Source organism: Arthrobacter sp. SO3 (genome assembly GCF_020532825.1).
Lineage (GTDB): Bacteria > Actinomycetota > Actinomycetes > Actinomycetales > Micrococcaceae > Arthrobacter.
Window position 1 is genome coordinate 1 of record NZ_MQTS01000036.1, and the last position, 45573, is coordinate 45573.

Annotated in this window: 42 protein-coding genes; 18 read left to right on the plus strand and 24 right to left on the minus strand. The window is 67.2% G+C overall.

What is annotated here, in order from left to right; translation table 11 throughout:
- Window positions 1–82: 82 nt before the first annotated feature.
- A complete protein-coding gene (locus BJQ90_RS03910; protein WP_226759000.1) occupies window positions 83–1114 on the minus strand; it encodes an aldo/keto reductase in 1032 nt (343 codons plus the stop codon).
- 11 nt (window positions 1115–1125) lie between these two features.
- Complete coding sequence (locus tag BJQ90_RS03915; protein WP_226759001.1) at window positions 1126–1998, minus strand: NAD-dependent epimerase/dehydratase family protein; 873 nt, start codon at window positions 1996–1998, stop codon at window positions 1126–1128.
- Between the two features lie 130 nt (window positions 1999–2128).
- Here BJQ90_RS03915 and BJQ90_RS03920 point away from each other — a divergent pair, with 130 nt between their 5' ends.
- The 4 genes from BJQ90_RS03920 (at window position 2129) to BJQ90_RS03935 (ending at window position 5134) form a co-directional block, all read left to right on the plus strand.
- Window positions 2129–2590: a universal stress protein gene (locus tag BJQ90_RS03920; protein WP_226759002.1), complete on the plus strand. Its 462-nt coding sequence runs from the start codon at window positions 2129–2131 to the stop codon at window positions 2588–2590.
- Window positions 2590–3459 (plus strand): hypothetical protein, encoded by an 870-nt coding sequence (locus tag BJQ90_RS03925; protein ID WP_226759003.1) that lies wholly within the window; start codon window positions 2590–2592, stop codon window positions 3457–3459. The genes BJQ90_RS03920 and BJQ90_RS03925 overlap by 1 nt, the downstream gene beginning before the upstream one ends.
- A gap of 79 nt (window positions 3460–3538) precedes the next feature.
- Window positions 3539–4249 carry an SRPBCC family protein gene (locus BJQ90_RS03930; RefSeq protein WP_226759004.1) on the plus strand — a complete coding sequence of 237 codons (711 nt, stop codon included), beginning with the start codon at window positions 3539–3541 and terminating at the stop codon, window positions 4247–4249.
- 90 nt (window positions 4250–4339) lie between these two features.
- Window positions 4340–5134, plus strand: coding sequence for a hypothetical protein (locus BJQ90_RS03935; protein ID WP_226759005.1), 795 nt, complete (start codon window positions 4340–4342; stop codon window positions 5132–5134).
- 4 nt (window positions 5135–5138) lie between these two features.
- Here the strand turns inward: BJQ90_RS03935 and BJQ90_RS03940 are convergent, their stop codons facing one another.
- The 3 genes from BJQ90_RS03940 to mgtA form a co-directional block, all read right to left on the minus strand.
- Window positions 5139–5552, minus strand: coding sequence for a DUF302 domain-containing protein (locus tag BJQ90_RS03940; protein WP_226759006.1), 414 nt, complete (start codon window positions 5550–5552; stop codon window positions 5139–5141).
- A gap of 4 nt (window positions 5553–5556) precedes the next feature.
- Complete coding sequence (locus BJQ90_RS03945) at window positions 5557–6909, minus strand: phosphoribosyltransferase family protein (RefSeq protein WP_226759007.1); 1353 nt, start codon at window positions 6907–6909, stop codon at window positions 5557–5559.
- A 93-nt stretch (window positions 6910–7002) separates the two neighbouring features.
- Window positions 7003–9735, minus strand: coding sequence for a magnesium-translocating P-type ATPase (gene mgtA / locus BJQ90_RS03950; protein WP_226759008.1), 2733 nt, complete (start codon window positions 9733–9735; stop codon window positions 7003–7005).
- 233 nt (window positions 9736–9968) lie between these two features.
- Here mgtA and BJQ90_RS03955 point away from each other — a divergent pair, with 233 nt between their 5' ends.
- Window positions 9969–10718: a GAF and ANTAR domain-containing protein gene (locus BJQ90_RS03955; protein WP_226759009.1), complete on the plus strand. Its 750-nt coding sequence runs from the start codon at window positions 9969–9971 to the stop codon at window positions 10716–10718.
- Here the strand turns inward: BJQ90_RS03955 and BJQ90_RS03960 are convergent.
- From BJQ90_RS03960 to BJQ90_RS03985, 6 genes are all read right to left on the minus strand, one after another.
- Window positions 10715–11473, minus strand: a complete 759-nt coding sequence (locus BJQ90_RS03960) for an esterase/lipase family protein (protein ID WP_226759010.1) — start codon at window positions 11471–11473, stop codon at window positions 10715–10717. The genes BJQ90_RS03955 and BJQ90_RS03960 overlap by 4 nt on opposite strands.
- Complete coding sequence (locus BJQ90_RS03965) at window positions 11470–12288, minus strand: alpha/beta fold hydrolase (RefSeq protein WP_226759011.1); 819 nt, start codon at window positions 12286–12288, stop codon at window positions 11470–11472. The genes BJQ90_RS03960 and BJQ90_RS03965 overlap by 4 nt, the downstream gene beginning before the upstream one ends.
- 30 nt (window positions 12289–12318) lie before the next feature.
- Complete coding sequence (locus tag BJQ90_RS03970) at window positions 12319–12528, minus strand: hypothetical protein (protein ID WP_226759012.1); 210 nt, start codon at window positions 12526–12528, stop codon at window positions 12319–12321.
- A gap of 126 nt (window positions 12529–12654) precedes the next feature.
- The gene (locus tag BJQ90_RS03975; RefSeq protein ID WP_226759013.1) at window positions 12655–13011 is read right to left on the minus strand and encodes a cytoplasmic protein; all 357 of its coding nucleotides are present in this window, start codon (window positions 13009–13011) and stop codon (window positions 12655–12657) included.
- Between the two features lie 64 nt (window positions 13012–13075).
- A complete protein-coding gene (locus tag BJQ90_RS03980) occupies window positions 13076–13501 on the minus strand; it encodes a VOC family protein (RefSeq protein WP_226759014.1) in 426 nt (141 codons plus the stop codon).
- A 248-nt stretch (window positions 13502–13749) separates the two neighbouring features.
- A complete protein-coding gene (locus BJQ90_RS03985) occupies window positions 13750–14316 on the minus strand; it encodes a type 1 glutamine amidotransferase domain-containing protein (RefSeq protein WP_226759015.1) in 567 nt (188 codons plus the stop codon).
- Window positions 14317–14571: 255 nt separating this feature from the next.
- On the opposite strand from BJQ90_RS03985, the gene BJQ90_RS03990 reads away from it, so the two are divergent.
- A complete protein-coding gene (locus BJQ90_RS03990) occupies window positions 14572–14823 on the plus strand; it encodes a DUF2630 family protein (protein WP_226759016.1) in 252 nt (83 codons plus the stop codon).
- A gap of 66 nt (window positions 14824–14889) precedes the next feature.
- Window positions 14890–15864: a CapA family protein gene (locus tag BJQ90_RS03995; protein WP_226759017.1), complete on the plus strand. Its 975-nt coding sequence runs from the start codon at window positions 14890–14892 to the stop codon at window positions 15862–15864.
- On the opposite strand, the gene BJQ90_RS04000 is transcribed toward BJQ90_RS03995, so the two are convergent.
- Window positions 15787–16932 (minus strand): LLM class flavin-dependent oxidoreductase, encoded by a 1146-nt coding sequence (locus BJQ90_RS04000; protein ID WP_226759018.1) that lies wholly within the window; start codon window positions 16930–16932, stop codon window positions 15787–15789. The genes BJQ90_RS03995 and BJQ90_RS04000 overlap by 78 nt on opposite strands.
- Window positions 16933–17120: 188 nt before the next feature.
- Here BJQ90_RS04000 and BJQ90_RS04005 point away from each other — a divergent pair, with 188 nt between their 5' ends.
- The gene (locus BJQ90_RS04005; RefSeq protein WP_226759019.1) at window positions 17121–17855 is read left to right on the plus strand and encodes a GAF domain-containing protein; all 735 of its coding nucleotides are present in this window, start codon (window positions 17121–17123) and stop codon (window positions 17853–17855) included.
- A gap of 27 nt (window positions 17856–17882) precedes the next feature.
- On the opposite strand, the gene BJQ90_RS04010 is transcribed toward BJQ90_RS04005, so the two are convergent.
- Entirely contained in the window at window positions 17883–18635 is a 753-nt protein-coding gene (locus BJQ90_RS04010; RefSeq protein ID WP_226759020.1) for a GAF and ANTAR domain-containing protein, read from the minus strand.
- Between the two features lie 228 nt (window positions 18636–18863).
- On the opposite strand from BJQ90_RS04010, the gene BJQ90_RS04015 reads away from it, so the two are divergent.
- From BJQ90_RS04015 to BJQ90_RS04045, 7 genes are all read left to right on the plus strand, one after another.
- Complete coding sequence (locus tag BJQ90_RS04015) at window positions 18864–19088, plus strand: hypothetical protein (RefSeq protein ID WP_226759021.1); 225 nt, start codon at window positions 18864–18866, stop codon at window positions 19086–19088.
- Between the two features lie 64 nt (window positions 19089–19152).
- Window positions 19153–19470, plus strand: a complete 318-nt coding sequence (locus BJQ90_RS04020) for a DUF6221 family protein (RefSeq protein ID WP_226759022.1) — start codon at window positions 19153–19155, stop codon at window positions 19468–19470.
- Window positions 19471–19653: 183 nt separating this feature from the next.
- Entirely contained in the window at window positions 19654–21090 is a 1437-nt protein-coding gene (locus BJQ90_RS04025; protein ID WP_226759023.1) for a S8 family peptidase, read from the plus strand.
- A gap of 149 nt (window positions 21091–21239) precedes the next feature.
- Entirely contained in the window at window positions 21240–23120 is a 1881-nt protein-coding gene (locus BJQ90_RS04030; protein WP_226759024.1) for a Na+/H+ antiporter, read from the plus strand.
- Between the two features lie 44 nt (window positions 23121–23164).
- The gene (locus BJQ90_RS04035) at window positions 23165–23806 is read left to right on the plus strand and encodes an NADPH-dependent F420 reductase (protein ID WP_226759025.1); all 642 of its coding nucleotides are present in this window, start codon (window positions 23165–23167) and stop codon (window positions 23804–23806) included.
- A gap of 145 nt (window positions 23807–23951) precedes the next feature.
- The gene (locus tag BJQ90_RS04040) at window positions 23952–25121 is read left to right on the plus strand and encodes a glycosyltransferase (protein WP_226759026.1); all 1170 of its coding nucleotides are present in this window, start codon (window positions 23952–23954) and stop codon (window positions 25119–25121) included.
- Window positions 25118–26569, plus strand: a complete 1452-nt coding sequence (locus BJQ90_RS04045; RefSeq protein WP_226759027.1) for a lipopolysaccharide biosynthesis protein — start codon at window positions 25118–25120, stop codon at window positions 26567–26569. The genes BJQ90_RS04040 and BJQ90_RS04045 overlap by 4 nt, the downstream gene beginning before the upstream one ends.
- Window positions 26570–26590: 21 nt before the next feature.
- On the opposite strand, the gene BJQ90_RS04050 is transcribed toward BJQ90_RS04045, so the two are convergent.
- The 10 genes from BJQ90_RS04050 to BJQ90_RS04095 form a co-directional block, all read right to left on the minus strand.
- Window positions 26591–28465 carry a hypothetical protein gene (locus BJQ90_RS04050; protein ID WP_226759028.1) on the minus strand — a complete coding sequence of 625 codons (1875 nt, stop codon included), beginning with the start codon at window positions 28463–28465 and terminating at the stop codon, window positions 26591–26593.
- Window positions 28466–28762: 297 nt separating this feature from the next.
- Window positions 28763–30451 (minus strand): long-chain-fatty-acid--CoA ligase, encoded by a 1689-nt coding sequence (locus BJQ90_RS04055; protein WP_226759029.1) that lies wholly within the window; start codon window positions 30449–30451, stop codon window positions 28763–28765.
- Between the two features lie 56 nt (window positions 30452–30507).
- On the minus strand, window positions 30508–31674 hold the full coding sequence (locus tag BJQ90_RS04060) for a cytochrome P450 (RefSeq protein ID WP_226759030.1): 1167 nt from the start codon (window positions 31672–31674) through the stop codon (window positions 30508–30510).
- A gap of 107 nt (window positions 31675–31781) precedes the next feature.
- A complete protein-coding gene (locus tag BJQ90_RS04065) occupies window positions 31782–32789 on the minus strand; it encodes an aminoglycoside phosphotransferase family protein (protein ID WP_226759031.1) in 1008 nt (335 codons plus the stop codon).
- The gene (locus BJQ90_RS04070) at window positions 32786–34147 is read right to left on the minus strand and encodes a hypothetical protein (protein ID WP_226759032.1); all 1362 of its coding nucleotides are present in this window, start codon (window positions 34145–34147) and stop codon (window positions 32786–32788) included. Before BJQ90_RS04070 ends, BJQ90_RS04065 begins: the two co-directional genes overlap by 4 nt.
- Window positions 34148–34275: 128 nt before the next feature.
- On the minus strand, window positions 34276–35055 hold the full coding sequence (locus tag BJQ90_RS04075; protein ID WP_226759033.1) for a glycoside hydrolase family 16 protein: 780 nt from the start codon (window positions 35053–35055) through the stop codon (window positions 34276–34278).
- 40 nt (window positions 35056–35095) lie between these two features.
- Window positions 35096–37357: a hypothetical protein gene (locus BJQ90_RS04080; RefSeq protein WP_226759034.1), complete on the minus strand. Its 2262-nt coding sequence runs from the start codon at window positions 37355–37357 to the stop codon at window positions 35096–35098.
- A gap of 120 nt (window positions 37358–37477) precedes the next feature.
- On the minus strand, window positions 37478–38776 hold the full coding sequence (locus BJQ90_RS04085) for a glycosyltransferase (RefSeq protein WP_226759035.1): 1299 nt from the start codon (window positions 38774–38776) through the stop codon (window positions 37478–37480).
- Window positions 38773–39780 (minus strand): glycosyltransferase family 2 protein, encoded by a 1008-nt coding sequence (locus BJQ90_RS04090; RefSeq protein WP_226759036.1) that lies wholly within the window; start codon window positions 39778–39780, stop codon window positions 38773–38775. Before BJQ90_RS04090 ends, BJQ90_RS04085 begins: the two co-directional genes overlap by 4 nt.
- Before the next feature lies 1 nt (window position 39781).
- On the minus strand, window positions 39782–40645 hold the full coding sequence (locus tag BJQ90_RS04095; RefSeq protein ID WP_319004596.1) for a glycosyltransferase family 2 protein: 864 nt from the start codon (window positions 40643–40645) through the stop codon (window positions 39782–39784).
- A 670-nt stretch (window positions 40646–41315) separates the two neighbouring features.
- Between BJQ90_RS04095 and BJQ90_RS04100 the strand changes: the two genes are divergently transcribed.
- The gene (locus BJQ90_RS04100) at window positions 41316–43502 is read left to right on the plus strand and encodes a PKD domain-containing protein (protein WP_226759038.1); all 2187 of its coding nucleotides are present in this window, start codon (window positions 41316–41318) and stop codon (window positions 43500–43502) included.
- Window positions 43503–43608: 106 nt separating this feature from the next.
- Here the strand turns inward: BJQ90_RS04100 and BJQ90_RS04105 are convergent, their stop codons facing one another.
- Window positions 43609–44388 (minus strand): SDR family NAD(P)-dependent oxidoreductase, encoded by a 780-nt coding sequence (locus tag BJQ90_RS04105; RefSeq protein WP_226759060.1) that lies wholly within the window; start codon window positions 44386–44388, stop codon window positions 43609–43611.
- 84 nt (window positions 44389–44472) lie between these two features.
- On the opposite strand from BJQ90_RS04105, the gene BJQ90_RS04110 reads away from it, so the two are divergent.
- Window positions 44473–45078, plus strand: a complete 606-nt coding sequence (locus BJQ90_RS04110; protein WP_226759039.1) for a TetR family transcriptional regulator — start codon at window positions 44473–44475, stop codon at window positions 45076–45078.
- A gap of 217 nt (window positions 45079–45295) precedes the next feature.
- Window positions 45296–45573 (plus strand): TspO/MBR family protein (locus BJQ90_RS04115; protein ID WP_226759040.1); only part of this gene is annotated, 278 nt, incomplete at its 3' end.

Genomic DNA, 45573 nt, shown 5'->3' on the forward strand with positions numbered 1-45573 from the left:
CAACGCGGGGTCACATCGCGCCCATCCGGGGTGCCCGGATAGGCGCGATGTGACCCCGCGTTGCTGTGTTGTTGTTGGAGTGTTAGCGGCCGCCGGTGATCTTCCGGCTCCGCTGTTCCTGGGCCATCGGCCCGTAGGGATAGACCCCGACGCGCGGCCGGCTCACCTCACTCAGCCGCAGCAGTTCCCCCTCGGTCAGGCGGAGGTCCGCGGCCGCGAGATTGTCGGCGAGCTGTTTCGTGCTGCGCACGCCCAGGATCACCGAGGTCACGGCGGGCTGTTCCGCCAGCCACGCCAGGGCCACCTGTGCGGCACTTGCCTCGTGCCGTCCGGCGATGTCGTGCACAGCGTCCACGATCTCCCAGGTCCGCGGGTCCGCGTTCCTGGCCTTCCATGCTTCCATGCCGCGCTCCGGGTTTTCACCCAGCCGGGTGGCGCCTGCCGGCGGCTGGTCCCGCTTGTACTTTCCGGAGAGCCAGCCTCCGCCCAGCGGCGACCAGGGCAGCAGCCCGATTCCGGCGTCGAGCGAGGCCGGGACAATCTCGGACTCGATCTCGCGGACCAGCAGGCTGTATTGCGGCTGCAAGGTCACGGGTCCGTTCCAGCCGTGGGACCGGGCCACGTGGACGGCCTTCGTCAGCTGCCAGCCGAGGAAGTTCGAGAAGCCGTAATAGGCGATCTTCCCGCTGCAGACGGCGTCCTGCAGGAACCGCAGCGATTCCTCCAGGGGCGTGATGGGGTCCCAGGCGTGCAGCTGGTACAGGTCGATCTGCTCCACACCGAGCCGGCGCAGCGAGTCATCCAGCGCCCGGTTCAGGTGCCGGCGGGAGGTGCCGACGTCGTTCGGGGCCTTCCCCATCGGGAAGCGGCCCTTGGTGGCGAGCACCACGCGGTCCCGGGCCTCCGGGCGCCCGGCGAGCCAGCGCCCGATGATCTCCTCCGAGACCCCGGAGCTGTAGACGTCGGCGGTGTCGATGAAGTTGCCGCCCGCCGCGAGGTAGCCGTCCAGGATCGCGTGCGACTGTTCTTCGGTGGCTTCTGCGCCGAAGGTCATGGTGCCCAGAGCGTAGTTGGAGACGACGGCGCCGCTGGTGCCAAGCGTGCGGTATTTCACGGGACTCCCCTTCAGTCTTCGGTGGGCGTGGTGCGCAGCGGGTGGTAGTTCCGCCAGGTGTGCTCGGGCGCGTAGCCGAGCAGGCGCTTGGCCTTGTCGATCGAGAGCAGGGTTTCGTGCTCTCCGAGCTCCTTGGCCACAGCCACGTTCGGGAAGACCTCCGCGGCGAGGCTGGCGCTGCTGCGGCTCATCACGGTGTCGGCGTTGGCGATGATGAACGCCTCGAACCCCGGGGCGCCGTGTTCGAGGGCACGGGCCACCGCCTGCGCCCCGTCCCGGCCGTCGATGTAGCCCCAGAGGTTCCATTTGCGCAGCATCGCGTCGGCGTCGAAGCCGGGAAACTCCTCGTAGTCCTCCGGGTCCATCACGTTGGAGAAGCGCAGGGCCGTAATGCTCAGCTCCGGATCCCAGCGGGTGAGCTGGACCGCCATCTGCTCCTCAAGGTGCTTCACCAGGGAGTAGGTGCTCTCCGGCCGGGCCGGGTATTCCTCGTCGACCGGGATGTAGGGAGGGTCGACGTCGAACGGCAGGCCGAGCACCGTCTCGCTGGACGCGTAGACAATCCTCTTGATCCCGGCCCGGCGGGCCGCCTGGAACACGTTGTACGTGGCCTGCATGTTGTTCTCGAAGGTCGCGGCGTCCGGGGCGTGGCCGGGGGCCGGGATCGCCGCCAGGTGCACCACCGCGTCGAACCCGTCGTGCCGGTCCTCAAGGCCCAGGAGCACGTCCACCACCTGGCCGTAGTTGCGCAGGTCCACCTCGGTGTAACCGTGTCCGCGCGTTCCCGTGCGGTCCAGATTGGTGACCTCGTGCCCGTCCTCGCCCAGCCGCCGGACAACGCTCCGGCCCAGCTTCCCGCTTCCTCCAGTTACAGCAACTCTCATTTGCACTCCTCGGCTCGTGGGGTTTGTTCCACCCTAGAGGGGGCCGGGGACGTTGCACACCCCCGGGGGGCGGTCCCCGCGTGACTTTCGGCCCTAGGCAATGCCAGGCGCACCGGGCAGGCTGGGGGCCATGAACGCTGATCAGCGGATAGTCGTGGGCGTGGACGGTTCGGATTTCTCGACGACGGCGCTGCGGCTCGCCGGGCGGATGGCCAGAAGCCTCGGGGCGCCGCTGGAGGTGGTCACCTGCCTGGGCACCTCGGATCTCTTCCTGGCCTCCCACCTGCCCGAAGAGCGCTCCCCCACCACCACCCAGCTGGAAGAGACGGCCAAGCGCCTGGTCGGGGAGTCCCTGGAACGTGCCTTCGGCACCGACGTCCCGGAGGGCCTGACCCGGGCCGTTAAGTTCGGGCCCCCGGCGAAGGTCCTCGTGGAGGAGAGCCGGAACGCCCAGCTCCTGGTGGTCGGCAGGCGCGGCCGCGGCGGCTTCCTCGCGCAGGTCATGGGATCGGTCAGCGGCGCCTGCGCGGCCCATGCCCACTGCCCGGTGCTGGTGGTCGGCGAGGACGCTGGAGAGCACCAGGAGAAGTGATGGGCCGCAGCCGGTGGCCGGTCCGGGGCCTCTGGATCCTCACCGGCGTGCTGACCCTCCCGGCCGCGCTGACCGGGCTGCTGGTCCCCGGCATCTACCGGGGCGTTGTGGCGGCGGAACTGCTGCCCGGCGCGGTCTCGCAGGACCTGATGTCCGCCGCCGCCGGGATCACCCTCCCGGTTCTGGCGTTCGCGGCGCGGCGCGGACAGGCCAAGGCGCAGATCGCGGCACTGGGAATCCTGGGCTACCTGTTCTACGCGTACGGCATCTACTCCATCGAGCGGACCTACAACGGGTTCTACCTCCTCTACCTGGCCGTCTTTGCCTTGTCATTCTGGGGGATGGTCTACACGGCGCTGGAGCTCCGGGCGGACGGGCCGCGGCGAGCGCGGCTCCCCCGGGGGATCCGGGTGCTCTCGGCCGCGGGCGCGCTCCTGCAGCCCCTCATCTTCTATCCGCTCTGGATTGCCATGCTGCTGCCGCTGATGCGGACCGGCGAGCAAATCGATTCGCTCTACTCCGTGTTCATCCTTGACCTGTGCTTCATCATGCCGGCGTTCCTGATCCTGGCCGTCGAGACGTTCCGCCGCCGCTGGCCGGGGCTGGTTCTTATGCCGGCGCTGTACCTGCTCGGATTCACCCTGATCTTCTCCCTGGCCCTGGGCGAGCTGTTCAAACCGCTGTTCGACGTCCCGGTCTCGGCGCTGTCCCTGTGGTCCTCGGTGCTGCTGTCGGCACTCTTCCTGGTGCTGGGAGGCCTGCACCTGTGGAAACTTGAGCTCGATTCCAGCGGGGTCGGGACGCAGCGCCGCGGGATCCACCGGCCGGACACCGCGGACGCCGGCGCTGTTCAAGGTCCGGAAGGGTAGGAGCCATGGCACAGCTGCAAGTTTCGGCGCGGATCCCCACAGTGGAACACGCCGGGCCTCCCGGTAAGAGGCCCGCCCCATGAGCCGCTCCCCTGGCTCCGCCCGGCTCCGCGGACCGCTGGCTGCCCTTGCCGCGGCGGCCGCCGCCGCCGGGTACGTCCTCGCCGTCCGGCCCCGGCTGCTGAACTGGGGTGCCAGCAGCCAGGAAGCCGCCGGCCCGCTGCCCGGCGACGAACTCGTTCGGACGCCGCGGATGCAGAGCACCCGCGCGGTCACCATCAACTCACCGGCCGCGGGCATCTGGCCCTGGCTACTCCAGCTGGGTGCCGGGCGCGGCGGCATGTACAGCTATGACCTGCTGGAGAACGCCGCGGGCCTCGGCATGCACAGCGCGGACCGGATCCTGCCCGACTACCAGCAGCTCGGCGTCGGCGATGTCATCCCGCTGGGCCCCGACGTCGGGATTCCGGTCCGGCGCCTGGAGACCGCAGCGGTGCTGGCCCTCGGCGGCACGATGGATCCGCGGACCGGGAAGATCACCCCTTCCCGCGGGGCCGCAGCGAGTCCGCGCCTGGAGCTTGGCTGGACCTTTGTGCTGCAGCCCGTCGACGAGCACACCACGCGGCTGCTGACCCGCACGCGGTACGACTACTCCCCGCTCCCCGTAGGGCTGATTCTCCGGCCCGTGCTGGAACCCGTGCAGTTCCTCATGGAACGGCGCATGCTGCTGGGCATCAAATCCCTGGCCGAGGGCCGCGGCCGCTACCAGTGCGGCCCGCGGCGTCCATGACCTTGTGCCCTACGCCGGCGGGCACTGCCGGACTAGCCTGAAGATTCAGGGGCGGTGCGCAGCCGTCCGCCGGCTTCCGGGAGGCAAACTGTGAAATCGGCAAGAACCAGCATCATCGCCGGCATCGCCTTGATGGCGGCCGGGGTCCTGCTGCTGCTGGATCTGCTCGGGATCCTCGACAGCGCGGCCCTCGTGTGGCCGCTGATTTTCGCGGCGGCCGGGGCCGCTTTCCTGACCCTGTTCCTCCGCAGCCGGGACAACTGGTGGGCCGCCATCCCCGGCTCGGTTTTCCTGGGCCTGGCGGCGGTCATGACGGTCACCCAGCTCTGGCCGGGCGCGGCGGAATGGGGCGGTGCGGTCTTTTTCCTGTTCATGGGCTCAGGCTTCGGCGCGGTGTATCTGCGCGAACGCTCCAACTGGTGGGCGCTGATCCCCTGCGGGGTGATGCTGACGCTCGCCCTCGTGGTGGCCCTCCCGCAGGCCTGGGGCGGAATACCGGTCGCCGTCGTCCTGTTCCTGGGCCTGGCTGCCACGTTCGCGGCACTGTCCCTGGTTCCGGTCCACCCCGGACCCAGCCCCCGCGACGGTTCCCACCCTGGCTCCGGGCCCCTCCCGGGCCCGGGCAGCTACCCGGACCGGCCCGCAGCGCTGGCCGGCCAGCCCGGCGCCGCGGAACCGTCACGGATGAAGTGGCCGCTGATTCCGGCGGCGGTCCTGGCCGTGCTGGGGCTCATCTTCGCCCTGCAGGCCACGGCGCTGCTCACCGCGAGTGAGTTCTTCGTCCCGGTGTTCCTGGTTCTCGCCGGTGTGGCGCTGCTGGTCTACGCCTACCGCCACCGGGCCGGCGCCCACCCCGGGGCCCAACACAACGTGCACGGGGCCTGACGGGTCAGGCGCCCCCGGCGAGTTCGGCCATGGCCGCGCGCAGGCGGGTGCCGGCGTCCTCAGCGACCTCGCGGACCTCGGGTGCGCCGCTGAGCTGCACCATGGTTTGCGGGTCGATGGCATGGACGGTGGTCGCGGTGGCCCCGGTTCCGCGGCGCACCACGACGTTGCAGGGCAGGAGCGCCCCCATTTCCGGTTCGGCGGCCAGCGCCCGGCTGGCAAGCATCGGGTTGCAGGCCCCGAGGATGACGTAGTCCCCCAGCGCTTCCGCGGCGTCCTCGCCGAGTTTGGCGGCGAAGGTGGCACGCACATCGATTTCCGAGAGTATTCCGAAGCCCTGGGCGGCGAGCGCCGCACGTGTCTTTTCGACGGCCTCCGCCCAGCTCAGCGGGACGACGGCGGTGTAGGTGTAGCTCATGCAGTTACTCCTGGGGATTGGTTTCGGCCTTCAGCAGGTAGTCGACGAACCAGTCCCTGGCGAGGATGGCAGCCGCCGCCAGCGTACCGGTTTCCTCAAAGAGATGGGTGGCGCCCTGGACCACGGCCAGCTGGTTGGGGCAGCGCATCATGGCTTTCGCCTTCCGGTTGAGCTCGAGCACCTCGTGGTCGTAGCTGCCCACGATGAGCAGCGTGGGGGCCCGGACGGCGGACAGCCTGGGTCCGGCCAGGTCCGGACGGCCGCCGCGGGAGACGACGGCGTCGATCCTGGCGGTGGGTTCGGAGGCGGCCCAGAGCGCGGCCCCGGCGCCCGTGCTGGCTCCGAAGTAGCCGATCCTGGAGGAGGCCGTGTCCGGCCGGGTGGCGAGCCAGTCCGTGGCCGCGGACAGCCTGCGGGCCAGCAGCTCAATGTCAAAGACGTTGGCGCGGTTTCGTTCCTCCGCCGGGGTCAGCAGGTCCAGCAGCAGGGTGCCGAGTCCGGCCTGCTGGAGCACCCCGGCCACGTACCGGTTCCGCGGGCTGTGCCGGCTGCTGCCGCTGCCGTGCGCGAACAACACCACGCCCGGGGCCGGGACCGGCAGGTGCAGCTGGCCCTGGAGACGGACCCCGCGCGAGGGGATCTCGACTTCCTCATTGAACTCGGCGGCGTCCTCCACACCGGCCGCGGCCGGTCTCCGGGACTCCGGCGCCGAATTCTGCAGCCGCTTGGCCGCCGCGTCGAGCAGTTGCACCACCTCGTCGTCCTCGGTGGGTGAGAAATCGCGGTAGTGGTAGCCGACCGCGGAGAACTGGTGCGGTGTGGCGAGGCAGACGACCTCGTCGGGCTCGGTCAGGCTCCGGAGGGTGTCGGCGGGGGCGACCGGAACAGCCAGGATGACCCTCGCGGCTCCGAGCTCCCGGGCGATCCGGCAGGCGACCCGGGCGGTGGAACCGGTGGCGATCCCGTCGTCGACGATCACGGCAATGCGGCCGGTGAGATCCTGGCGCGTCCGGCCCTTCCGGAAACGGGCCACCCGGTTCGCCAGCACGGCGCGTTCATGGTCTTCGACGGCCTGCAGCTCCGCGTCGCTGACCCGGGCATGCGCCAGCACGTGCTCTTCCAGCACCCGGGCACCGCCCTCACCAATCGCTCCCATGGCAAGCTCCGGCTGGTATGGAAGTCCCAGTTTCCGAACCACGATCACGTCCAGCGGGGCGTTGAGGGCCGCGGCGACTTCGAAGGCGACCGGGACGCCGCCGCGGGGCAGACCCAGAACGACGATGTCCTGGCCCCGCAGTTCCGCGAGCCGCCTCCCCAGTTGCCGGCCGGCGTCGACCCTGTCTTCGAAAATGCTCATCGGTACGGCTTTCCAGTCGGGATCTCGGCCGCGGGCTCATCCAGGCGTGCGTTCCGCAGGCTGGGAAATTGACCAGTTGGCCGCTCCCTCCCACTATCTGCCAGGAACCCGCCGGGGGTGAGGGCCTTTATGCCCGGTTTGGCCGGTGCCCCCGCCGGGCCCCCGGTGATGGAGCATGTGGCCGGGCGTCGCGGTGCTGAACCGCGCGGCCCGGCGCGAGATGTGGTGGGCCCGGCCGCGGCGCCGGACCCCCGCAGGCTTGGGCAGGACAGGCTGCTGCGTGGCGCGGGAGTAGAACCAGAGTTTGGCGAGTTCAACGAGCACCAGGTACACCGCGGCCATTCCGAGCAGGGCCAGGAAGAACGGGACGGGGAGCGGATCGAAGCCCAGCACACCGGCCAGGGGCGAGAGCGGAAGGTAGACCCCGAGGGCCACGACGGCCAGGGAAGCGCCGACCAGGCCCACCGAGGGCCGGCTGCGGAAGAACGGCACCCGCCGGGTCCGGATGACGAAGATGATGAGTGTCTGCGTGACGATGGACTCGATGAACCAGCCGGCCCGGAATTCGCCGGGGACAGCATCGAAGACAAAAAGCATCAAGGCGAACGTGGCGAAATCGAACAGGGAGCTGATCGGGCCGAAAAGGAACATAAAGCGGCGGATGAAGCCGATGTCCCAGTGCGAGGGCGCAACCAGTTGTTCCTTGTCCACCCGGTCCCCCGGGATGGCGAGCTGACCGGCGTCGTACAGCAGGTTGTTCAGCAGGATCTGCCCCGGCAACATCGGCAGGAAGCTCAACACGACGGAGGCCGTGGCCGCGCTGAACATGTTGCCGAAGTTGCTGGAGGTGCCCATCAGAACGTACTTGATGGTGTTGGCGAAGATCCGCCGGCCCTCCATGACGCCTTCGGCCAGGACACCCAGGTCCTTGTCCAGCAGCACGACGTCGGCGGCGTCCTTGGCGACGTCGGTGGCGCTGTCGACGGAGATGCCGATGTCCGCGGCGTGCAGCGCCAGCGCGTCGTTGACGCCATCTCCCATGAAGCCGACGGACCCTCCGCTTTGCCGCAGCAGCCGGATGATACGGGCTTTTTGTTCGGGCGAGACCCGGGCGAAGATGCTGGCCTCCCGCGCGGCGGCGGCCAGTTCCGGATCGGACATGACCTCCACCTCGGCGCCGGTGAGCGTGCCGCCGGAGAGGACCCCGAGCTCGTCACAGACCTTTTCCGCGACCTTGGCGTTGTCCCCGGTGGCGATCTTGACGGTGATGCCGAGTTCCGCGAGCCGGTCCAGGGAGGCGCGGGCGGTTGCCTTGGGCCGGTCCAGGAAGATCAGGAAGCCGGCGAGGACCAGGTCTTTTTCGTCCGGGGGTCCGATCGCGGTCAGGCCGTCGGCCGGGCGGGTGGCGACCGCCACCACCCGGGACCCGGCGTCGAACTCTTCGTCCAGCATCGCCTGCACGCTGGCCGGGGTGTCCCCGCAGAGCGCCAGGACGTCTTCCGGCGATCCCTTGGTGACAATGCGGGCAGCGGCGCCGGCATCGCTGACCAGCACGCTGGTCCGGCGGCGCAGATGATCGAAGTCGATGACGTCGAGCCGCTCGTAGCGGGCGGGCTGGAAGGCTGCGGCTCCGGCGGAGGCCCACAGCGCGGCGTCCAGGGGGTTCAGGCCGACCGGGGAGCCTTTGGATTCCGCATAGTCAGCTTCGGTGGCCAGCAGCCCCAGCGTGAGCAGCTCGCCTGCGGAGATGCCGGGGGCTGCGGGCAGGGCGGCGGTGAAGCTGATCCGTCCCTCCGTCAGCGTCCCGGTTTTGTCGGTCACCAGAACGTCCATGTCGCCGAGGTCCTCGATGCAGACCAGCCGTTTGACCAGGACCTTGCGTTTGGCCAGCTGCCGGGTGCCGGTGGCCAGGCTCGTGCTGACGATGGCGGGCAGCAGTTGCGGGGTGATCCCGACGGCGATCGCGAGCGAGAACAACAGGGACTCGAGCACGGGTCGCTGCAGCACCAGGTTGGCGATGAAGATCAGGGACGTGAGGCCGATAGCCACCTGCAGCAGGAGGTAGGAGAAGCGTTGGAGGCCCAGCTGGAATTCGGTCTGCGGCTGGCGTTCGCCGAGGCCGAGGGCGATCCGTCCGAATTCGGCCCGCCCGCCGGTGGCGACCACCACACCGGTGCAGTTGCCGGCCTGGATCACGGTGCCCATGAACAGGCATGACGTCAGGTCACCCAGTGCCGCGGCACCGGGGACGGGGGCGGGGTCCTTGCTGACCGGCATCGATTCGCCGGTGAGGATGCTTTCGTCGCAGAGCAGGTCCTTCGCCGTCAGCAGCCGCATATCGGCGGGGATGATCGCGCCGATGGCGAGGTGCACGACGTCGCCGGGCACCAGCGCGGTGACGTCGGTTTCCTGGGCGGTCCCGTCGCGGACCACGACGGCGCGGTGGGTGACGCGGGAGTGCAGCGCCTCGGCGGCGCGTTCGGCGCGGTATTCATTGCTGAACCCCAATCCGACGCTGACCAGCAGGATCACGCCGATCACGATCGAGTTTGTGGCGTCACCGAGGAAGAGCGAGAGCCCGGCCGTGACGAGCAGCAGGATCAGGATGGGGCTGCGCAGCTGCCGGCCCAGCACGGCCCAGCCGCTGGCCTGATGGGTGCGGAGCGCATTCGGTCCCAGTTCGAGCAGGCGCCGGGCGGCCTCGCTGCTGCTCAGGCCCTGCACGCCGGAGCCAAGCTGCGCTGCGACTTCTTCCACCGGCCGGTGGGCGGCGTCGGCGATCATCAAGGGCGGAGCGAGTGGTCTCTGGACATCGAGCTCTGGCATGCAGGATCCGTTCGAACGTGGAGTTATGCCCTAGGGTACGTCCACAAGCTGAATCCTTCACGGGCGTCGAACCACGGGAAACAGGATGTATATAATTTCCCGGTACGGTTTTGCAGCGAGCCGTTGGATTGTTTTTCGATCCGGCCGTCTGCCGTCCTCCCTGCCGCTGCGCCGCAGGTGGAGCGCCTCCCGTCCGGGTCGTCTTGACCTGAGTGAAACGGCACGACGAGACAGTGGTTCGCGAATTAACCGCAACTTCAATAGACGCAACTTCAGCCAGCCAGCACCTGCATGAACTGGTGCTCGCCAGCTCCGATGTCGAGGGGTTCCTGTGTGAGCTGGCGCGCGTTTCCGCGCGCAGCCTCTCGGAACCCGGCGACGGGATCCTCTGCGGGATCACGCTCTTCCGGCACCGGAAGGCGGCCACGGTTGCCAGCAGCAGCCCGGCGGCCCAGGCCATGGACGAGATCCAGTACGCCTTCGGTGACGGACCGTGCGTGACGGCTTCCCGGGAGCAGGAAACCGTCCACATCCCGGAGCTGGAAGCGTGCGGGCGGTGGCCCCAGTACGCCGCCACGGTGCGGGGCCACGGAGTGCGCTCCATCCTGGCGCTGCCGTTCCTCCTCGACGGCGACACCCGCGCGGCCCTCAACCTCTACTCGCGGCGCCCCGGCCGTTTTGACGGCAGGGCGATGGAACTGGCCCGGGACTTCGTGAGCCAGACGTCCATGGCGTTGCGGCTGGCGGTGCGTTTTGCGCACTACAGCGACACGGCGGCGAATCTCAAGGCCACCCTGGAGACCCGGACCAGCATCGACGTTGCGGTGGGCATCATCATGGCGCAGAACCGCTGCAGCCAGGCCGCTGCCTTTGAACTTCTCAAATCGGCGTCGGCGGCCCGCAACATCAAGCTCCATGTGGTGGCTGCGGGGGTCGTGGAGTCGCTCGGGCAAGGACCCGCCCGCACCCACTTCGAGGGCTAGGCGCCCGGCCCGGCGGGCTGCGTGCCGGATGGCGGCCCGGCCGGGGGCGTGCCGGCGGGCTGCGTGGCAGGGCTGGCGGCCGGCGTCCCGGCGGTGACGTCCAGGATGGTGCGGATTGTGTCCTCGTGGGCCAGGATGCGGAAGTGACCCGCGGTGTCCAGCTGGATGTTGCGGGCGCCCGGCAGCACGCTGCCCTCGGGGATATGCGGGTCGAAGAGACCGTAGACCGAGGTGATGCGCTCGTTGACGCGTTCCTCACGGGAGAGCTGCATCGTCACGGCATTGCGGGGCGAGAAGGCGCGCAGGCTCGGCAGCAGCATGAACGAGGCGTAGCGCGAACCGGAGAACGGCGAGCAGACTGCCACCATGCCCGCGATCCGGCGTTCGGGGTCCAGCTGCATCATCACGAACTTTCCGATCAGTCCGCCTTTGCTGTGGGCGACGATCATCGCGTCGGTCAGGTCACGGTCCCGGATGTATCCGGCAATCAGGTCCGCGGCTTTGGGCACCGCGAGCCGGTTCCGGTGCAGCAGGGTCAGCACATGCACCGGATGGCCCGCCTCATGGAGCCGCTGGACCAGCGGGAGCATAAAGTGCCAGTCCTCGTACACTCCCGGAATCACGACGACAGGCCGGCCGGTCCCGCCGAGGAAATCGTCCGGCCTGGTCCGGGAGACGGCGCTGAGCAGCTGGCGGCCCGCGGCATAGACGTAGTCCTGGACCCACCAGCCGGCGGCCTGCAGGACCCGGCTCATGCCGGGCGCCCCTGTGGTGTCTCCCTGGCCGCCGGCTGGATCCCGGCAAAGTCGAGGATGGCTCCGGCCACTTCGACCGAACGGTTGTGCTGCACCACGTGTCCGGTGCCTTCGACTTCGAGCAACTGCCCCCGGGCCGCGCCCGCGGTCAACCGGCGGCACCAGCCTGCGGAGGCGACGGGGTCGTTGGCGCCGCGCACGACGAGGACCGGCGCCATGACCCCGGTGATCCGCTGCTCCGTCGGGTAGTCCATCATCACGCGCAGGGTTTTCAGGTACCAGCGCAAGCCGCAGCGGAGATAGTCCGTGAAGACCAAGGCGTTCGAGGACGGGCTTTCGAAGAACAGGCTGTCACGCCCCAGGGCCGTGGCCTGCTGCGCCACGGTGCGGCGCTGCGGGTCGACTACCGGCCCCATCAGGACCAGATGGGAAATCCGGCCCGGCTGCTGCCGTGCGGCTTCGATCGAGAACTGGCTCCCCATCGAGTGCCCGACAAGCACGAACTCGAGGACGCCGAGCTGTTCGAGGGCGCCAAGGATGTAGGCTGCGTGGTCCGCGACCGGGAGCGTTTTCTCCGGCCGGGGAGTGGCGCCAAAGCCGGGCAGGTCGATCGAGTAGGTGTCCACGGATTCGGCCAGCAGCCCGTGAAGCCGGCTGAGATAGCGGTGCGAGGCGCCGATCCCGTGGATCAGTACGACGGCGGTGCGCCCCGGCGCACGGCCGGCCGGGCTCTTGGAGACAAACACGTGGCCAAGATGGCCCGCTGCCTCAATCTCGAAGCGTTCGGGCGTGCGTATGGGGGGCTCGATCAGCATCCAGTAAGCATACTGACAGAGTTCCGCGGGTCAGCCATCGCGCTTGTCCCGCTCGCTGAACTCCTCGTCAAGGTCGTAGTGCCTGAACTCGGTCTCCGGGTTCGGTTCGCCGTCGGCCACGTATTCGTGGTCCAGCTGCCGCTGGACCTGGCTGTCGAGGACCTGCAGGTCCTTGTCCTCCACCTTGCTGAGGTCCTCGGGGAATTCATCCTCCGGCGTGAGGTGCAGTTTCTCGGTCATGGCACGCCTCTCTGGGCCGGGAAGGTGGACTCGAAAATGCTGCCCCGGCCGTCTCTAGAATAGCCGGGGCCAAGGGGTAGGGGAATACGGCCGGACCCGGGCCGGCCGGCGTGAGTGGGTAGGAAGCTAGCTGCCTTGTGGGCCAAGCGGGGCCTTGGCCGCCTCACAGGCGGTCTTGCCGGGCGCGGGTTCCTTAAGCTCAACGAACATGGTGTGCGTTTCCGTGTCGCCGATGTTCTCGCCGGAATGGTCCTGGGCTGCGAGCCAGCGGGCCGTCCCGGCGGGAATCTCGACGTCGACGTCCTCCCCGTGGCCCGAGAGCCGGCGGCGGAACGAACTCAGGGTGATCATGACACTGTCAGGGTGGCCATGCTCCACAGTCTTGTCGCCCGGACCGTCGCGGTATTCGAGCACCCGCACGCGCGCATTCTCGAAAACTACCCGGTACAACGCGGGGTTCGACACCACCGGATCCTGGCCCATGGCGCGAGCTTACGCCCCTCCCCCGGCACCTGCCAGAGGCGCGGGCCCGGGGAGGAGCGGGAACTCAGGCCTGGGCCTGTCCCGGTTCGGGGCCGACGTTGACGAGCCATTCGGTCCCGAATTTGTCGGTGCACATGCCGAAGATGTCTCCCCATGGCGCCTTCTCCATGGGGACGGTGACTTTTCCGCCGTCGGCGAGCTTGTCGAAGTAGCCGCGCAGTTCGTTCTCGTCGGAGCCGCTGAGGGACACGGAAATGCTGGTGCCGGGCGTGTAGTCCATCCCGTTGGGCGTGTCGGCGCCCATCAGCACCATGCCCCTTTCCGTGGCCAACATGGCGTGCATGATCTTGTCCTGCTCAGCGGGATCGTCGCTGGCCTGATATTCGCCGAAGGTGCTCATGTTCAGTTGGCCGCCGAAGACCGACTGGTAAAAAGTCATGGCTTCCTTCGCGTTGTCGCGGAAACTCAGGTACGGGTTGAGCGTGGTCATATCCGGGACTCCTTGCAGCTGGGGGCGCGGCCAGGGTGCCGTTTTGCGGCCGCGGCCGGCGCACTTTTACAGGGCATATCCTGCCCCAAATCAGCCGTTCACGATAGGTGTCTGCTATAGCGGGCGTCCGGCTTCGGGGGCGTCCTGACTCACTGGCGTCCCGGTTCATAAGAGGACGGGGACCGGCGGCCTGCGCCGCCGGTCCCCGTCCTTTCAAGGCTTTGCTTTCAGGGCTGTGCTTCTGCTGCTCAGGCCGTCTGCCCGGCGTGCTCGCCTTCTGCGATTTCCTCCAGCAGTTTGTCGTTGAAGGCGGGGAGGTCGTGCGGGTTCCGGCTGGTCACGAGGCCCTGGTCGACCACGACTTCCTGGTCACTCCAGTTCGCGCCGGCGTTCTTCAGGTCGGTCTGGAGCGTGGGATACGAGGTGACGTTGCGGCCATTGATGACGCCGGCGTCGATCAGCAGCCAGGGTCCGTGGCAGATCGAGGCCACCGGTTTGTGCTGCTCGAAGAAGGCGCGGGTGAACGCCTGGGCATCCTTGTCGACGCGCAGATGGTCCGCGTTGACGACGCCGCCCGGGATCACCAGGGCGTGGAAATCGGAAGCGTTCGCCTCCGCGGCGGTGAGGTCGACGTCGAATTGCTGTCCCTTTTCGGTGCCGTCGTAGCCCTGCAGCTTCCCGCTCTTGGGCGCCACCAGCGTGGGCTCGCCACCGGCTTCCTTGACGGCGTTCCAAGGGCTGGTCAGCTCCACCTGCTCCACGCCGTCCGTGAGCAGAAAAGCGACTTTCTTACCGGCAATGCTGTGCTGTGACATGCGTCCTCCTCTGGTGCCCCGGGAGGTCCGCGCAGCCGTTGCACCGGCCGGGATCCTCCGCTCGGGGAGTTTGATGCCTTACAGGATTCACTTTAGGAAGCAGCAAACTAATAAGCAAGCTGATTATGCTGGCTCCGGCTGCCGCATACTGCGCGTCGCCTGAACCCATTGACTCCGCGGGCTGACGGTCCTCTGGCCAGCGCACCGCGACCTCGATACTCTGGCGGAAGGACTGCTACCCGAAAGAAGGCCGTGATGGACGAACAACACATCCTGGAACGCATCTCAGCGCTGGTGGACGAGGAGCAGGCACTCCGCGAGAAGGCCCCGTCCTCCTCGGCGGACTACGAACACGGTCCGGAGCATGCCCGCCTGAAGCGCATCGAGGAGGATCTGGACCAGTGCTGGGACCTCCTGCGGCAGCGGCGGGCGAAAAGGCAGTACGGCGAAAACCCGGATGAGGCGGAGCCCCGCCCGGTCAAGCAAGTGGAAAATTACGAGTCCTGACCGCTCGGAGCGGCCCGGCTGAAGAACCGGGAACCTGATGGTGAAGCGCTGACAGGCGGGTGTGCCATGTTGATTGCGTTGTTGGGCGACGTCATGCTGGGCCGACTGGTGAACGAGCGGCTGAGGCGGGTCGGCGCCGATTACCCGTGGGGAGATACGGACTCCGTGCTGCGCCAGGCCGACCTCACGGTCGCCAACCTGGAATGCGTCCTGGCGGCCGGCGGGGAGCCCGAAGCGGGGAAGGTGTTCCATTTCCGTTCCGACCCGAAAAACGTGGAGAGCCTCCGATCCGCGGGAATCGGGGTGGTGTCGCTGGCCAACAACCATGTCCTGGACTACGGGGCCAGTGCTTTCCGGGAAATGCTGCCGGTGCTCGACTCGGCCGGGATCCTGCATGCCGGTGCCGGATTGGACCGGGATGCCGCCCAACGCCCCGCGGTGCGCCGCGTGGCAGGCACCGCCGTCGGGCTCATCGCCATCACCGACAACCAGCCGGACTGGGAAGCGGACCGCGGACCCGGCGTCTTCTACGTGCCGGTGGAGCGCACCGACCGCCGGGTAACGGAACTCCTGGCCCTGGTCGGGCGGACGAAGGCCCGCGTCGGGCTCCTGATCGTCTCCGCGCACTGGGGGCCGAACTGGGGCTCCGGGGTGCCGTCCGATCACCGCGAGCTGGCGCGGGCTCTCATCGAGGCCGGGGCCGACGTCGTCTTCGGGCACTCGCCGCACATCTTCCGCGGCGTCGAAATCTTCCAGGACCGGCCCATCATCTACAGCGCCGGGGACTTCGTGGACGACTACGCGGTGGATCCGCTGGAGCGCAACGACCAGTCGTTCATCTTCCTGCTCGACACGGACGGTGGCACACCCCGAACGCTGCGGCTGTATCCGACCGTGATCACGGATTTCCAGGCCCGCCTGGCGGGCGGGAGTTCCCGGCAGATCGCGGAACGGATGCAGCGGCTAAGCCGGCACCTCGGGACCGCGGGCAGCTGGGACGCCGCCGGCGGGTTCCTGGAGATCCCGCTCGCGGCCGGCTGAGCTGCCGCCCGGCACCGGCGGGGCCGTTCCGACCTCCCGGTTCACGGCCGGCATGATTTCGGTGGCCAGCAGCTCGATGGACCGGGCCGTCTCGGCAAACGGCAGGCCGCCGAGGCCGATCTGGGCCATGTAGCGGCTGTTGCCGAGGGTCGCGTGGATTTCCAGCAGCTTCTCGATGACCTGCTGCGGGCTGCCCACCAGAAGGCCGCCGCCGGGCTCGGTCCAGTCATCGAAGCTGGAGCGGGGAAAATGGTCCACCGGGCGGGGCATGTTCTGTTCAAAGTAGGCGCGGTAGTAGGGGTAGAAGGTGTCGCGGGCCCGCTGCGATGTCGGGGCCGCGTAGAAATGTCCGCCGGCCCCCACCTGCAGGGAGGCTGGGTCGTGGCCGGCGTCTGCGGCGGACTGGTGGTAGAGCTCCACGAGACGGCGGAACCGGGCGGGTCCGGACAGCAGGGCGACGAACAGGGGAAGCCCCAGGCGTCCGGCCCGCGCGAAACTCGCCGGAGTTCCGCCGACACCCACCCAGACGGGGAGCCTGGCCTGGACCGGGCGCGGCGCGATGTCCATGCCGGGAATGTTCTGGGTCAGGGTCCCCTGCCAGGTCACTGCGGCGTTGTTCCTCAGCTCCAGCAGCAGCTGCAGCTTCTCTTCGAAAAGAGCGTCATAATCATCCAGTTCGTGGCCGAACAACGGGTAGGACTCGATGAATGCGCCGCGGCCGGCAATGATCTCCGCGCGACCGTCGGAGATCAGGTCCAGGGTGGCGAACTGCTCGAAGAGCCGCACCGGGTCCTGGGTGGAGAGCACCGTGACGGCAGTGCTGAGCCGCAGCGTCGTGGTTTCCCTGGCGATGGCGGCCAATACGATTTCCGGGGCGGACAGGGCGAAATCGCGCCGGTGGTGTTCGCCCAGGCCCAGGAACCCCAGGCCCGCCTGGTCCGCCAGTTTGGCGAGCTCAATGATCTCCTTCAGGCGCTGTTGCGGGGACAGTGCCGTGCCGGTGCTGAGGTTGCGGGAAAGCTCGCCGAAAGTGAAGATGCCAAAGTCCATATTTAATTGAACGTTCAAGCATCGCATTTCATTCCGGCCGGTCGCTTCCACCGACGACGACGGCGGTGCGTCGCGGCGTCGTCACGCCGTTTACCGCCGCGCGCCCCGCCGGGCTATGCTTTAGGCGGACCGCCGTTTGCGGCGTCCCGGCTCAAGCAGGGGGCATTCGCAGGGTAGCTTCTCCCCTCACGCCATAAGGCCCGCAAGTGCTCAACCAGCCATTCAACCCACTCCCCCTCGATGAACTGACCGCCGTTTTCGCGCGCATCAAGAACCTGCTCCTGACCGAGGACAAGGTGGACCATGCGCTGCAGCTGCTTGTGCAGGGTGTCCGGGATGCCGTCCCGGGATCGTGCGGAGGCGGAATCTCGCTGTTCGACGCCCAGGGGCGCGGAAGCAGCACTGCGGCCACGGAACGGCTCGTGGAACAGGCAGACGCCGCCCAGCATCACTTGGGGCAGGGCCCGTGCTTCGATGCCTGGACGGCAGGAAGAACCATCCTGGTGCACGATACTGCCGCGGATGCCCGGTGGCCGCTGTGGAGCCAGGCGGTCGCTAAGTTGCCGGTCCGCTCCCTCGTCAGCACCCCGCTGGGCTCAGGCGGCACGACAATCGGAACCCTGAAGATCTATGCCGCCCTGCCGGCCGCCTTTACCGTCGCGACCGGGCAACTGCTCGAAAAGTTCGCTGTTCCGGCGGCCACCCTGATGGCCCATGTCCAGGGCACGGAAACGCCGCGGCACCTGAGCGGGCCGTTCAAAGGCGCACTCGCCGGCCGGGACAACACCAACCGCGCCTGCGGGATCCTGATGGAACGCGACGGGTTGACCGCCGAGCAGGCCTTCCGCGAACTGCTGCGCCGTGCCCGGACCGACGGGACGCCGCTGTCGCGGGTCTGCTCCGATCTTACCGATGGCCCGCGCCTGCCTGCCGTCGGCTGACGCGCGGCCAGCCCCTCCAGCCCGGCGTCAGCGCTTCTTGGCCATCTCCCCGCTGACGGTCAGTTGTTCCGCGACGTCGCGAAGCTTGAGGTTCAGCTCTGAACTGGCCCGCGAGAGCAGCAGGAACGCCTGCTGGGCAGTGATCTTGTACCGCTCCATCAGGATTCCCTTCGCCTGACCGATCAGATCCCGGGTGTCCAGGGCCGAGGTGAGCTGGCTGACCTGCTTGCTGCCGGCGACGGCGACAGCGGCATGGGCAGCCACCAGCGCCCCGATCCGCTCCGATTCGGCGTCGAAGACATCCACGTCGTTGCCGAAGAGATTCAAAGCCCCGAGGTGGTCACCGTCCACAAAAAGCTGGAAGGAAAGCATGCTCCGCGCTCCAAGCTTGAAGGCTTGCCGCGAAAACTCCGGCCAGCGCCGATCCGTGCTGAGGTCCGGAACACTGACAACGCGCTCCTCATGAGAAGCGTCCAGGCACGGCCCCTGCCCGGTTTCGTTTTGGAGTGCATCCACCCGGCGCGGAAGATCACTGGAAGCGGCATGCGAGTCAATCGTCCGGCGGCCCGAGATCAGGCTTACCGAGGCGTCGGCCGCGTGCGGCACCAGTTCCAGGGCGGCGTGCACAATCCCGGCCAGCATGGAGTCAGTGTCCTTCTCATGCTGGAGTTCCCGGGCGATGTCGCCCAGCCGAATAGCAAGCGCGCCGGCACTGATCGGTTCGGTGTCCTGCAGACCCGGTGCCCGTTCACCGGTTTCCGCTGAATCTGGCACCGTCATGGCACCCCCTTTTTTGTTCATTGATTCCCGAAGCTGCTCTCCTTCGAAATATACCCCCGCGATCGGAACCCGGCACCGTGCCTGGGACAAAAATCTGACCGGAAGCCACCCCGCTTTAACGACCGGCGGTCACCCCGCTTTAACGTTGTCGTGTGAGACTGGGGCATCGGACTCAATCGAGACTGGCAACCCAGCTGCATAGCAGACTCTCCAAGGAGCCACGCAGACATGAACAGCCAAGACAACAACGCCCCCGCCGGCCCCCGGATCCACGAGGGCAGCCAGGCCCGTCCCGACCTCAGCAGCCTGCATGTCCGCGAGGACGTGGCCATTACCGGACTCTGCGGCAACGTCCATCTGCCGACCGGCCGGACCTGCGACGTGCCCGAACGGCACGAAGGATCCTGCAACTTCGTCGGTCCCGAAGACGCGGAAAACCTGGCAGCTCACTAACCGCCAGGACGATTGCGGCAGCCGGGACTGGTTGGCGGCCGGGGACCGCGCGTACGCTCGCCGTGTGGACATTGTCGAATTCCTGTCCGAGCGGATCAGCGAGGACGAGGCGGTAGCACGGACCCTCCTCGGCGACCGGACCGTCTCGAAATCCGGAGCCTGGTACGAGCAGCGCCTGCTGCTCGAATGCGAAGCCAAACGGCGCCTGATCCGGATCGTCGAATCCGCCCGGCAGGCGGCGCTCGCGGCGCTGGTCAGCGACACCGGACAGGACGCGGGCTGGATCCCCCAGTCCCTGGAATGGATGGAACAGTCGCTCAACGCCCTGGCGCTGCCCTACTACGACCACCCGGACTTCGAGCAGGACTGGTTCCGCGCCTAGGCGCGGTGCCTGGTCAGTGCCGCTCCGGCCGCGCGCCCGAGGGCAGCAGAGTGCCGCCGTCGTCAGATCGCCGTCCGCTGGTCCCTGCCAAGTAATGCCAAAGGTCCGTGTGCAACGGGCATCCGCGGGCCTAAGCTATGACCGGGGGGCGCTCAGTAGCGAAGACGCTTAAGGGAGGCCACTATGTTCAGCCATGACCGCCGTCGGGGATCATCACGGGTACCAGCGCTTGCAGCCGCCGGGCCGCGCCAGAACCCCGGGACGGCCGCGCCTCCGCCCAAAAGCAGGCCACGGATCCGGGGCATCGTCGGGATCCTGGCAGCGTTCACCCTGGCCGTGGCCGCAGGCGTTGTCGCGGCGGTTCCCGCAACCGCGGCCGACCAGGAACAGAACTACATCGTGGTGCTGAAGGACAGCGCCGTTGACGCCGGCACCGAAGCCGCGGCCCAGCAAAGTAGCTATGGCCTTACCGTTTCCACGGTCTATCGCAATGCCGTGAACGGCTACGCAGCCACGATGACGCCGTCCGCCGCGGCACGCCTCGCTGCTGATCCGGGCGTTGACTTCGTCACCGTGGCCAGGGAATTCCAGAAGCCCAAGGACCCCTCGCCGACCGCCCAGGTGGCGCCGAACTGGTGGAAGAGGATCGGCGGCACCCACCCCGAGGGCGGGCATCACGGGTCAGCGGGCGCCGACGTCAACGTGGCGGTGATCGACAGCGGCATCGACGGCACGCATCCGGACCTCAATGTGCGCGGCGGCATCGACTGCTCCACCGGCTCGCCGGTCGAGGTGACCCCCACGGACAAAGTCGGACACGGGACCTTCGTCGCCGGGGTGATCGGCGCCAAGGACAATGGGCAGGGCGTCGTCGGCACGGCGCCGGGAACCCCGCTGTGGTCGGTGCGCGTGGTGAATGACGCCGACGTGATCACCGAGGAAATGCTTATCTGCGCCATCGACTGGGTGACGGCAACGCGCAAGGACAAAGACCCGGACAACGACATTCAGGTGGCCAACATCAGCATCGGCGGCCCGGGCGCCGACACCGCCAACTGCGGCAAGGGCACAGACCCGATGCACTATGCCATCTGCCGCTCGGTTAAGGCCGGCGTCGCCTACGCCGTGGCCGCAGGAAACTCCGGAGAGGACATCGCCGGCTTTGTCCCGGCCACCTACGACGAGGTGCTGACCGCCACCGCGATGGCGGACTTCGACGGCAAACCGGACGGCCTCGCGGCCCCGGTCTGCGGAACCGAGGACTGGAGCAAGCTCGGGCAGCTGGACGACCGGCCGGCGTTCTTCTCCAATTACGCCAGCGAACCCAAGGACAAGGCCCACACTGTCGCCGCACCAGGGGTCTGCATCTCCTCCACGTCTCCCGGAGGCTACGCGGTGGCCCACGGAACCAGTTTCGCGAGTCCCGTCGTCGCCGGCTCGCTGGCGCTGTGCATCAGTGACGGGGATTGTGAAGGCTCGGGCAAGGCCGTGATGTCACAGTTCCTGGACATCACCGCCGCGTACAACAAGAAACACCGGGGTTTTGGCTTCGAGGGCGACCCGTTGCGCCCCATCGAGGGGAAGTACTACGGCTACCTCGCCCAGATAGCGTGGTACTGACCTGACCTGACCTGACCCGGCCCGGGGACGGGGCACGGCCGCTGGACGCGGCCGTGCCCCAAGCCTTGGGCCCTGGCACGGCCGTATCGTCCGCATCGGCTGCATCGTCCGCGGGAACCCAACTCGACCGGGCCTGACAGAATGGCCCCATGGAAGTCGCGCTTGGATTGCTTGCACTCACATCGGTAATCTGCGCGGGCAGCGCCCTGGGCCGGAAGATCAATGTCTCCGTGCCCCTGGTGCTGGTGCTGGCAGGCGTCGTCGGTTCGTTTCTGCCGTTCATCCCGGACATCGATTTGAACCCCGAACTGGTCCTGGTGGGGTTGCTGCCGCCCCTGCTTTACGCCGCGGCGCTGCAGACATCGCTGTTCGATTTCGGCTCCAACCGGCGCGACATCGGCTTGCTCTCGGTCGGCTACGTCATTTTTGGCACGATCGCAGTGGGCTTCATCGTCTGGTGGCTGTTCCCCGAGATTCCCCTGGCTGCCGCTATTGCCCTCGGCGCCGTCGTGGCACCGCCGGACGCCGTCGCGGCGACTGCCATAGCGCGCAAGGTGGGCATGCCCCGCCGGATCGTCACCATCCTCGAAGGCGAGTCCTTGGTCAACGACGCCACCGCCCTGGTCTGCCTGCGGGCGGCTATCGCCGCCATCGCGGGGTCCGTCTCAGCGGCCGGGTTGGCCGTAGGGTTCCTCCTGGCGGCCGGCGGCGGGCTGGCGGTCGGGCTGGCCGCGGCCTTCGTGCTGACACAACTGCGCAAGCGGATCCGGAACGTCGCGATCAACACCTCCATTTCCCTGATGGCACCCTTTGTCGCCTACCTCCCGGCGGAGGCAATCCACGCCTCCGGAGTGCTCGCCGTCGTCGTTACGGGTCTGGTGATGGGCACCAAGGCGCCGTCCATGCCCAATGGCGCAGCGCGGCTGAGCCAGCGCAGCAACTGGCACACGGTGCAGTTCCTGCTTGAGAACGCGGTCTTCCTGCTGATCGGGCTCCAGGTCAGGACCATCATTGAGGGGGTCCAGGGCGACTCGCTGGGGGCATCCCGGATCTGGGCCGGCTGTGCCGTGATCCTGCTGTCGGTGCTGCTGGTCCGGCCGCTCTGGGTGTTCCCCGCGACCTACCTGCCGCGGCTGGTTCCGGCCATTCGGCGGAAGGACCCGGCTCCGCCGTGGCAATACGCCGCGATAGTCTCCTGGGCCGGCATGCGCGGTGTGGTCACCCTCGCGGCGGTGCTGGTGCTGCCGGCGGACCTGGAACACCGTTCGGTGTTGATTCTGGCAGCCATGGTGGTGGTCGGCGGAACCCTGACGCTGCAGGGCTTCACCCTGCCCGCCCTGGTCCGGCTGCTGCGGGTGCAGGGACCGGACCAGCGTGAAGATGCCCTGAACCAGGCGTCCCTGATGCAACTGGCCACGGCGGCGGGCATGGAGCGGCTGCAGGAACTCCGGACCGATGCCGACCCGCCCGAAGTCGTGGCGATGCTCAAACGGCGGACCCAGGAACGCGGGCTGGCGGCCTGGGAGCGCCTCGGCCGGCCTTCGTCGGAGGCCGCAACGCCGAGCCAGCGCTATGCCCACCTGCGGCTGGCGATGCTGGACGCTGAAAGGGACAAGGTCCTGGAGCTGCGGCGGGGCGGCGGGTACCCGCATGAGGTCCTCAGCTCGGTCCTGGACCGGCTGGACGTTGAGGAATCGATGCTGGACGCGGCAGTGGAGGACCTGGACATGTCCAGCGGCGGCGGCGAGGGTATCGCCCAGCCGGGCGGGATCTGCGCACACCTGGAATCCGCGCGGGGCCCCGGGGTTCCCCGGGTTCCGGATGACCCTTCTTGCGCGGAATGCGTCCGGGAAGGTACGACGCCGGTCCACCTAAGAATGTGCCTGGCCTGCGGCACCGTGGGGTGCTGCGATTCGTCGCCAGGAACCCATGCCTCCAAGCATTTCGCCGCGACCGGCCATCCCGTTATGCGGAGCATCGAACCGGGCGAGGACTGGCGCTGGTGCTACGAGGACGACCTTCTGGGCTGACAGCGGCACGAAATATCCCGGGCCGGCCCGGTGTTGGTCCGGACATGACAACAATGGGAATCATCGGTGCAGGACACATTGGCAGCCAGCTTGCGCGCAAGGCGGTGCAGCTCGGGTACGACGTGGTGATCAGCAACTCCCGCGGCCCGGAAACCCTCACGGAGCTCGTGGCGGAGCTGGGCCCGCATGCCCGGGCAGCGACGGCGGCCGAGGCAGCGGCGGCGGGCGACTTCGCCGTCGTCACCGTGCCGCTGAAGAGCATCGGCGCCGTCCCGGTGGAGCCGCTGGCCGGCAAGATCGTGCTCGACACGAACAACTATTACTGGGAGCGGGACGGCCGCTTCCCGGCACTGGACAAGGGCGAGACCACCACCTCGGAACTTCTGCAGCTACACCTGCCCGCGTCCAAGGTCGCCAAGGCGTTCAACCACATCATGTCCACGCAGATCAGCACCGACGGGACGCCCGCCGGCACACCAAACCGCCGCGCCCTTGCCACGGCCAGCGACTTCCCGGAGGCTGCGGAACTCGTCACCAGGCTCTACGACGAGTTTGGCTTCGACACGGTCAACATCGGCCCGCTGTCCGAGAGCTGGCGTGTGGAGCGGGACCGCCCGGCCTATGTCGTGCGGCAGAACGCTGCCGAACTCACGGACAACCTGGCCCGGGCGCCACGCACCATCTAAGGCCGCGGCGGCGGTGCGGTTGACGGCGGTGTGCCGAGCCGCCGTCGGCCCTGTCCGGGTGGTCCGCAGGTCCGGGTGTGCGCGATCCCGAGCTGCGCCCTTCGCTCCCCGGCAAGGCGCTTGCGTGGTCCAGTACACTCGTGCAATGAGGCTTCTGTACATCACAGAATGTGTGCCCAATCGGGACCCCGTGTTCGGTGACGGCAGCTCGATGATTCCTTATGAGATTCTGCGGAATCTGCCGGCCGACGTGGCAGTGACCCTGCTGACATATTCGGGCCCGGTCGGGCTGCCGGATGAGGTCCGCAGCCGCTGCGAAGCGGCGCAGGTCCTGACCCCCCGGAGCCGCAAGGCGGCGCTCGTGAGGTCCTTTGCCGGGCTGGACGGGGTAGGAAAGCACGAACGGGCCACGGCGGAAGCCATTTCGACGGCGGCCAGGCTGTCGGCGCGCAGCGATGCCACCCTCATCCACGGCCCGCACGCGCTCTTCCTCGCCCGGCATGTGCGGGGACCGGTTGTGCTGCAGACAGTCGACCCCTGGTCGATCCGGACCGGGATGGACACCGCCATTGCGCCACGTTTCCTGCGGCCGGCCTACCGGCTCAGGGAGCGCCGGACACTTCAGGCAGAGCACCGGCTGCCCGCACGGGCCCGGCTCCTCACCGTGGGGGCCAAGGACGCCCTCGAATGGTCCCAACGCCTGGGGCGGCCGGTACGGAGCATCCCGAACGGAGCCGAGCAGGCCCGCCGGGACGCCGCAAGGCAGGCCGGCCCGGTGGTCTGCTTCGTCGGCAGCCTGAATTACGGGCCCAACATCGACAGCGCGAAAGTCCTGATCAGCACGATCGCTCCCCTGGTGTGGGAGCAGGTACCGGACGCCCGGTTTGTCATCGCCGGGCGTCGTCCCGGGCCCGAGGTCCTTGCCCTGGCCGGCCCCCGGGTGGACGTTCTGGCCAATGTGCCGTCGGTCCTCGACGTGTTCCAATCCGCCGACGTGGCAGCCTTTCCCGACGAACACGGCGTCGGGATCCGGAACTCCGTCCGTGAGGCGCTGGCCGCCGGACTGGCCGTGGTTGCCACGCCGGTCGCCGCCCGCGAACAGGACCCGCATCCCCTCCTGACCATCGAACAGGACACCGGGAGGTTTGCCAGGCACGTTGTGGACCGGCTGAGGGGGACCCGGCCGGGCCCTGCAGGGCGTGATGCCGAAGCCGTCCGGACCTGGCAGACAGTCACGCAGGAGTATCTGGCGGAGCTCCGCAGCGCGATCCATCCGGGCAGCGCCGGTCTGCCGCTTGGAAGCTCGCCGGCATGACATACGCTCCCGGTGAACTGGCCCGGACCGGTGTCCGGGGGGCCATCTGGCAGGGGCTGGCCTTCGCCGGCGGGAAAATCATTGTCCTGGTGACCACCATCGTGCTGGCCCGGCTGCTCTCTCCCGAGGAGTACGGCCTGGTGGCCCTGGCGCTGGTCCTGATGGGCTACGCCGAGACCATTGCCGACGCCGGAGTGGCCCAGGCGCTGGTATACCTGCCACGCACCGGTGTCATTGCCAGATCCGCGCTGCTGATCTCCGTGGTGCTCGGCTCACTCCTGGGCCTGGGCGCCTTCCTTGCCGGCCCCCTCATTGCGCAGATCTTCAACCTTCCGGACGTGGAACCACTGGTCCAGGTGCTGGGGATCTCCGTGCTGGCCACCTCGCTCGGCGCCGTCCCCGAGGCCCTGCTGCGCCGCGACCTGCAATTCAAGAAGCTCACGGCGGCTCCCGTTATCCGTGCCGCAACGATGGGCACCGTGACCCTTGCCCTGGCATTTTCGGGCCACGGGGCCATGTCGCTGGCGGTGGGAACGGCTGCCGGTTCCGTCGCCTACGCAGCCACGTGCTGGTTCCTGGTTGGCCGGCGTGCACCGTGGCAGATCTGGCGTGTTCGCAGGGACGCACTCCAAGCCAATGTGAAATACGGCGCCCCGGTCGCCGGCAGCAGCATCCTGGCCCGGCTGATCTTCGACATCGACTACCTCATCATCGGCCTTCTACTCGGGGCGCATGCGCTGGGCTTCTACACGCTGGCTTTCCGCCTGCCGGAGGTGCTGATCCTCAACGTCTTCTTCGTGCTGTCGACCGTGCTCTTTCCCCTCTACGCCCAGGTGCGCGGCGAGCCGGACCGGCTCCGGTCCGGCTACCTGACCAGCGTGCGGATCCAGTCCCTCTACGGGGTGACCACCGGGGTGGGGCTGGCGGTCGTCGCGCCCATTGTGGTGCCGCTGGTCTTCGGCGAGAAATGGATGGAGGCCGTGCTGCCGCTGGTCTTCCTCGCCCTCTACGCCGCGGCCCGTTCCCTGGGCGCTGGTGCCAACGACGTGTACAAGGCGATCGGCCGTCCGGGCCTCTCGATCTGGGTTTCGCTGGTACGGCTTGTCATCCTGCTGCCGGTCCTGCTGTACGCCACCCAGTGGGGCATCGTGGGCGTCGCCTGCGCACAGTTCGTCGTCGCTGTGGTCTTCGCCGTCGGCATGCAGCTCGTGGCCGCCAATGTCATCGAGTTGCGGGCCCGCGAACTGCTCCGCGCCGTGGCTCCCGGGCTGGTCTGCGGGGCGGCCGTGGCGGTCGCGGGACTTGGCGTCCTGGCTGCGCCGGTCCTGGGCGGAGTGACCACCCTGGTCCTGGTTGTTCCCACGGCCATTGCCGTGGTCTACGCGATTATTCGCTTCGGCTTCCGGCCCCTGCACGATGAGCTGGTTCAGCTGGTCCGGCGCCGCTGAGCCCGAACAGCCCGAATAGACTCAGGCTGGGCGCTCCCGGTTCTCCGGCCGGCGGCCCGTCACGGTGCCCTCCGGGACCGCCACGTCGAACAAGCGGACCATCAGGGCCAACCGTGCCATTACGGCCTTGGCCAATCCGAAGCGGACTCCCTGGTGCAGCGACAGGGTGTCCAGGACCGCGGTGGACGACGCCGTCGGCACCAGGCGTCCCGGGCTGTCCAGACTCGTCGCGTGCCAGTAGACGCTGACGTCCTCGAATCCGTGCCGCTCAAACGTGCGCTTCCACCCGGCCAGCGTGCGCGGGCCGGAGCGCCGGAGGAACGACCGCTTCACCTGGGCGCAGATCCACCCGCCGGGCTGCACCGCGGCCGCGGCGTCCTCGAAAAGCGGCAGGGCAGGCTCCCTGAGCAGCACGACTTCACATGAAGCTGCCGGGGTGCCGTCGCGGGGCGACTGGATGCGGACGGCGCCGGGGTCCAGCAGATGGAGCGCCGCCATCAGGTCCGGGCCCACAGCGCCGCCGTACCCCACGCTGCGTGGCTGCAGCACCGGCAGCAGGAAGCGCCAGTCGAGCAGCCGCCACAGGTGCAGCGAGAGCGCCGCCGCATCGCCCGGAGCTGCCTCGGGGTTCTCCGGCGTCCCGGGGCACATGCTGCCCCACACCGTTTTCGTGGCCAGCCGCTGGACCAGGTGCTGGGGCTGTCCGGCGTCGAGAATGCGGGATCCCGGCAGCCTGTCGGCCAGCTGGAGATAGGACTGCCGCCATTTCTCCAAAATTTCCGCCGTGTGTTCGCCCTTGCGGGTGAACATCACCTCACCCGGAACGTCCAGGATCAGCAGGAGGTCAGGAGCCGCAGCCAACCGCACAGCCAGGGCGTTGGACAGACCGGTCTTGGCTTTACTGTCCGCAGCACCCGGCAGCAGGGCGTCATAGGCTACCCGGTCCATCAGCACCACGCGTCCGCGGAACCGGTGGTACCGGGCGGCCATACCGCCTTTGAGGACCCGGAACATCTTCTTCGTGGTTCGTCCCCCGGGGACCCGGTGGAGCCAGGCGTCCCAGGGACCGGCACCCCACAGTCCCATATAGACGTAAGCGGTGGGGATCGGGAACTCGGCGCGCAGGCCGTGGAGCAGTGTGGTCTTGCCGGCGCCGTCAGGGGCCATGACACCCACCACGAGCCCCCGGCCCGGGAGCCTCGGGCTGAGCTGGCGCAGGGCACGGTTCGCCAGGGCGAGTGACTGGGTGCGCAGGGGCGCTGCGGCGGTCCAGTCGGACCTCAGCCGGGCGGCCATGGCGGGCGCATCGTCGAACCTGCCGGACCGCACCAGTTCCAGCAGTTGCGTGGCGGCACCTGCCCCGCCGCGCTGATCCAGGTACTGGGCGATGCGGTCCCCCGGCGACGCGACGGCGGCGGCGGCCTGGGCGGTTTCCTTACGCTGCGGCTGGATCTCCCCTTTGTCCAGCGCCAGATGGAGCAGCTGCAGCCATGCCTGGTCCGGCGGGGCCGGCATCCACAACCCGCCGTTCCGGACGCGCCGCTCGAGGCAGCCCGGAGCCAAGGGGGTCCGCCACTGCTGGAAAGGCCCGAAGGAGATTTCCGTGACAATGTCCAATTTCAGCCACAGCTCACCGGACTCCGCGTAGCCGAAGTAGAAGCGGTGGCTGCCGTGTCCGGTGGCCCGCACCCGGCAGAGCCCGATCCCGTTCATCAGCCCGTCCAGGGCCGGCAGCATCTCGGGTGCCACCAGGATGTCGACGTCGCCGGAGGGCGCGGCGAGGTCGTCCTCGCCGCGCAGCAGGACCCAGGGAAGCCCCGTTCCGTCAAGGGCGTGAAAAGCCCTGGCCACCGTCGGGTGCACGTCCGGCTGGCCGGTGCGCGGGTCGGCAGTCATGAGCGCCGCCGTCGGGCGTGTCCCGGCGGCATCCGGGCGTCGCTGCGAAGCGATAGGACCATGGGCGTGAGACCTCCTTGGCCGGGTTACCAGTTAGCTGCCACGAGGAACTGCTCGCCACCGCAATCAACTACTTCAATCACCAAACACCAGCGACTAAACAGCCGTGGTAGCTGAAGCCTACGGTCTGCACCGCCGGGTGTCACCAGTAGCGGCTTCTGGCCCGGGCTGTCTGGATCTACTTGAGCAGGGCGGGCTTTCCACGAGTACCTACCCGCCAAGCCAGACCGGCGCCGGTCAGAGCGCCGGCAGCACCCTTTCGCTCACCTGCTTGCGCAGGATCTTGCCGAGCATCGAACGCGGCATGTCAGGGATGGCAACGATCCGCTTGGGAACCTTGTACCCGGCGAGGTGCTCGCGGCAGTGACTGCGGAGGGCGTCCTCGTCCAGCGTGGCGCCAGGTTCAAGCTCGACGGCGGCGACCACCATCTCGCCTCCCCGCTCGAGTGGTTTGCCGACGACGGCAGCGTCCTTGATGTCCGGGTGCAGGCGCAGCACCGACTCCACTTCGGTGGGTGAGACGTTGAAGCCGCCGGTGATGATGAGCTCCTTGGCCCGGTCGACGATCGTGGTGAAACCGTCCTCGTCCACGGTCACCACATCGCCGGTCCGCAGCCAGCCGTCGGCGGTGAGGGTCTTGGCTGTTTCCTCCGGGTTGTTCCAATAGCCCTGGAACACCTGCGGGCCTTTCAGCAGCAGCTCCCCCGGCTCGCCCGGCGTCACCTCGACCGTGGGATCGTGCAGGTCGACGACCTTCATGGTGGTCGAGGGGAATGGGACGCCAATGGTGCCGTTCCGGCGTGTGGGGTGGAAGGGGTTGCCCAGCGCCACCGGGGAGGACTCGGTCATGCCATAGCCCTCCACGAGCAGCCCGCCGGAGACCGATTCCCACAGCTCCACCACATGATCCGGCAGGTTCATTGCCCCGGAGATGCAGTACTTGCAGGACCGGAGCGAGATGCCCTTCTCTTTGGCGGCCATGGCGGTGCGCTCGTAGATCGGCGGGACCGCGCAGTAGACCGTGGCCGGCGACTTTTTCATGGCAGCCAGCACCAGGTCCGGGTCGAACTTGGGGAAGAGTACCAGGAGGCCCTGCTTGCGGATGCCGTAGGTGAGATAAAGCGTCATGCCGAAGGCATGGAACATCGGCAGGATCGCGTAGAAGACTTCCTTGCGGTACTCGGCCCCCTGCATCCAGGCCTCACCCTGCAGGGCGTTGGAGTACAGGTTGAAGTGGGTGAGCATGGCGCCCTTGGGACGGCCGGTGGTTCCCGAGGTGTACTGGATCGCGGCGAGGTCATCAACCGAGGGGCGGGGATGTTCCGGATCGAGGCGGCCGTGGCTGAGGAGTTGCTTCCACGGGATGGTTCCCGGCGCAGGGCTGGTCAGCGCCGCACGGGACTCCCGCAGTTTCTTGACGGGCAGGTTCAGCGCAAGGCGCTTGACGGCGGGAAACGCCTCCAGGAGGTTCACGGAAACCACATGGTCGATCTCGACGTCGGCCGGGAAGTCACGGATGGCCGCCGCGGCCTTGTCCCAGGTGATGACGACGCGGGCCTGGTGGTCCTCGAACTGGTGGCGGAGTTCCCGGGAGGTGTATAGCGGGTTGTGTTCGACGACGACGGCGCCAAGGCGCAGTACCGCGTAAAAGGCGACGACGTGCTGCGGGCAGTTCGGCAGGATCAGGGCCACCCGGTCACCGGCGCGGACACCCAGCCGGCGCAGGCCCTCGGCGGCCCGGTCGACCTGTTCGCCGAGTTCGGTGTAGCTGGTCCGCCGGCCGAAGAACTCCAGCGCGGGGGCACTTCCAGCCTCAGCCACGGACCGTTCCAGCATGGCGACGAGCGACTCGGTGGGCAATTCGATGTCAGCCGGGACGCCCGGCTGGTAGTTCTTCACCCAGGGCTGCTGATCCGTGTTCTCCATGGTCACATCTTGCCGTGAACCGCGTGCCGTCGGCGAATCTGAGGGCAGCCTTGCGGTCAGGCTGCCTGCCAGCGGGCCGGGAGCGACTTCAGCCCGTAGACGATGGTGCTTTCCATCCGTTCAAGGCGCGCCCCCGGGTCCAGGGTCAGTCCGGGCAGCCGGGACAGGATGCCCTCCAGCGCGACCCTTGCTTCAAGCCGTGCAAGCGGGGCCCCGAGGCAGAAGTGGATGCCGTGGCCGAATGCCAGATGCCGGATCTGGTCCCGGTCGATGTCGAACCGGGCGGCCCGCTGGAATTGCCGCTCGTCGCGGTTTGCGGAGCCGATCCAGGCCACCACCGGGGCGCCGGCCGGAATCTGTACGTCGCCCAGGGTGGTGTCGGCAACCGTCACCCGGTACATGGACTGGACGGGTGACCGGAAGCGGAGCACTTCCTCGATGGCCTGCGGAAGCAGGGACGGCTCCTTCAGTAACCGTTCGATGGTGCCGGGCACTTCAGTGAAGCAAAGGACCGCGTTGCCAATCAGGTTGGTGGTTGTTTCGTTGCCGGCGACGAGCAGCAGGGCGCAGAAACCCAGCAGTTCGGCCACGTTCAGTTTCTGCCCGTCAATCTCGGCGGAGAGCAGGTTGCTGATCAAATCGGTGCCGGGCCGGGTCCGCCGCCGTTCGATCAGGTCCAGGAAGTACCCGGTCATCTCCGCGTTGGCGGCCTGGTGGTCCTCATTCGTCGTACTGGTCCGCGTTTGGCTCACGATGACATCGGACCACTGCTTGAAGCGGTCGCGGTCTTCGGCGGGGATGCCCATGAGTTCCGAGATCACGATGACCGGCAGCGGGTACGCCAACGCCTGGATCAGGTCTGCGGTTCCGAGCGAAGCGATCCCCTCCAGAAGCTCCTCCGTGAGATTTGAGATGCGGGGAGCGAGGGCGTCGACAGCTTTCGGCGTGAACGCCTGGGTCACCAGGGAGCGCAGTTGCCGGTGCCGCGGCGGGTCGGTGGTGATCAGGCTCGAAGCGAACAGGTGACCTGTCTCGGAGGGATCCTCGCCGCCCATCCTGGAGGAAAAGCTGGCATGTTCGGACAGCACCCGCTGCACGTCGTCATACCGGAAGACATGCCAGCTCCCCGATTGCTCGTCGTGAAAGACGGGTGCGGCTTCCCGCATTCTCTCGTACTGGGGAAAAGGGTCCAACGGATGCTCGTTGGCCGGGGCGAATTCCATGACTGGCCTCTCTGCTCAGCCCGGCGATGTATCGGCCTGGCCGATCCGTCGGGGCGTCGGATTATTGGACCGTGGGACCCTGATTTTATCCAAGCCATCGCTCCACGTCAGTAGCTCGTGACGACGTGCCGCCATAGCCAGAAATCGCGGTCGTCCAGGATTGCGGCCCGCAGCTGCGCCGACCCCGGCGCCGGTACGTCCTCGGAGGCAAGGCGGAAGGCCAGCGTGGCCGCCGAGCGCGCCCAGGTCGCAATGACCAGCAACGGGAGCAACTCCGGATCAATGTCCCTGAACACCAGATGCTCGCGCAGCGGCGCAAGGGCCCACCCGCCGGGCCCGAAGGCTTTGTCGAAGGCTGCGAGCTGGGCGACCCGGGAAAACGCCATGTCGGACGATTCACCAAGGTATTGGAGGTAGAAGACGAGGTCGTGTCCCGGCACTCCATAGAGCGACGACCGTTCCCAGTCCATGACTTGAAGCCCGCCGCCGGCCTGCACCAGGAGGTTCGGGTGGCTCAAGTCAGCGTGTTCGAACACGGCCGGCAGCGTACTGTCCCGCAGCGGCCCCAGCAGTTCGTGGGTGCGGCGGACCAGCGCGGACACTTCGGCGTCCCCCGGCAGCAGCGCGGCGAGGGCCTCCAGCGGGCGCTCGACCGTCCGCCCGTACCAGTCCGCGTTCTCCGGTCCCGGCCGGGTGCAAGGCAGGGCGGCTACAAAGTCCACGCCAAGGGCGACCGCCCCGGCAAGATCCCCGGCGACCCGCTGCGGGTCCAGCGGAACTCCGGTCAGTGCGGTCTCCACCAGGACGGTGTGTTCCCCCATCTCCAGGGTGGCCACAGTGCGGGGAATTCCGTCCACCCGCCCGTCGCTGAGGTCGGTGAGCTCACGCAGCATTTCCGCCTCCCGGTGGACGCCTTCGTTGTCGCCCGGGCACCGCGGTACCTTGACCACGAGTGCGGGATGGTGGGTTCCACCCGCGAAAACCAGCCCCACCACGTGCCGGGAGGTGGTGAATTGCGGCGTAATCATGACGGTGTCCCACTGCGGGCCCAGCCCGAATGCCGCGAGGCCCCATTCTTCGTAGTGCCGGCGAAGTACTGAGTCGATGAAGTTCACGGCTCCTCCCCGGGTTCCGGTGCCTGCGAATCGGGCTGGGCGGAGGTGGCCGCGTCGGGGGAAGTTCCCGCCAGCTGTCCCCACACAATCCCGGTGGCAGCCCGCTGCAGGAGCGGCTGGGGCTGGGCAGCATCAAGCACCCACGTCCTCGGGCGCCGCTTCGCCTTTTCCAGATGGGCCTTACGCCGCTTTTCGAAGACCTCAGCCGGGTGCCTACCGTTGCCCGGGAGCAAGATCCCGCCAGGCGCGTCGAGTACGAGCAGTACGTCGGGGTCGGACATCAGCGCGGACGCCAAGGCGGTTTCGGTCCGGCTTCCGGCGGTGGTCCCGGTTGGCCCCGGTAGCGGGGTGTCATAGGCCGGCCGGTCCACAACAACCACGCGGCCCCGAAGGCAATGGTATTTTGCGGCCAACGCGCCCCGGAGCTGCCTGAACAGTGTCAGGCCGCGTCGCCCACCCGGAATCCGGGTGATCCAGCTGTCCCAACGGCCGGGCCCCTTCACGCCCAGGGACACGTAGCGGCTGGGAATGGGAAAGTTCTCAACAAGGCGGTGCAGCAACGTCGTCTTGTCTGCACCCTCCGGCCCCATCACACCAACCACAAGCCCGCGGCTGAAGCGGCCCGGGAAGGTGGGGCTGAGCAGCCGGAGCACCCTGTTTCGCAACGCGGTCAAGCGCGTGCGCAGGGGTGCGTTCCGGGTCAGGGCTGAAGCCATGCGCAAGGCCGGATCACGAAAATCGTCAAAGCTGCCGGACCGGACGAGCTTCAGCAGCTCCGCAGCGCTGCCGGGTCCCACCTGCCGGTCGACGTAGGCCGCGATCACGTCGTCGGTCGAAGCGAGCGCGCCGGCGATCCGGACGGTTTCCATCCGTTTAGGCCGGACCGCTCCGCCCTTGTCCAGCATGGTGTGGAGGAGCTGGAGCCATGCCTGTTCGGTGGTTGCGGGGAGCCAAAGCAGCCCGTTGCGGATGCGGCGTTTGAGGCACCCAGCGGCCAGGGCGGTATGCCACTGTTGAAACGGTCCGAAAGAGATCTCCGAGACGATGTCGAGTTTGAGCCACAGGTCTTCCGCGGCGTCGTAGTTGAAGTAGAAGCGGTGGCTTCCGTGCCCGCGGGCCAGGACCCGTCGGAATCCCACACCGGCCAGCAGCGCGTCGACGCGCTGGCTGTGGCCGTCTCCCACGAGGATGTCCACATCGCCGTGCGGGCGGACCAGGTCATCTTCGCCGCGCAGCAGCACCCACGGGAGCCCGGACCCATCGAGGGCCCGGAACGCCATCGCAATCGTCGGGTGGATCTCCGGCTGCTCGCCGCTCCATTCCCCGGGGTCGGTCTGGCGGCTAATCGGGACTTCCATGTGTTTCTCCCCCTGTAACAATGGAAATGATGCCTGGCGGACCCTGCCGGGGAAGTCCCCCAAACAATGTCGGTTTCTGCTGGCTGTGGCCTTCGCCTGCCTCCCGATGATGCGCGAGAGGCCCGCGGCTAGGGCGCGTAGGCATACTGCACGACCCAGTCGATTTCCAGATGTCCGGAAGTTTCAGGCTTGGGTGATGACGAGTCCGCTCCGTCCTTGGTCTCAGCCTGCAGGGTCAGCCGCATGTTGGTGTTGGGAACCCCTTCGGGAATGGAGGTCTTGCCCACGAATTCGCCGTCCCAAAACCACTTCACTTTGCCGGGCGTCCATTCCGTCGTCGCCACATGCCAGTCAGTCGCGTCGGTCCGCGAGTAGTACTTCGTGGAGGGGTCGAACCGGGCCGGTCCTTTGAGGGTCGAATCCTTGATGGCTGAGACGCCATACATTTTCCCGATCAGTTCGCCCTCCGGCCAATCGATCTCGCCTTCAATCCAGTCATCGCTCGAGGGCCAGAGCATAAAGGCGATTTTGTAGCCAGGCAGGCTGTCGGACCGGAACCGGATGGAGTAGCGGCCATAGGTCTGGCCGGCGTAGCCGAAGGGGACAATGCTCGCTACCCGCGGTGTGCCGTTCTTCGTGTGCAGGTAGTAGTCGAGTTTTCCGTCGTTCACGGAGAGGACGGAATCCGGCGTGTAGCGCCCCTCGCCGGAGGTGTCTTTGAGATCGTGGTAGCCACGCATGTCCGGGCCATAGACCTCCCCCACCTGGCCCAGCCGGGCCGGGGTGGTAAAGTCCTGGGCACCGGTTTGCTTCCAGCCCGGGAGGTCACCCACCGGCATATCAGTCGGCGAGGATGCCCGCGAGAAGAACCAGACCACCGCTATCAGCAGGGCGGTGGCGACGACCATCGCGATAACCCTGGCGAAAGTCCCGCCTCCTTTGCCCAAGCTAACCGGTTTTTTTGATTTGGTAGATTCGGACGGCTCCATTGTCAAATACATGGTCGGCTTTGTCCCCTACGGCTAACTCCCGTTCAAGAGCGGGGAGAAGGTTGGCATCGAATAGTTTGTCTTTGATCGCTTGTGCAAGCTGTGAGTCAGAGAAAACGACGAAGATGCGCTCAGGTTTCCAGTTGTTGTTTGCGTAGCGCGCCACATCCTCCGGCTTCACGTTTCCGTTGTATTTCTGGAGGAACTTGGTCAGCGAGGTGACCCTGCCCCATTCCAGGTAGCTGGGGTAGTTCGGCCCAACCAGGAGCGGGAAGAAAGCGTTGGTCTCAAAGATTACGTCCCTCGCCCCAACACGTGCGTCGAGCCATTGGGCCGCGACTACATCTTCCTTGGGTACCCGGAACTTAGCTTCCTGCTGGAAGTACACAATCGTGAACAGCACGGCCATGATCGTCAGTGAAGCGGTGGCGCCCAGCACAGCTTTCCGCGTACGCACGGGCCCCGCCCAGAACAGCCAGGCCGCCCCCACGGCCAGCCACGGAAGGGCGAAGAGGAAGATGCGGAACTTGGCCTCACCGCCATAGGATTGGCCCAGGAGCCAGAACATTGGCGCGCCCGCCAGCCAGGCGACGATCACCGTCTGCCGGACGTTGCCTCGGAGCAAGTTGCGGACGAAGCCGGCCAGCCCGAGCAGCCCGATGAGGAACGACAGGGCATCCGGAGTGCGGGACAGCCAACCGGAAGCATTATCGAGGCGGCTGGCCTCGGGAAGCGTGTAACTGGCGTTCTTGAAGAAGTCGAAGCCGGTGAACAGCCCGTATTTGTTGGACACAAAGTCGAGGTTGGGCAGAAGGTATGCGAACGCCATGAGCGCCAGCACCGGACCGATCCACTTGGGCCTGAAGTAGCCGAAGACGAAGAGCGGGAGTAGCGACAGGATGGCCATGTACGGCGTCAGCTGATGGCTCACAACCGTCACGGCCTGCAGGAGGAGAATCGTCAGCGCCGCCGGCAGGACCATGGCACGGCCCGGGCGGGCAGCTTCAACCTGCGGGGCAGCCGCGAGCCCCCGTTTGAACCGCTCCTGCAGTCTCTGCAGCCGGCCCTCCACCATGGTGGCGATGCGGACCGGTGTGCCGCGGAGGAAGGTCAGTGCGATCAGGCACATCGTCAGGTAGAGGGTGTAGGAAAAGGCCTGGGGTGAGTAGTAGTTCTGGTTTACCCAGTTGGTGAGGGTAAAGACCAGGGTCGCGGTCCAGTAGATCCGCGGGTTGGACGTGAGGGTCCGCGCGATGGCCAGAACGATCACGACGTCCAGCATGGCGAAACCGAACTCCGCCAGAGCCGCGTAGTCCACAGCGTTGTGGTAGCCGACAACTTCGCCCATAAAGGCGCTGACCGAGAAGAAACCCGGCCACCGGTTGTAGATGTCGATCGAGGGATCCACCTGGCCCGTGGCCCCGATGTAGTTCGTCACCGCGATGTGCTTGTAGGACCAGGGAAGCCGGGGAACACTGACCACCATGGCCGCCGAGGCGTAGAGCATGGCGACGAGCCCGGTCGTGGCGGCCGCCAGGAAGCTGTTGGACGCCATCTTTCGTGCCGCGACCGCCCAGATGCACAGCGCGGCGACGGCGGCGACGGCGACGTACCAGATCAGCGGAAACGTTGTCAGCAGCCCCCGGGTACCGACGAGGTCTTCGCCCGTCAGGGCAAGGGCCACGCCCCACAGCACCATCGCGAAGCCGAGGACGGCCCACGGCACGTAGGTGGACGGACCCCGGCCCCGGAACGCCTCCAGGGTCCGCACGGAGCGCCAGTCAATCGCCCGGCTGCGGGCCGGATGCCCGTGAACTGAATGCCGGCCCGTTCCAATCCCAGGGGGAAAGACAGCGATCAGGGCCGACGCCGCCACCAGGATGGCGGCTGCCACAGGCCGGGGATGCCACAGGTGGGTCCACGCCATGATGACCGCCGGAACGGAGTAGATGGCCGCACTCAACACCACTGTCCACACCAAGCGTGCGGCCGGATCGGCGTCGGGAAGCCGCCGTACCAGAGCCCATCCGGGCAGCACGAGACAGCCCAGGAGCGTGACCGGCGCGAGCACCGGACCGCCCAGGTCAAAGAGAATAAGGACGGCGAGCAGGACACCGGCCGCCGCCAGCCCAAAGTCCCAGGGCCGGTCGGCCCTCAGCGCCGCTACCGATCGTTTCGGGGACTTGGGGGTAGGTGTTTCGTCGTGGAGTAAGAGACTCATGTCGCTGATACTTCCTTGATCGATCTGCGGGGACTGTGCGGAAGTCGGCGTCCCCTTGAGACGCGTTCCCCCAGGAACTGTGTGTGTGCCATCGGCCGTGCCAGAAACTCCGAGCCCCGTCTATGTCTTCCCGGACCGGCGCTCGAGGAGGTAATTGAGTGGTCCCCGCGCCACGGCGAGAAGTTCGGTCCGCAGGGCTTTCGCGACCTGCGGGTCCCGGGGCGCCGGTGCCGCCGCCTCCGCCGAACTTTGCCCCAGCGAGTGATTCCGGGCGTTTCTCAGGAAATGCAGCGCGCCTTGCGGGCTTCGGGCAATCGCCAGACGTGCCGTGTGCGGGTTCAGGAGAATCTTTGTCAGCCAGGATCCGAGCCCTTTGCCGTACCCTCGTGCCTGGATGATCAGATCCTCCAGCTCCGCCCGGTGGCGGTGCCAGACAATCGCGGAGGGCTGCACGACCAGCGAGTGCCCGTCAAGGATCACCCGGGTAAACATGTCGATGTCCTCACCGCCCCCAGTACGCGTCCCCACACCGAGCGCCGGATCAAAGGCCCCCAGCGCCAGGGCGGTCCGTCGATCGAGCGCGAAGTTCGCTCCGGTGCCGAAGGCCCCTACGCAAAACGGAAATGTCGGCAGATCGGCGGGAGGGTCCGCCATGGAGTAGACCTTCGGTGCGATGATCTTGGACCAGTTAACGCGTTCGTCGAAGTAGCCTTGGGCGGGCGAACGCAACTCACCGGCCGGCACCAGGCCGGTCACGCAGGCAACATCGGGGGCCTGTTCAAAACCGGCCGCAATCCCCCGCAGCCAGAACTCATCCACGACGACGTCGTCATCCGTGAACGCGACGATGTCTCCACGCGCACGGCGCAAGCCGGCGTTGCGCGCCCTCGACAACCCCGGCCTCGGCTCGGAGACCAGGGTCAAACGGGGGTCCTGAAAATCGTCCCGGACCATGTCACGGGTCTCGGCGGTGCTTGCCCCGTTGTCCACAACGATGACGTCGAAATCCGGGTAATCGAGGTGCAGGATCGCGGTGAGGGCGCCACGCAACAACGAAGCGCGGTCCCGCGTGCAGACGATCACGGTGATCGACGGCGTCGACGACTTCGGGGAAGCCACTGCCGCGGGCAATGCCGCCGCTGCGGACTCCAGGACGCCACAATCCAGGACGCCGCCTGGCGCGTCGACGTCGATGAACCCGCGCACGGACGATCCGCTGCGCACGAGCAGGCGTGCGCGGTGATAGCCCATGGAGTCCTGGAGCCTGAGGTGGGTGTAGCCCGCAAGCGAATCGAGATCGACGGCGCCGACCCACAGGGCCCCGGCCCAGTCGGGCACCGATTCGCTACCCATTGACGGTGCAATGTCCAGTCCTGCGTCCTCAGGTGCCACCACGAACTCATTTCCAACTTCGATCACGTGGCTTCCCTCCAGGGAGGGCGGCCATTGGGGACAGGAGGTGAGCCGGCCAGGAGCGATCCTGAGCCCTGGGCAAGCCTGCGGCCGCGGAGGTATCCGGCCGCTGTGACCGCCAGAACCGCCACGTAGGCGCCTGCCCGGCGCAAACCCTGGGGGTCGGCGCCGCGGCTCCAGTCCGCCAGTCCGGAGAATACCGCCCGCGGCAGGACACTGCGCACGTAACGCCGCTCTGGGCCCAAGGCCCGTTTGTGGCCCACCACGTGGCTGACCTGGGCCTTGGAAATGCCCTCCGACCAGGAACGTTCCAGCATGTACCGGAACGTCCCGCGCTGGACCGGAACAAAGTGATGAACCAGGGCTGCAGGCTCGTACACAATGCGCGAACCCGGGGAACCGATCGATGCCCGAATGCAAATCTCGGTCTCTTCGCATCCCAGCGGTTTCGTCCCCTGCCGGCCCAGTGAGAGGTTGAAGCCACCCACCTGCTGGAGCACCTGAAGCCTAAAGGACATGTTTGCGCCGATGACATTCCGCACTTCGGAGGCCACCTTTGGCATACCGCGGTGGCTGCAGCCGACGATCCAGTCCAGTTCCGGGCCGAAGTGACCGGGCCGGCCGGCTTCCCATGCCGGCTCAACCTTGCCACCGACGGCAAGGACGTCGGAATCGTCGTAGAGGGCAGTCAGCTTCTCGAGCCAGTCGGGAGCCGCCACGGCGTCGTCGTCCAGAAACGCCACGATCTCTGAGGTTGCCAGGCCAACGCCGGTGTTGCGTGCCCCGGAGAGCCCCTGGAGCCCAGTGCTCTCCACCAGGGTGACGTCCTGTATTGCGGCCACGAGCCGCTTGTACAGGTCCTCGTTGTGGTCAACCACAACGATCACCTGCTTCGGCTGGAGCGTCTGGGCGTGGACGGAATCGATGACGTCCATCAGCAGTTCCCAGCGCTGCTCCGTGTAGGAGCAGATGACCACGGAGGCGGAGGGTCGGAAATTGAAGTCGAGCACCTTAGGCTCCTTCCGCCACGGTAAGGACGCTTTGCGGATCCGTGGGTGTTCGGGCAAACCGGACGTTTGGATAGGTGTACTTCACCCGGCGGAGGGCTTCGGGCCTGGCCCCCGCGGTTGGCGCTTCCCAGGTTGTGCATTCCCTGGCCAGGGTGCGCAGAACCCGCCAGCCGTCGCGGAAGGTCTGCAGGTTTGAGACCCCGGAGATGCGGTCAAGTTCGAAGCTTGGCACCTCCGCAATGCGGAGCCCGGCGCGGGCCGCCCTCACGATCAGCTCCGTCTCGATCTCAAAGCCGTCGGACTCCAACTCCAGAACCTCCAGACATTCCCGGCGCAGTGCAATGTAGCCGTAGCAGAGGTCCGAGTAGTTGCTTCTCAGCACGGTGTTCGCCAGCCCCGTCAGGACGCGGTTGCCGGTGTTCCGCAGCCAGGTCAGGTCCTCCGACCCGCCTCCGGTTACGTAGCGTGAGCCTTTGACGAAGTCGTAGTCATGCTGGAGGGGAGACACGAACCAGCCGATTTCCTGCGGGTCCATGCTCCCGTCCGCGTCAAGCATGACGATGATGTCTCCCGAAGCCGCTGCGAAGCCGGCGCGGACTGCGATGCCCTTGCCCTTGCGCGGTTCAGCCACCACGACGACGTCGACCCTGAGTGCCCGGGCGACGTCGATTGTGTGGTCGTGGGAGCGCCCGTCCACGATGACAACTTCATCCACATATGAAGGCATCCGCCGCAGAACCCAGGGCAAATTCATTTCTTCGTTTAGTGTTGGAATTACCACGCTCACCGAAGCCCTTGGTGAGGCGGTAATTCGCTCGGATGGCGAATTAGGGACCAGATTTGGAATAGACAAAAGCCTCACCACTTCATGAAATTCAAGGCGCCGATAGCACTGCTCTCAGCGAATGAGAACCTAGAGAACGGATTCAGAGAAATCCGTCAAATTGTGCCGACCCCATACCCCAGCTGCCACTGGACCGTGGCTATGCCTAGAGCCTAAAGTTCACCCAAAGTTGTGTCACGAGTGGCTAATACTTGGTTGTTCGTTCCACTCCTTGTGCGATGCCCATGCCTCTACTTGGGTCTGCGGGGCGGCCTACTCGGGGAACCACGAGTCATTGGCGAACGGTGTACTCGGTCAGCCGCGATAGGGCTAATTTCCGTTGAGTTTCCGTGTTTTTGTCCCGATACTGGAACCGTACGCCGACGGGATGGCAAGGTCTAGTGCCGGCGTATGCCGCAGCCAAAGCGCAGTTTCCACGGCGGCTGCGGGGTCGGGGGGAACGGGATCCCTGGGGCAGTTCAGGCTGGCACGCCGGGGCAGATCGCGTATTCCATGACAGTCTTTTCTCCGCCAGGAAAGAACGAATAGCTCCAAGAAGGAGAAAGAACCTTTTTCACTTCCGAAGCGAGCGGTAAACATCACCAATTCGGGAGACATCTGTAAACTCACCATGGAAACGGCGATCAAACGCATGAAGGAATCGGCGATCAAGATGAAAAGAACAGCCCGCTGGCTTAGCCAGGTAGTGGTAATGGCATTAGTTGCGGCCGGGGGCCTGCTGGGATTCTCAACCAGCGCCTCGGCGGCGAGTGACTACGGCTATCCCAGCATCAGCTACACGGGAGTGAGCAACCCGCCGACTTCGGACAAGCCGCAGAGCAAGCTCTGGTTCAATGGCGGATCGTGGTGGGCGGACATGTGGACCTCCGGCACGGGCTGGCAGATCTACCGGCTGGACGTCCCCACGAAGACCTGGGTCAGCACCGGCGTCACGAACGACACCCGCGCCAGCACCCTGGCAGACACGCTCTGGGACGGCACCCACCTCTATATCGCCTCCCACGTCGTCACCGTGTCCAGCGACACATCGCCGAAGGCGTCGGTCTCGGGCCAGCCGGCCAAGCTGTACCGCTACAGCTTCTCGGGCGGGAAGTTCAGCCTGGACAGCGGCTTCCCGACCACCATCATGAACAACAGCAGCGAGTCGATGACGATCGACCGGGACACCACCGGCGCGATCTGGGCCACCTGGACCCAGGTCTCCGGCAATTCGACCAGCGGCTTCACCAACACCGTCTACGTCAACAAGTCCGCACCCGACGGGACCAGCTGGGGCTCGCCGTTCGTGATCCCGGTCTCCAACCCGCACCCTGCGCCGGATGACATTTCGGCGGTCGTGGCCTACGGCAGCAACAAGATCGGGGTCATGTGGAGCGACCAGCTCACGGGCTCCGTCCGCTGGGCCACCCGCACCGACGGGACCAGCCCCACCGCGACGTCCTCGTGGAAAGTCCAGGATGCCGTCAAGGGCAACAAGCTCGCCGACGACCATCTGAACCTCAAGTCCCTTCAGTCGGACAACTCCGGCCGGGTCTTCGCTGCGATCAAAACCAGCCTCAACGACACCTCGACCAACAAGAGCCTGCCGGAACTGCTGCTGCTGGTCTTCAAGCCCGGAACCGGCTCGTTCTCCCAATCCACGATCGCCACGATCGGGGACTGCGTGTCCCGCCCGCAGATCATCCTGGATACGCAAAACAACTTGGTCCATGCGTTCCACACGGCCCCCGGCACCGGCGTCAGCGGCTGTGCCTACTCCGGCATTCCCGGCGCCATCTATGAAAAGACGGCCTCCATGGACAACCCGGTCTTCGCATCCGGCCGCGGCACGCCGGTTATCCAGGACGGCTCGTCCGCCAATATGAACGATGTGACCACCACCAAGCAGAGTGTGGACAGCAGCACCGGCCTCGTGGTGCTGGCCAGCAACAACGCGACCAAGCGCTACTGGTTCTCCTACCGCGCCCTGGGCGGGGGAACACCGCCGCCGCCGGCAGCACCGGCAGCCTCGTTCACCGCATCTCCGACCTCGGGGACTGCCCCCTTGAACGTGGCCTTCACGGACACGTCCACGGGTTCACCGACCTCATGGGCCTGGGCCTTCGGGGACGGCGGGACCTCCACCACGCAGAATCCCTCGCATAGCTACTCCACGGCAGGCACCTACACCGCGACCCTGACTGCCACCAACGCCGGAGGATCGACGTCGGCCAGCAAGACCATCACGGTCACCACGGGCACCACCCCGCCGCCCGCATCAGGGATTACCGCCGGCGCCTCAACCACCGCAAGCAACCCAACGGCCACAACGACCGTCACGCTGCCCAAGCCCTCCGGCACCGCAGCCGGCGATGTCCTGGTCGCATCGTTCACGGCGGACCAGAATCCGACGACCTCCGCTGTCCCGGCGGGCTGGACAGCCATCGTCAATAACCTCTCCATCAGCACCGGGGCGCGGATGTTCGCGTACTACAAGGTGGTGGGGTCCGCTGACCCGGCAAGTTACAGCTGGACGCTGAGCACCGCGGTGAAGTGGGGCGGCGGAGTCACCGCGTACCGAGGCGTCAACAACACCACACCTCTGGACAGCGGGGTCGCCACCGCCACGAACACGACGTATACGGCGACCAGCATCACAGCCCCCAGCATCACGACGGCGAGCAACAACGCGATGCTGATCGGCGGCGTCGGCTTCGACAGCTCCTCACCGGCGGCAACACCCCCCAGCGGCTGGACCGAGCGGTGGGAAGCCCCGGATTCACAAATCGCGGAACAGGCCGACCAGGTGCAGGCTACGGCGGGCGCCAGCGGCACGGCCACCTGGACCTTCACCGCAAAGGCCGTCTCGGTTTGGCGGACGGCGCTGAAGCCGGCCTAAGCCCTGGCTGCCGGGTGCAGTTGGGCCCGCGCCAGGTTGCGCAAATGAAAGTGGACGGCGCCGGGAAGCTCCCGGCGCCGTCCACTTGCGTCGTGCCGGGCGGCTGTTAGACCGCGGACCAGCCCCCGTCGGAGACGAGGATCGCGCCGTTGATGTTGGTGCCGTCATCGCTGAGGAGGAAGGTGATCGAGGCGGCCAGTTGCGCCGCGGTGGCGGGGGCCGGGATGTTCGCACCCATCAGCGGACCGAGTCGTTCGGCCGCCAGCTGGGAACCCCAGGTGGCCTCGATGTTGGTGATGGTGGCGCCGGGGGCCACGGCGTTGAAGCGCAGGCCCTTGGGCCCGTACATCACCGAGGAGTTCTTGGTCAGGCCGACGACGGCGTGCTTGGATGCGGTGTACGCAGCGCCGGCGGCGGAGCCGCGGAGTCCGGCCTCGGAGGCGACGTTGACCACCGAACCGGAACCGGCCTCAAGCATCAGCGGCACGACGGCGCGGGTCAGGCGCATGAGGGCAGTGACGTTGATCCGGAAGACCCGCTCCCAGGTGGCGTCGTCGACCTCGTGGATCGGCGCGAAGTGGTCCATGATGCCCGCGACGTTCGCGAGCGCGTCGACCCGGCTGCCCGCGGCGGCGACAACAGCGGCGACGGTGTCTTCATCGGAGATGTCACCGGCCACCGCGACCAGATCCAGGCCGCTGTTCCCGTTGACCAGGGCGTCCAGCCGCTCCGAACTCACATCGGCGGCGATCACCTTGCCGCCCTCCTTGGCAACGCGCAGGGCCGTGGCCAGGCCGATACCTGAACCCGCACCCGTGACAATCACCGTCTTGCCCGCGAAGCGGCCCGCGGTAATGGATTCCTGCCATGAAGCTTCGGTGCCCATGATGTCCTTCCGAACGTTTCCAAATACTGACATCTTTCACCTTATGACACGCTGTGTCATTATGAAAGGGTGAATACTGGTGGGATGTTGCCGCAAGACCCCACGCCCGCCGGCACGCGTTCGGCCGGGCGTCCCGCGACCATCGATCCGGATGCCATCGCCAGCATTGCGCTGCGGCTCTTCGCCGAGAACGGCTACGAACAGACCTCCATGGCGGACATCGCCGGCGAGGCGGGGATTGGGCGCAAGAGCCTGTACCGGTATTTCTCCAGCAAGGCCGATCTCGTCTGGGGCGGCATGGAGCCGGTGATCGAGGCCTCCGGACTGGCCCTCGAAGCGGCCCGGGACGGCTTCGAAAGCGACGGCGGCCTGATGGCCGGGCTGCGGGCCGCCGCCGTCGCCGGCGTGTCGGCGATCCCTGACCTCTCGGTCTCGCGCGGGCGGCTGCGCCTGATTGCCGAACATTCCGAGCTTGCCAGCCGGAGCTACGATTCACTGGCACCTCAACGCGAGCGGACGCGGCGGTACCTTGCGGAGCTCGGGGTTCCCGAGGGAACCGCAGGATTCCTGTCGGCGGCCTACCTGGCCGCGACTTTTGAGGCGTGGATGCAGTGGGCCGCGGGCGCGGACCCCGATCCGGTGCCCTATCTGCTCGCTGCGGTGGATGTGCTGCAGGTACCGGGGGCCTGACCTCTCTTCCGAAGGACTGGCCGGGTCCGCGGGGGCTCGGAGCAAATTTCGCTGCGCATTTGCGCTGGTGCTGCGGGGAATACCGTGCGCTGCGGAATTCCGGTAGCGACAGGCATTCTGCGCAGCGCCAACTATTTTGCGCAGCGTCGAAAGGCGGCGGCGCGAGGTTCGCCGGCGCAGTTTGACGGGCACGCCCCCGATTGACCACAGTGAGTCAGTGCCTGCGAACGTCGAAACCAGAGTCCCGCCTCCCGTAGTAGCGGCCGACCGCCCGTGGCGGAGCCAGGTCGCGGGCTTGATCGGCTTTCTGGCGGTGTCCTGGGGTGTGTCGGTGCTGGGTTCACTGCCGATCCGGGCGAACGGCAGCGGCTGGTATGCCTTGGCGGCCAAGGCGCCCTGGACTCCCCCGGCGTGGGTCTTCGCCTCCGTTTGGCTGCTGCTCTATGCGGCCATGGCGGTTGCGGTGTGGCTCGTGTGGCGGCAGCGGGACGTCCC

Excerpts from the sequence above, each read along its gene's own strand:
- BJQ90_RS03915 (WP_226759001.1), bottom strand. The coding sequence starts at position 1,998 with ATGAGAGTTGCTGTAACTGGAGGAAGCGGGAAGCTGGGCCGGAGCGTT.
- BJQ90_RS03920 (WP_226759002.1), top strand. The coding sequence starts at position 2,129 with ATGAACGCTGATCAGCGGATAGTCGTGGGCGTGGACGGTTCGGATTTC.
- BJQ90_RS03925 (WP_226759003.1), top strand. The coding sequence starts at position 2,590 with ATGGGCCGCAGCCGGTGGCCGGTCCGGGGCCTCTGGATCCTCACCGGC.
- BJQ90_RS03930 (WP_226759004.1), top strand. The coding sequence starts at position 3,539 with ATGAGCCGCTCCCCTGGCTCCGCCCGGCTCCGCGGACCGCTGGCTGCC.
- BJQ90_RS03940 (WP_226759006.1), bottom strand. The coding sequence starts at position 5,552 with ATGAGCTACACCTACACCGCCGTCGTCCCGCTGAGCTGGGCGGAGGCC.
- BJQ90_RS03945 (WP_226759007.1), bottom strand. The coding sequence starts at position 6,909 with ATGAGCATTTTCGAAGACAGGGTCGACGCCGGCCGGCAACTGGGGAGG.
- mgtA (WP_226759008.1), bottom strand. The coding sequence starts at position 9,735 with ATGCCAGAGCTCGATGTCCAGAGACCACTCGCTCCGCCCTTGATGATC.
- BJQ90_RS03960 (WP_226759010.1), bottom strand. The coding sequence starts at position 11,473 with ATGAGCCGGGTCCTGCAGGCCGCCGGCTGGTGGGTCCAGGACTACGTC.
- BJQ90_RS03965 (WP_226759011.1), bottom strand. The coding sequence starts at position 12,288 with ATGCTGATCGAGCCCCCCATACGCACGCCCGAACGCTTCGAGATTGAG.
- BJQ90_RS03970 (WP_226759012.1), bottom strand. The coding sequence starts at position 12,528 with ATGACCGAGAAACTGCACCTCACGCCGGAGGATGAATTCCCCGAGGAC.
- BJQ90_RS03975 (WP_226759013.1), bottom strand. The coding sequence starts at position 13,011 with ATGGGCCAGGATCCGGTGGTGTCGAACCCCGCGTTGTACCGGGTAGTT.
- BJQ90_RS03980 (WP_226759014.1), bottom strand. The coding sequence starts at position 13,501 with ATGACCACGCTCAACCCGTACCTGAGTTTCCGCGACAACGCGAAGGAA.
- BJQ90_RS03985 (WP_226759015.1), bottom strand. The coding sequence starts at position 14,316 with ATGTCACAGCACAGCATTGCCGGTAAGAAAGTCGCTTTTCTGCTCACG.
- BJQ90_RS03990 (WP_226759016.1), top strand. The coding sequence starts at position 14,572 with ATGGACGAACAACACATCCTGGAACGCATCTCAGCGCTGGTGGACGAG.
- BJQ90_RS03995 (WP_226759017.1), top strand. The coding sequence starts at position 14,890 with ATGTTGATTGCGTTGTTGGGCGACGTCATGCTGGGCCGACTGGTGAAC.
- BJQ90_RS04010 (WP_226759020.1), bottom strand. The coding sequence starts at position 18,635 with ATGACGGTGCCAGATTCAGCGGAAACCGGTGAACGGGCACCGGGTCTG.
- BJQ90_RS04015 (WP_226759021.1), top strand. The coding sequence starts at position 18,864 with ATGAACAGCCAAGACAACAACGCCCCCGCCGGCCCCCGGATCCACGAG.
- BJQ90_RS04025 (WP_226759023.1), top strand. The coding sequence starts at position 19,654 with ATGTTCAGCCATGACCGCCGTCGGGGATCATCACGGGTACCAGCGCTT.
- BJQ90_RS04030 (WP_226759024.1), top strand. The coding sequence starts at position 21,240 with ATGGAAGTCGCGCTTGGATTGCTTGCACTCACATCGGTAATCTGCGCG.
- BJQ90_RS04035 (WP_226759025.1), top strand. The coding sequence starts at position 23,165 with ATGACAACAATGGGAATCATCGGTGCAGGACACATTGGCAGCCAGCTT.
- BJQ90_RS04040 (WP_226759026.1), top strand. The coding sequence starts at position 23,952 with ATGAGGCTTCTGTACATCACAGAATGTGTGCCCAATCGGGACCCCGTG.
- BJQ90_RS04045 (WP_226759027.1), top strand. The coding sequence starts at position 25,118 with ATGACATACGCTCCCGGTGAACTGGCCCGGACCGGTGTCCGGGGGGCC.
- BJQ90_RS04050 (WP_226759028.1), bottom strand. The coding sequence starts at position 28,465 with ATGACTGCCGACCCGCGCACCGGCCAGCCGGACGTGCACCCGACGGTG.
- BJQ90_RS04055 (WP_226759029.1), bottom strand. The coding sequence starts at position 30,451 with ATGGAGAACACGGATCAGCAGCCCTGGGTGAAGAACTACCAGCCGGGC.
- BJQ90_RS04060 (WP_226759030.1), bottom strand. The coding sequence starts at position 31,674 with ATGGAATTCGCCCCGGCCAACGAGCATCCGTTGGACCCTTTTCCCCAG.
- BJQ90_RS04070 (WP_226759032.1), bottom strand. The coding sequence starts at position 34,147 with ATGGAAGTCCCGATTAGCCGCCAGACCGACCCCGGGGAATGGAGCGGC.
- BJQ90_RS04075 (WP_226759033.1), bottom strand. The coding sequence starts at position 35,055 with ATGGTCGTCGCCACCGCCCTGCTGATAGCGGTGGTCTGGTTCTTCTCG.
- BJQ90_RS04080 (WP_226759034.1), bottom strand. The coding sequence starts at position 37,357 with ATGAGTCTCTTACTCCACGACGAAACACCTACCCCCAAGTCCCCGAAA.
- BJQ90_RS04100 (WP_226759038.1), top strand. The coding sequence starts at position 41,316 with ATGGCATTAGTTGCGGCCGGGGGCCTGCTGGGATTCTCAACCAGCGCC.
- BJQ90_RS04105 (WP_226759060.1), bottom strand. The coding sequence starts at position 44,388 with ATGGGCACCGAAGCTTCATGGCAGGAATCCATTACCGCGGGCCGCTTC.
- BJQ90_RS04110 (WP_226759039.1), top strand. The coding sequence starts at position 44,473 with ATGTTGCCGCAAGACCCCACGCCCGCCGGCACGCGTTCGGCCGGGCGT.